This window comes from Thalassolituus oleivorans MIL-1 (assembly GCF_000355675.1).
Lineage (GTDB): Bacteria > Pseudomonadota > Gammaproteobacteria > Pseudomonadales > Oceanobacteraceae > Thalassolituus > Thalassolituus oleivorans.
The window spans coordinates 3,717,806-3,775,476 of record NC_020888.1 but is presented as its reverse complement, the minus strand read 5'-3'; the positions used below and the strand labels follow the sequence as shown (position 1 = coordinate 3,775,476).

At 46.6% G+C, this 57,671-nt stretch carries 52 protein-coding genes (2 of these 52 running past the window's edge); 30 read left to right on the top strand and 22 right to left on the bottom strand.

Translation table 11 applies throughout. From position 1 onward, the window contains the following. The 7 genes from thyA to TOL_RS17335 form a co-directional block, all read left to right on the top strand. A protein-coding gene (gene thyA / locus TOL_RS17365; RefSeq protein ID WP_015488681.1) for a thymidylate synthase crosses the window boundary here: on the top strand, window positions 1-611 show its 3' portion. It extends 184 nt beyond the left edge of the window; the window shows 611 of its 795 coding nt (coding positions 185-795); the start codon falls outside the window, past its left edge; it ends in the stop codon at window positions 609-611. Window positions 612-634: 23 nt separating this feature from the next. Beyond that, the gene (locus TOL_RS17360; RefSeq protein ID WP_197537900.1) at window positions 635-1,138 is read left to right on the top strand and encodes a dihydrofolate reductase; all 504 of its coding nucleotides are present in this window, start codon (window positions 635-637) and stop codon (window positions 1,136-1,138) included. A gap of 120 nt (window positions 1,139-1,258) precedes the next feature. Continuing rightward, window positions 1,259-2,332, top strand: a complete 1,074-nt coding sequence (locus TOL_RS17355) for a patatin-like phospholipase domain-containing protein (RefSeq protein ID WP_015488679.1) — start codon at window positions 1,259-1,261, stop codon at window positions 2,330-2,332. 67 nt (window positions 2,333-2,399) lie between these two features. After that, a complete protein-coding gene (locus TOL_RS17350) occupies window positions 2,400-3,236 on the top strand; it encodes a hypothetical protein (RefSeq protein WP_015488678.1) in 837 nt (278 codons plus the stop codon). A 3-nt stretch (window positions 3,237-3,239) separates the two neighbouring features. Further along, window positions 3,240-4,025 carry a hypothetical protein gene (locus TOL_RS17345; RefSeq protein ID WP_015488677.1) on the top strand — a complete coding sequence of 262 codons (786 nt, stop codon included), beginning with the start codon at window positions 3,240-3,242 and terminating at the stop codon, window positions 4,023-4,025. Then, a complete protein-coding gene (locus TOL_RS19555) occupies window positions 3,946-4,230 on the top strand; it encodes an RHS repeat-associated core domain-containing protein (RefSeq protein ID WP_081601169.1) in 285 nt (94 codons plus the stop codon). The genes TOL_RS17345 and TOL_RS19555 overlap by 80 nt, the downstream gene beginning before the upstream one ends. 94 nt (window positions 4,231-4,324) lie before the next feature. Beyond that, entirely contained in the window at window positions 4,325-4,591 is a 267-nt protein-coding gene (locus tag TOL_RS17335; RefSeq protein ID WP_015488675.1) for a hypothetical protein, read from the top strand. A 117-nt stretch (window positions 4,592-4,708) separates the two neighbouring features. On the opposite strand, the gene TOL_RS17330 is transcribed toward TOL_RS17335, so the two are convergent. From TOL_RS17330 to argE, 7 genes are all read right to left on the bottom strand, one after another. Beyond that, window positions 4,709-5,998, bottom strand: coding sequence for a hypothetical protein (locus TOL_RS17330; protein WP_015488674.1), 1,290 nt, complete (start codon window positions 5,996-5,998; stop codon window positions 4,709-4,711). Further along, the gene (locus TOL_RS17325) at window positions 5,973-7,031 is read right to left on the bottom strand and encodes an MBOAT family O-acyltransferase (protein ID WP_197537899.1); all 1,059 of its coding nucleotides are present in this window, start codon (window positions 7,029-7,031) and stop codon (window positions 5,973-5,975) included. Before TOL_RS17325 ends, TOL_RS17330 begins: the two co-directional genes overlap by 26 nt. A 117-nt stretch (window positions 7,032-7,148) precedes the next feature. Further along, entirely contained in the window at window positions 7,149-7,385 is a 237-nt protein-coding gene (locus tag TOL_RS19195; RefSeq protein ID WP_015488672.1) for a hypothetical protein, read from the bottom strand. Window positions 7,386-7,934: 549 nt separating this feature from the next. After that, window positions 7,935-8,819: a bile acid:sodium symporter family protein gene (locus TOL_RS17320; protein WP_015488671.1), complete on the bottom strand. Its 885-nt coding sequence runs from the start codon at window positions 8,817-8,819 to the stop codon at window positions 7,935-7,937. 73 nt (window positions 8,820-8,892) lie between these two features. Next, on the bottom strand, window positions 8,893-9,669 hold the full coding sequence (locus TOL_RS17315; RefSeq protein ID WP_015488670.1) for a spermidine synthase: 777 nt from the start codon (window positions 9,667-9,669) through the stop codon (window positions 8,893-8,895). 18 nt (window positions 9,670-9,687) lie between these two features. Continuing rightward, window positions 9,688-10,989, bottom strand: coding sequence for an amino-acid N-acetyltransferase (gene argA / locus TOL_RS17310; protein WP_015488669.1), 1,302 nt, complete (start codon window positions 10,987-10,989; stop codon window positions 9,688-9,690). Between the two features lie 87 nt (window positions 10,990-11,076). After that, on the bottom strand, window positions 11,077-12,243 hold the full coding sequence (gene argE / locus TOL_RS17305) for an acetylornithine deacetylase (RefSeq protein WP_015488668.1): 1,167 nt from the start codon (window positions 12,241-12,243) through the stop codon (window positions 11,077-11,079). Between the two features lie 48 nt (window positions 12,244-12,291). Here argE and TOL_RS17300 point away from each other — a divergent pair, with 48 nt between their 5' ends. The 3 genes from TOL_RS17300 to TOL_RS17290 all read left to right on the top strand — a co-directional run bounded on the left by TOL_RS17300 (window position 12,292) and on the right by TOL_RS17290 (window position 16,062). Beyond that, a complete protein-coding gene (locus TOL_RS17300) occupies window positions 12,292-13,605 on the top strand; it encodes a CYTH domain-containing protein (protein WP_015488667.1) in 1,314 nt (437 codons plus the stop codon). Window positions 13,606-13,617: 12 nt separating this feature from the next. Further along, the gene (tfpB, locus tag TOL_RS17295; protein ID WP_015488666.1) at window positions 13,618-15,408 is read left to right on the top strand and encodes a type IV pilus assembly ATPase TfpB; all 1,791 of its coding nucleotides are present in this window, start codon (window positions 13,618-13,620) and stop codon (window positions 15,406-15,408) included. Between the two features lie 162 nt (window positions 15,409-15,570). Next, a complete protein-coding gene (locus TOL_RS17290) occupies window positions 15,571-16,062 on the top strand; it encodes a 3'-5' exonuclease (RefSeq protein ID WP_015488665.1) in 492 nt (163 codons plus the stop codon). A 75-nt stretch (window positions 16,063-16,137) separates the two neighbouring features. On the opposite strand, the gene TOL_RS19070 is transcribed toward TOL_RS17290, so the two are convergent. Then, the gene (locus TOL_RS19070; RefSeq protein WP_158505931.1) at window positions 16,138-16,281 is read right to left on the bottom strand and encodes a hypothetical protein; all 144 of its coding nucleotides are present in this window, start codon (window positions 16,279-16,281) and stop codon (window positions 16,138-16,140) included. A gap of 170 nt (window positions 16,282-16,451) precedes the next feature. On the opposite strand from TOL_RS19070, the gene TOL_RS17285 reads away from it, so the two are divergent. From TOL_RS17285 to urtE, 8 genes are all read left to right on the top strand, one after another. After that, a complete protein-coding gene (locus TOL_RS17285) occupies window positions 16,452-19,211 on the top strand; it encodes a peroxidase family protein (RefSeq protein WP_015488664.1) in 2,760 nt (919 codons plus the stop codon). Window positions 19,212-19,513: 302 nt separating this feature from the next. Beyond that, the gene (atzF, locus tag TOL_RS17280) at window positions 19,514-21,346 is read left to right on the top strand and encodes an allophanate hydrolase (RefSeq protein WP_015488663.1); all 1,833 of its coding nucleotides are present in this window, start codon (window positions 19,514-19,516) and stop codon (window positions 21,344-21,346) included. Window positions 21,347-21,404: 58 nt separating this feature from the next. Next, window positions 21,405-22,097, top strand: coding sequence for a GntR family transcriptional regulator (locus TOL_RS17275; RefSeq protein ID WP_015488662.1), 693 nt, complete (start codon window positions 21,405-21,407; stop codon window positions 22,095-22,097). A gap of 226 nt (window positions 22,098-22,323) precedes the next feature. Further along, entirely contained in the window at window positions 22,324-23,634 is a 1,311-nt protein-coding gene (urtA, locus tag TOL_RS17270; protein WP_015488661.1) for an urea ABC transporter substrate-binding protein, read from the top strand. A 93-nt stretch (window positions 23,635-23,727) separates the two neighbouring features. Then, window positions 23,728-25,365, top strand: coding sequence for an urea ABC transporter permease subunit UrtB (gene urtB / locus TOL_RS17265; RefSeq protein ID WP_015488660.1), 1,638 nt, complete (start codon window positions 23,728-23,730; stop codon window positions 25,363-25,365). Between the two features lie 18 nt (window positions 25,366-25,383). After that, window positions 25,384-26,547: an urea ABC transporter permease subunit UrtC gene (gene urtC / locus TOL_RS17260; protein ID WP_015488659.1), complete on the top strand. Its 1,164-nt coding sequence runs from the start codon at window positions 25,384-25,386 to the stop codon at window positions 26,545-26,547. Beyond that, window positions 26,544-27,311, top strand: coding sequence for an urea ABC transporter ATP-binding protein UrtD (urtD, locus tag TOL_RS17255; protein ID WP_015488658.1), 768 nt, complete (start codon window positions 26,544-26,546; stop codon window positions 27,309-27,311). The genes urtC and urtD overlap by 4 nt, the downstream gene beginning before the upstream one ends. A 27-nt stretch (window positions 27,312-27,338) precedes the next feature. Then, window positions 27,339-28,037: an urea ABC transporter ATP-binding subunit UrtE gene (urtE, locus tag TOL_RS17250; RefSeq protein WP_015488657.1), complete on the top strand. Its 699-nt coding sequence runs from the start codon at window positions 27,339-27,341 to the stop codon at window positions 28,035-28,037. Here the strand turns inward: urtE and TOL_RS17245 are convergent. After that, entirely contained in the window at window positions 28,034-28,279 is a 246-nt protein-coding gene (locus TOL_RS17245; RefSeq protein ID WP_015488656.1) for an accessory factor UbiK family protein, read from the bottom strand. The genes urtE and TOL_RS17245 overlap by 4 nt on opposite strands. Window positions 28,280-28,587: 308 nt before the next feature. Here TOL_RS17245 and TOL_RS17240 point away from each other — a divergent pair, with 308 nt between their 5' ends. The 3 genes from TOL_RS17240 (at window position 28,588) to TOL_RS17230 (ending at window position 31,045) form a co-directional block, all read left to right on the top strand. Then, a complete protein-coding gene (locus TOL_RS17240) occupies window positions 28,588-29,316 on the top strand; it encodes a TorF family putative porin (protein WP_015488655.1) in 729 nt (242 codons plus the stop codon). A gap of 74 nt (window positions 29,317-29,390) precedes the next feature. Further along, on the top strand, window positions 29,391-29,729 hold the full coding sequence (gene glnK / locus TOL_RS17235) for a P-II family nitrogen regulator (protein ID WP_015488654.1): 339 nt from the start codon (window positions 29,391-29,393) through the stop codon (window positions 29,727-29,729). Between the two features lie 47 nt (window positions 29,730-29,776). Further along, entirely contained in the window at window positions 29,777-31,045 is a 1,269-nt protein-coding gene (locus TOL_RS17230) for an ammonium transporter (RefSeq protein WP_015488653.1), read from the top strand. A gap of 130 nt (window positions 31,046-31,175) precedes the next feature. On the opposite strand, the gene TOL_RS19065 is transcribed toward TOL_RS17230, so the two are convergent. Beyond that, the gene (locus tag TOL_RS19065) at window positions 31,176-31,352 is read right to left on the bottom strand and encodes a PA3496 family putative envelope integrity protein (RefSeq protein ID WP_015488652.1); all 177 of its coding nucleotides are present in this window, start codon (window positions 31,350-31,352) and stop codon (window positions 31,176-31,178) included. A 230-nt stretch (window positions 31,353-31,582) separates the two neighbouring features. Then, window positions 31,583-32,434 (bottom strand): SIS domain-containing protein, encoded by an 852-nt coding sequence (locus TOL_RS17225; RefSeq protein ID WP_015488651.1) that lies wholly within the window; start codon window positions 32,432-32,434, stop codon window positions 31,583-31,585. A 219-nt stretch (window positions 32,435-32,653) separates the two neighbouring features. On the opposite strand from TOL_RS17225, the gene uvrD reads away from it, so the two are divergent. Both uvrD and TOL_RS17215 read left to right on the top strand, forming a co-directional pair. Continuing rightward, window positions 32,654-34,864 carry a DNA helicase II gene (uvrD, locus tag TOL_RS17220; RefSeq protein WP_015488650.1) on the top strand — a complete coding sequence of 737 codons (2,211 nt, stop codon included), beginning with the start codon at window positions 32,654-32,656 and terminating at the stop codon, window positions 34,862-34,864. A 53-nt stretch (window positions 34,865-34,917) separates the two neighbouring features. Further along, window positions 34,918-36,006, top strand: a complete 1,089-nt coding sequence (locus tag TOL_RS17215; RefSeq protein ID WP_015488649.1) for a TRAP transporter substrate-binding protein — start codon at window positions 34,918-34,920, stop codon at window positions 36,004-36,006. Window positions 36,007-36,060: 54 nt separating this feature from the next. Here TOL_RS17215 and rho read toward each other — a convergent pair whose 3' ends face one another. Both rho and trxA read right to left on the bottom strand, forming a co-directional pair. Beyond that, window positions 36,061-37,323 carry a transcription termination factor Rho gene (gene rho, locus TOL_RS17210; protein WP_015488648.1) on the bottom strand — a complete coding sequence of 421 codons (1,263 nt, stop codon included), beginning with the start codon at window positions 37,321-37,323 and terminating at the stop codon, window positions 36,061-36,063. Window positions 37,324-37,536: 213 nt separating this feature from the next. Next, window positions 37,537-37,863, bottom strand: coding sequence for a thioredoxin TrxA (gene trxA, locus TOL_RS17205; RefSeq protein ID WP_015488647.1), 327 nt, complete (start codon window positions 37,861-37,863; stop codon window positions 37,537-37,539). Between the two features lie 159 nt (window positions 37,864-38,022). Between trxA and ppx the strand changes: the two genes are divergently transcribed. Continuing rightward, window positions 38,023-39,525, top strand: coding sequence for an exopolyphosphatase (ppx, locus tag TOL_RS17200; RefSeq protein ID WP_041588550.1), 1,503 nt, complete (start codon window positions 38,023-38,025; stop codon window positions 39,523-39,525). A 64-nt stretch (window positions 39,526-39,589) separates the two neighbouring features. Here the strand turns inward: ppx and ppk1 are convergent, their stop codons facing one another. The 4 genes from ppk1 to rpiA all read right to left on the bottom strand — a co-directional run bounded on the left by ppk1 (window position 39,590) and on the right by rpiA (window position 46,435). Continuing rightward, window positions 39,590-41,689: a polyphosphate kinase 1 gene (ppk1, locus tag TOL_RS17195; protein WP_015488645.1), complete on the bottom strand. Its 2,100-nt coding sequence runs from the start codon at window positions 41,687-41,689 to the stop codon at window positions 39,590-39,592. A 9-nt stretch (window positions 41,690-41,698) separates the two neighbouring features. Next, on the bottom strand, window positions 41,699-42,709 hold the full coding sequence (gene hemB, locus TOL_RS17190) for a porphobilinogen synthase (RefSeq protein ID WP_015488644.1): 1,011 nt from the start codon (window positions 42,707-42,709) through the stop codon (window positions 41,699-41,701). 330 nt (window positions 42,710-43,039) lie between these two features. Continuing rightward, complete coding sequence (locus TOL_RS17185; RefSeq protein ID WP_041588549.1) at window positions 43,040-45,751, bottom strand: intermembrane phospholipid transport YdbH family protein; 2,712 nt, start codon at window positions 45,749-45,751, stop codon at window positions 43,040-43,042. A 9-nt stretch (window positions 45,752-45,760) separates the two neighbouring features. After that, a complete protein-coding gene (gene rpiA, locus TOL_RS17180; protein WP_015488642.1) occupies window positions 45,761-46,435 on the bottom strand; it encodes a ribose-5-phosphate isomerase RpiA in 675 nt (224 codons plus the stop codon). A gap of 56 nt (window positions 46,436-46,491) precedes the next feature. On the opposite strand from rpiA, the gene ilvA reads away from it, so the two are divergent. Together ilvA and TOL_RS17170 are read left to right on the top strand one after the other, a co-directional pair. Continuing rightward, complete coding sequence (ilvA, locus tag TOL_RS17175) at window positions 46,492-48,060, top strand: threonine ammonia-lyase, biosynthetic (RefSeq protein ID WP_262982166.1); 1,569 nt, start codon at window positions 46,492-46,494, stop codon at window positions 48,058-48,060. A 59-nt stretch (window positions 48,061-48,119) separates the two neighbouring features. After that, window positions 48,120-48,923, top strand: a complete 804-nt coding sequence (locus TOL_RS17170; protein ID WP_015488640.1) for a 1-acylglycerol-3-phosphate O-acyltransferase — start codon at window positions 48,120-48,122, stop codon at window positions 48,921-48,923. 17 nt (window positions 48,924-48,940) lie between these two features. On the opposite strand, the gene smrA is transcribed toward TOL_RS17170, so the two are convergent. Then, on the bottom strand, window positions 48,941-49,528 hold the full coding sequence (smrA, locus tag TOL_RS17165) for a DNA endonuclease SmrA (RefSeq protein ID WP_015488639.1): 588 nt from the start codon (window positions 49,526-49,528) through the stop codon (window positions 48,941-48,943). Window positions 49,529-49,662: 134 nt separating this feature from the next. Here smrA and TOL_RS17160 point away from each other — a divergent pair, with 134 nt between their 5' ends. Beyond that, window positions 49,663-50,295, top strand: a complete 633-nt coding sequence (locus tag TOL_RS17160; RefSeq protein WP_015488638.1) for a Spy/CpxP family protein refolding chaperone — start codon at window positions 49,663-49,665, stop codon at window positions 50,293-50,295. An 85-nt stretch (window positions 50,296-50,380) separates the two neighbouring features. On the opposite strand, the gene TOL_RS17155 is transcribed toward TOL_RS17160, so the two are convergent. After that, window positions 50,381-51,094 carry a DUF481 domain-containing protein gene (locus tag TOL_RS17155; RefSeq protein WP_015488637.1) on the bottom strand — a complete coding sequence of 238 codons (714 nt, stop codon included), beginning with the start codon at window positions 51,092-51,094 and terminating at the stop codon, window positions 50,381-50,383. A 152-nt stretch (window positions 51,095-51,246) separates the two neighbouring features. After that, entirely contained in the window at window positions 51,247-52,032 is a 786-nt protein-coding gene (locus tag TOL_RS17150; RefSeq protein ID WP_015488635.1) for a substrate-binding periplasmic protein, read from the bottom strand. A 202-nt stretch (window positions 52,033-52,234) separates the two neighbouring features. On the opposite strand from TOL_RS17150, the gene TOL_RS17145 reads away from it, so the two are divergent. Further along, on the top strand, window positions 52,235-53,611 hold the full coding sequence (locus TOL_RS17145; RefSeq protein ID WP_015488634.1) for an MATE family efflux transporter: 1,377 nt from the start codon (window positions 52,235-52,237) through the stop codon (window positions 53,609-53,611). A 67-nt stretch (window positions 53,612-53,678) separates the two neighbouring features. On the opposite strand, the gene TOL_RS17140 is transcribed toward TOL_RS17145, so the two are convergent. Further along, window positions 53,679-54,038, bottom strand: a complete 360-nt coding sequence (locus TOL_RS17140) for an Mpo1-like protein (protein ID WP_015488633.1) — start codon at window positions 54,036-54,038, stop codon at window positions 53,679-53,681. A 280-nt stretch (window positions 54,039-54,318) separates the two neighbouring features. Between TOL_RS17140 and TOL_RS17135 the strand changes: the two genes are divergently transcribed. Continuing rightward, the gene (locus TOL_RS17135; RefSeq protein ID WP_015488632.1) at window positions 54,319-55,539 is read left to right on the top strand and encodes a polyhydroxyalkanoate depolymerase; all 1,221 of its coding nucleotides are present in this window, start codon (window positions 54,319-54,321) and stop codon (window positions 55,537-55,539) included. Window positions 55,540-55,647: 108 nt separating this feature from the next. Continuing rightward, a complete protein-coding gene (locus TOL_RS17130; RefSeq protein ID WP_015488631.1) occupies window positions 55,648-56,958 on the top strand; it encodes an MFS transporter in 1,311 nt (436 codons plus the stop codon). A 31-nt stretch (window positions 56,959-56,989) separates the two neighbouring features. On the opposite strand, the gene TOL_RS17125 is transcribed toward TOL_RS17130, so the two are convergent. After that, on the bottom strand, window positions 56,990-57,671 hold the final stretch of the coding sequence (locus tag TOL_RS17125; RefSeq protein WP_015488630.1) for a long-chain-fatty-acid--CoA ligase. Its footprint extends 974 nt past the window's final position; 682 of the gene's 1,656 nt are visible here — the last part of the coding sequence; the start codon falls outside the window, past its right edge; it ends in the stop codon at window positions 56,990-56,992.

Sequence of the window (57,671 nt, the reverse complement as noted above, 5' to 3'; positions counted from 1 at the left end):
TTTTGAGTGGCGATACCAACATCTCCTATTTAAAAGAGAATGGCGTCAAAATTTGGGATGAGTGGGCTGATGAAGACGGTAACCTCGGCCCTGTTTATGGCTCGCAGTGGCGCAGCTGGCCTGCGGCGGGTGGTCGTCATATTGACCAAATCACCCAAATCGTTGAGCAGATTAAAAGTAACCCAGACTCGCGCCGTTTAATTGTTAGTGCGTGGAACGTGGGCGAAATCGAAAACATGGCGTTACCACCGTGCCATGCTTTTTTTCAGTTTTACGTTGCCGATGGCAAATTGTCTTGCCAGTTATATCAGCGCAGTGCGGATATATTTTTAGGTGTGCCGTTTAACATCGCTAGTTATGCATTGCTGGTGCATATGATGGCGCAACAATGCGACTTAGAGGTCGGTGATTTTGTTTGGACTGGCGGCGATGTGCATTTGTACTCGAACCATTTAGAGCAAACCGATTTACAACTAAGCCGTGAGCCACTACCGTTGGCTAAACTCGTAATTGCACGTAAACCTGACAGTATATTCGACTATAAATTCGAAGACTTTGTAATCGAAGGTTACGAATCCCATGCGCATATTAAAGCGCCGGTTGCGATTTAAACGGGTAGCGTAAGGAATTATTTGTGAAATTATCGTTAATGGTCGCTGTTGCCCAAAACCGTGTGATCGGCCGCAATAATGCATTGCCTTGGTACTTACCAGAAGACCTAAAGTATTTTAAAAAAACGACCTTAGGTAAACCCATTATTATGGGTCGTAAAACCTTCGAGAGTATTGGTAAGCCATTACCGGGACGTACCAATATCATTATTACTCGCCAGCCTGATTTCACCGCTGATGGCATTAAAGTTGTACATACGGTTGAAGCGGCACGTGAACTCGCCGAAAGTATTTGCTTAGTTAATGGTCAAGACGAAGCTATGATTATTGGTGGTGCAGAAATTTATGGATTAACCTTGCCGCATTGTGATCGTTTGTATTTGACCGAAGTACATGCTGATGTGGAAGGGGATGCTTTTTTCCCAGAGTACGACAAAGCCGCATGGCAAGAAGTAGCACGTGAAGACTTTGCCGCCGACGGCCCTAACCCATATGACTACAGCTTTGTTGTGTACGAACCGGCATAACATTCATTCCGATAAATGACCAAAATACTCTGAGTATTGCGTCTTTAACTCTTTTAGCGGCAGGATGCTCACGGTACAACTAAGCCTCAATATAAAGCTTGAACGTTTAGGAGTTAAACCGTGACCCCGCCCGCCTTAAAAATTTTTGCCGGTAGTGAAGCCCTCGCCCATATTCGTGCGAATGGATTACAGCCAAGTGATATCGAAATGCTGCTGGCAGCGTCTGGTGGGCCTAAATGGCTAGCCCTAGCCTCAATGGATCGCTACCTCCTGACTCATTGGTTTAACGAGCGTACCGAGCCTTTGCATGTACTGGGCACATCCGCTGGTGCTTGGCGCATGGCCTGCTTTGCTCAACAAAACCCCCTTGAGGCTCATGCACGCTTTCAAGAAGCCTATTTAAGCCAACAATATTCAGCAAAGCCTACCGCGCAAGAAGTGGCAACAGAATGTCGCCATGTATTAGATGTGATTCTAGGCGATAACGGCATTGCCGAAATTATTAATAATCCTAATGTGCGTTATCACACCCTTGTGGCGCGCTTTAAAGGACTCGCCGGTATTGATCAAAAATACGTGCAAATGCTCGGTATTGCTGGAGCCATGACGGCTAATTTGGTTTCTCCTGCAGCCATGCGCCCGTGGATCGAACGGGTTATGTTTCATCATCCAGAAAAACCGCCCATTGATCACTTTCCGCATTTACCTGCGCGCCATGTCGCACTTACCGCCGAGAATTTAAAACCGGCTATTTTAGCCAGCGGTGCAATTCCATTAGTGATTGCCGGTGTGCGTAATATTCCCGGAGCGCCGAAAGGCACCTACCGTGATGGCGGCGTAACCGACTACCAATTTGATTTACCTGTTATGCCCGAAAAAGGCTTTGTGCTGTATCCGCATTATTTTGCCCAAGCCCCCAAAGGCGGCTGGTTTGATAAAAAATTACGTTGGCGCGTCGCGTCGCGCGAATATTACAAACGCACCATTATTATCGCGCCGTCATGGGAGTTTGCTGCTACCTTGCCCGGTGGGCGTATTCCGGATTTAGATGATTTTTATGAATATCCTGATTACAGCATCCGCAGAAAACGTTGGGATGAGGCAATGGAAAAGTGTGAGCGACTGGGTGAAGAATTAGCCGAGGTGCATGATGGCCAAAAATGGGCGGAAGTAGCAGAGCCGTTGCCGTGGTGATGTGATTATTACTCAGCGTGATTGTTGAGTATTTTAATCTGGAATAATTATAAACAAGGACAGTAAGGTGTTAGTTAAAATATCGTTTTTTTTATTATTGCTTCTCCGCAGTACTATCTCTAGTGCTGATACTATTGATTCAGATTTTTTGGATAATGAATTACCGCCGCCGCACACGGGCACGTCGATGGAATATCGCACGGGTGTATGGTTGTTAAAGATAGAAGATGTAGCGAATTACGAAACGGTAAGTGGCTCAGATTATACGGTTTCTAAATTAGAGGTAAAAACCACTGCGTGGGTTTATGCGTTGCTTGAAGGGGCGTTGATAGGTTTTGAAGATAATACATTCATCTATGACTTTATTAATCATCGGCCTTTCTCGTTCTACTTTGACGAAGATTTAAAAGATGGCGATGCTGCAGATATCGAAATTACAGATTCTGGTTATCGCCTGAAAAATTATTACAAAGAATCGAGTACCGATAAGCAGATTGTAACTGGAGAGTTGGTTGTCTCATTTTCAGATGATGGACGATTGCTCGGTTATGGCGAGTATGGTTTTCATCCTAAAGGTCTTGTTAAACGCTTCGATGGTGAAAATTTGCTTGGTCATAAAAGGAAAATAACGGGAGTTAAGCTAAGTGATACAGCTTCGTTTGATGACAATTTAGATATTACCTTGAATGGTAGTCAGTACCTTTTGAGCCCTGTAGGTATTAAACGAGTAGAGCGACTACTAGATGGCAGAACCTCTACTACCGCCGTCGAATTAATCTGGAATCAAAGTGGTCTTGATTCGTTTGTTCAACTTCCGAGATTTGATGGCTATGATTTTAGTTTTTCTATTTTGACGTCTGATGATGAAGTCGTTGATTATTCTTTAACTTTTAATGAAAACTAGATCATGAAATATATCCTATTAATTACTACCATCTTGATGATCTCAGCTTGCTCTGAAAAAAGAAATGAACCTGACAGCCTATTAAGTCATGAAGTTGAATTCAGCGATTACGGTACGTATGGTCGCACCTTATACTTTGAAGATGATTCAGGCGATCAATGGTGTTTCTATAATGTTCTTAAAGTTGAAAATCCTAACTATGTTGACGTCGTATATTCATATCCTATAAAAGGTTCATGTAATCTCGATACTACCTTGTTAAGTGCGAGCTTTAGATCCCTAATTGTTAATGAAAAAGTGGATGGTGATAGTGCTTATACCTTGCTTGTGTCAGGCACCAATGTGAATGAGTATTTATACGCCAGCAATGGGGATTTCTCAGAAGGTAATGAAGAGTATCAGCAATATTTTACAGCACCAATAAATCCTCTTGCTATAAAGTACATTCTTCCTCGTAATGGCGAAGAGCCTACAACTGACAATTCAGTGTATGAGTTGAAACTATCGTTTCGAGATGGTTTTTTGATGTCGAATGTTTTACCACTCGTGCCGTATTTCGAAGGAAATGCATACTTGTCTATTATTGTTACCTCCTATTTAGACTTACTCGATATGCTTGATCCTTTTTACGAGTATGGAAGAAGCCTCCCTGACACATCACTGCCTTTTCCTGAAATGGCGAGCGGTGGTAATGATCTTAAACTGATTGATGATCAGCCTTATACTCGCTTGTATCCGACGGACAATGATCCGTTTGTATTTAATCAGATTCCGGTTGTTAACGAGTGAGCGTGTTCGTTTCCTGCAAAAGCTTGCTTCAGGCGGGCTTTATGATACCGACACCGGCTTGATTCGATTCAGGTATCGTGACTACGATCCAGAAACCGGACGCTGGACAGCGCGAGACCCAATAGGCTTTGATGGCGGTGATAATAATATGCTGGCATCGTATTTACTTAAAGTTTGTTTTATTGGCAAGTACTTATCATGCTAAGAAGCATTATCAACTAAATGGTTATGTTCATGATCGTCCTTATTAGTTACTATCAGTTCATTCGGACGTAACTAACACTTTAAAAGGACTTTATATGAATATCACTGCTCTTATTATCTCTCTCTTCGGTTTTTCTATCATATACGGCGGCATTCTGATGGCACGTCGAGTTGAAGGTAAGCTTGCTGCAGCCGCCTTACGTTTAGGCGCAATGCTCGTTGGTTTTTTGTCTATTCCTATCATACATATGCTGCTAAATTCGCCTGTGCAAAGTACGTCGGAATCTGGGAAGTATTTTCTATTTATCGCGATTTTAGGGTTTGTTGCCGATCGAGTTTTCGTGAAGAAAGCATCGGCTTAAATGCTGTGAAGGTGTTGCGAATTAAGTGATGTGATCATGCCCATGTGTTGGGCACGATCAATCGAGATAGCGTTTGTTTCAAATCAGTAGCATTGCACTGTTAAAAAGAAACTCATGTTAATGAGTTTCTTTTTCTTCTTGCGGTAAATAGTGATCAGCCATCATCTGAGTGACCTTGCTACGGCCTTTAAAGAAGGTGTAGTGATCGGCGTCGAAGAAGTATTCAATACCTAGGTATGGTTCTTTGTAGATATCGACCACATCCACACCGGTGGCGGCAACGACTTCAGCCAACGCCTTCTTGAAGTTCTCTTCCCCTTGCGGCGATACGTGCACGATATCTTGGTTTTGCGGCATAACAACGATGTCGACGTCTTTAGCGATAGACTGCGCATAACGAATCGTTTCAATGACATGCGCGATCATTTCTGGACTCATTTCTAGCCCAAGTATATCGCAGCATGAAATACGCTGTTGTAGTGCAGATTCCATGCGCACAGGATCTTGCATGCGCTGCATAACTTGATCCGAAAGTTCGAGTGCTCTAGGGCTTGCCGTGGGTGGAAAGCCACCACGGTATTGAGCTGACCAACCGCCAAATGGAATACTTTCTGGCCAGTCTTCTCGTAGCTGATTGAATAGATCCCAGCCGAGGTTATCCATAGGCACTGGCTTTGGTCGATCTTTAACCGTGTCGTTGATTTTTGCCATGGTAATCGGTGTTGCTAGCATATGGGTGATGGCTTCAGCCGGCACGCCACTGCGGAATAGTCGGGTATTGGCTAAGGCAAATGCCTCTTCTGGGTCGTCTAATAAGGTCTGACCTATGTCGCCCCAACTGCTAAGAATCGCCGTGGTTGCATGATTTAGCTGGCCACTGGTGTCGGCACGACGCTGGGTTGCACCATGGGGCGCAAACTCGTAAATCACGCGGTCAATTCGACCGGGGTGATCAGCAAAGGTACGCGCTAATTTGCGGGCAAATTTCGCGTGGATTGACGGATCAGCGTTACCGAAGCCAAAGTTATACGATACGGTCGGTACACCCGCAGCATTCAATTCTTCATCGAATAGATCGGGTGAAAACCCAAAGTGAATGAGCGAAGAGCCGAGTACGTATACCACTTCTCTTGGATCATCTTCTGGTAGTTCGAGGGCTGCACCTAAGTTGTCGCCGGTCGCTTGAATCCGTTCAATACTAAAAGGATTCAACGAAGAATAACGCAACGATGCGATACCAATGTTAACTAATCCCATTGAGACGAGAATCATTAGGCCGCCGCAAATTACGGTATATAAACCGATTTTTCGTCTTCCTTGGGCGTTGCGGATATCCTCTTCTCGTTCGATAGACGCTTCGCTCTGCGCAGAGTTATTTGGCTTAGAATTGGAAGTAGATGAAGTCATGACCAAAATCTCCTACGGTAAAGAACAAAGTAAAACCAATCACAAGTAGCGGCCAGAAGAACCATTGGCGATTGGCCAGCGCGTCACCGTATCGAATACGTAAAGCATCAACGAAATGCATTAAAAATAACCCTGCTACTACCAGCGCCATCACGATACCGGCACCGGCTGTGACCGCTGTTTCTTGAGGGATGTGCATGTCAACGATCATTGTCCACGCGGCTTCTAAGCTAGAGCCGCGGAATAAAGGCCAGCTCAATACAAATAGGTAATGAGTAACGACAATTTTAATGATCAGGGATATCCAGTTTTTACTATTGACCCATTTGGCTAATGCCGGTCTTTCGTTCAGCCACTGAGTAACAACAACGATGACACCCATGTACGCGCCCCAGACAACGAACGTCCACGACGCGCCGTGCCACAAACCGGCGAGCAACATGGTAATAAATTGGTTACGTGCACGTTTGCCGTTGCGACTGCCGCCCAGCGAAATGTACAAGTAGTCTCGTAACCATGACGATAATGAAATATGCCAGCGTCGCCAGAAATCGACTGGGGACGTGGAGAAATACGGCAAGTTAAAGTTCATCGGGATGTAGACGCCGAGCATTAATGCAATACCGATAGCAATGTCAGAATAGCCACTGAAATCGCCATATAGCTGAGCAGAAAACGCGAGCAAACCAATCCATGTTTCAAAGGTACTGACATCGGCTTGGCCATTAAAGGCGACACCAACTGGGCCAGCCATCAGGTCGGCGGTTGTCTTTTTAAGTAACCCGAGGAGAACCAAAAGCAAACCTATACGAATATTGAGCGCCGTTGGTACTCGCATATTGACTAGCTGGGGTAGGATTTCTTTGGCACGCAGAATCGGGCCAGCAACAAGCTGAGGGAAGAACGAAAGTGTGGCGAGAAATACTAAAAAGCCACGATGCGCTTTCATGTCTCCACGGTACACGTCAATGGTGTAGCTCATGCTCTGGAAGGTATAAAAGGAAATACCAACCGGCAATATAATGCTTAGCATAGGGACGCTAATATCCCCACCGAACAGGCTTACGAATTCCTGTACGCTCTGCAAAATAAAATTATTGTATTTAAAGATGGCCAGAATGGATAAGTTGAGGGTGATGCTCGCGATAAGTCATCGTTTTTTCATCACTGGATCGTGATTGTTGGCCTCTACTTTCTGCGCTATTAGGTAGTCGGCGAGCGCACTAAAGACCAGCAAGGCAATAAAGTTGTAGTTCCAAGTGCCATAAAAGATAAGGCTGCTGATAACTAACAACCAAATAATTTTTCTGCGATCAACAAATACAAAATTGAAGAGCACAAAGAAGCAGGCAAAAAACCAGAAGAAAATCGCAGAGTTAAAAATCATATGCGATCCCTCGGTACGGGTGTTTTATACAGGCACGAAGCGCCTTAGATTGTAAGGGATCCATAAAGCTTTTCTTCCTATTGGTTTTTTTCTTAGAAGAAATGAATTGGCTTGTTAGTACCTGATGAGATAACTAACGAATTATTTTTATTCTTATAATTTAACAATCGTTCTTTTTAGATCGTATCACTTCGCAGTGAAAACTAAAAGTAGCGAGAATCGTATCGGGCGGATTAGAGCAAAAACTACCTAAAACTTCAAATGCTAGAATATTTTGAACTACTTATAAGATTGATCGTGTTTACAACCGTAGAATAATATACCGGTAAACTCGCGTATTTAGTCCATTTTTTATATAGGTTGTTCTTTTAGGCCATCATTTTTTCGGCAAAGTGTACGATACAATTAACTTAGGTTCTTAACCATGCCTAAACTACGCCAAATTTATTGCTTTTAGCGTTGAAATTTAAGTGTGGTCATATGCTGCGGTATTTATGGCGTCAAAAAAAGCGCCATTGGCGGCGCTTTCGTCTATTCAGTTTGCTGCTATTACCGCGACTGCGGCGTTGCTTGGGCATGACGATCTTTGCGTAATACCAGCATAGTAAACACACTTGCCGTCACAAACATCAGTAGGCTGTATATGCTAGGTGCGATCGACATTTCAGGGCTGTTCAAAATCCCTGTAGTCACTAACAGAGCCAGAGTTCCATTTTGTAAGCCAACTTCGAGGCTAATGGTGCGAGCTTGGGCTTCAATGTGTAGAAATGCACGTCCCGCGAAATAGCCAAGTGCCATGGTACTAATGTTAAGTAGCAATGCTGCAGGCCCAGCTTGAACAGCAAAGCTGATTAACTTCTCGCCTAGGTTTACGCAAATAGAGGCGATTACTAGTGCCAATACGATAATAGAGAAGCGCGATACATAAGGCTCGGCAGCGATGGCAAAGGCTTTCCATTTGGCGCGGATGCCCATACCGATAAGGACTGGAATAACGGTAATGACGATCAGCTTAATCCATGTGGACAATATCGGTAGTTCAAAGGCTGTGCCTGCATCGCTGTAATAGCCAATGGCCCAAGCACCTAACAACGGAATGGTGAAGGGGGTAATGAAACCAATTACGGCGGTGAGTGATACCGAGAGTCCAACATCGGCTTTGGAAATTAAGCTAAATAGATTTGAAGTTGTTCCGCCTGGGCAGAGAGCGAGTATAAACAAGCCAATTGCAATCTCACCATGTAAACCGGTTGCGGCAATAATCCCAACGGCGATTAAAGGTAGCAACAGCATTTGGCAAACAGCACCAATCAAAAAAGCACGAGGCTTTACGAATACGCGTGTGAAGTCTCTAGGGGTTAATCCAAGGCCTACACCGGTCATAATTAATATCAGGGCAAGTGGCAGGCCAACTTGGGTAAGTGTATGAAACATGAAGTGCTCTTATTATTGTCGTCAAAAAGTAGAATAGACAGGACGTTACTGTAAGGCGGTATTTGATACAAGGCTAAAAAAATCGATAAAAGCCTTTTGTCACTTGCCAGAGATTAAACCCCATTTGCTCGGATAAACGCTTACATATGAGCTGCGCACCGCGTTTGTCGGGGGCGGCATTAGCGTTCGGACAGGCCCAAATAATCCAGTTACCGTCGCTGGTGGTGCTGTGTAAAACGGTTTGAAATTGAGCTTTTAGCTGGGGTAAAAATAGGCCATCTTCACGGTGTTCTTTCCATAAATTCAATACTAGCCAACCATCATTTTGTACGACGCGGCGGCATTCGCTAACAAACTCAGGTTTTAGTTGGCGTGTATCCAGTCCGTTGGCTAAATACAAATCACTGAGCAATAGACCTTGGCTGTTAGTTGGGCACGCATTGAGGTAATCCATGGCACTTTTGGCGTGTGTGGTTAAGCGCTTATCGCGTGGTAAACCAAAATATTGATGAGCGATTTGAATAACGGCGGGGCGTAAATCAACAGTATGAACCTGAGTGGTTGGCAGCTGTTCAAATAAACAACGTGCCATGAGTCCGCCGCCGGTGCCGAGTACACTGGCCTGTTGCACCGCTTGGTCGGGTTTTAATAGGCAGAGTGAGGCCATCATTGCACGGGCATAACCGTGTTGCGGCTGGCCTGGTTTAGCTTTGAGCTGGCAGCTTTGTTCATCGGCGGTACCGAAGCTTAGGTAGCGTTTATTGCCGTCTTCATAGACTTGAATAATGCCTAAGTCATCGTAACGCCGATGTACTTCTTTGCCTAAATGCGGCAGTGCCAGAATATCCAATGATGAGCTTCCTGTGTTTTACAGGGTTTTGAAAAACACTTTGGAATTACGTTGGAAATTGTACAAGCGTTGGCGTTCTTGCGGTAATTCGCTTACTGCCCCAGCAACAAAGCCATTTTCAATAAACCAATGCGCAGTGCGCGTTGTTAATACAAATAGTTGTTTGTATTGACGACGCCGTGCTTCTTGCTCAATTTGCTCCAGCAAACGATTGCCACGATTGCTACCACGATAATCGCTATGCACCGCCACGCAAGCCAGTTCGGCTTGATCATCGGAATAAGGATAGAGCGCTGCGCAGGCCGTGATTAATCCGTCGCGTTCGATGACATTAAAACGATGAATTTCTGTTTCTAATAATTCACGCGAACGCCGCACTAAGATGCCTTGTTCTTCTAGCGGCTGTAACAGCTGCAAAATACCCGCTACGTCATCAATATTGGCAGGCCGTAATTGATCGTAGGCTTCTTGGGTAATCAGCGTGCCGCTACCTTCGCGGGTAAATAGCTCTTGTAGCAAGGCGCCATCAACTTGATAACTTAAAATATGTACGCGAGGCACACCTTGGCGTACGCATTTAAGTGCGGCGTCGGCATGGCAACGTTCACTGCCGGTTAATTCGTGCAAAATTTGCTCTAATTGGCGACAGGTGATTTCGGTGTGGGTATCGCCATCATCTGGCAGACCGTCACTTTCGCCCAGAATAATCAGTTTGTCGGCACGTAAACTAATGGCGGCTTGTTGGGCAACGTCTTCAACACTGAGGTTAAACATTTCACCCGATGGCGAATAGCCCGCGCACGACAGCAGCACAATATTATGCTGATCTAATAAATTGCTAATCGCTTGGTGCTCAATACGCCGTACTTCGCCGGTATGTTGAAAGTCGACACCGCCGATCACACCGAGTGGCTTTGCTGTGACGAAATTACCACTCACGACGCGAATGCGTGCGCCGTGCATGGGGGAGCCGGGTATACCAACAGAAAGACGCGATTCGATATCCGCTTTAACCATGCCAATAGCCGCTTTTACGGCGTTAAGTGCATTGGCATCAGTAACGCGTAAGTCATTGTGAAATTGACTTTCGATGTCTAAACGCTGCAGCACCGTATCGATTTGCATACGCGCACCGTGGACTAATACTAAACGCACACCCAAGCTAGTAAGTAGGGCGATATCTTGCACTATGCTGTTGAAATTTGGGTGCAGGATGGCATCGCCATCAAACATGATGACGAAGGTTTTTCTCCGATGCGCATTAATATACGGGGAGGAATTACGAAACCATTGCACGTATTCGGTGCTGTCTGCTGTCACTGTCGGGCTCTCTTCTCGGCGTTCTATCTGGATTTAATCACGACAGGCGCGCTAAACCAATGTATTGGGCTTGTTTGCTCGCTTTTGTTATCCGCGAGGCGTTAAACAAAAGTGTTCGATCAATTGGCTGAGTAAGTTTACACAAGGGTCGATTTGATCCTGTGCGATAAATTCATCCACTTGGTGCGCCTGATCAATACTGCCTGGGCCAAGAATAATGGTTTCCATTCCTAGGTTTTGCAGGAAAGGCGCTTCCGTTGCGTAGTTCACAGCATTGCTGGTACTGGCCGTTAGACGCTCGGCAATTTGCACGAGTTCGCTATTTTCACTTTCGGCAAACGGATTAATGCCCGGGAATAACGACTCTAGTGTTAACTCAACGCGATTTTCAGCGGCAATGGGGTTAAGTCGTTGCAGAATTTCAGTGCGTAAATCGTCGTTACTCATTCCCGGTAAGGCGCGTAAATCGAACGCCAGTTCGCAGCTGCCACAAATACGGTTGGGGTTATCGCCACCGTGCAGGCAACCCAAATTGAGTGTTGGCGTATTAACGGCGAAATGCGCGTTTTGATAGCGACTGGCGAGGTCAATGCGTAGCTGTTTCAATTCGCCCATGACGTTATGCATCGCATCCATTGCACTAACACCGAGGCTTGGATCGGACGAATGCCCAGCTTTACCGACTAGGCGAATCGTTTCCATGATGATGCCTTTGTGCATTCGAATCGGCTTCAGGCTAGTGGGTTCACCCACAACAGCGTACCGCCCTTGGGAGAACTGGCTGCTACTTAGCGAACGCGCACCGCTCATCGAACTTTCTTCATCAGCGGTTGCGAGTACGATTAAAGGCTGATGAAAACTCTGGGTGTGGTATTTCTCTACCGCGGCTAATACCAAGGCGAAAAACCCCTTCATATCGCAAGTCCCCAATCCATAAAAGCGATTGTTGCGCTCGGTAAGAGTGAATGGGTCAGAGGCCCAGCGCTCAGGGTTACATGGCACTGTGTCGGTGTGGCCGCTCAATACGAGACCGCCAGTACCTGTGCCTAAGGTGGCGATTAAATTGTATTTTCCTGGGTTGTCGGCGATGGCGATCACTTCGCATTTAAAACCGAGATCGCCAAACCAGCTGGCCAGTAATTCAATAACGCCGAGGTTGCTGTTGTCGTAGTCGGGCAGTACCGAACTCATGCTATTTGCAGCAATAAGCGCCCGCAGTTTTTCAACCGTATTAGGCATTTGAATACCAGACATCACACACCTCTACTTGCGTTATAAGGACCGGCTCACGACAATAGCGCCATGACTAAAGAAATCGAACTCAAAGTACGCCTCAGTGAGGCAAACCTTCCGGCATTAACCGACTTTTTGAACCAAGTTGCGATGCCGGCCGATCATTCTACGCTGAAAAATGACTATTACGATACGCCTGCCTGCGCGCTTTCTAAGGCGAAAGCCGCGTTGCGTATTCGTCATACCGAAGGCGGAGCTGAGCAGACGTTAAAGACTCGTGGGCAACCACAGGCCGGACTGCAAATTCGTGGTGAATGGAACTGGCCGTTAAGTTCACCGGCGCTGGATGTAAGCTTATTTGAGCAAGCGGAAGTTCAGGATGCGTGGCCAGCAGGGGTTGATGCTAAGACGTTAGCCGTCGTTTTCGGTACGCACTTCGAACGCCAAGCTTGGCTTTGGACGGATGCGAGTAGCGATACGACTATCGAAGTGGTGATTGATCAAGGCCTTATTGTGGCGGGCGAATTAGAGCAGTCATTATTAGAAGTTGAGTTGGAATTAAAGCAAGGTAATGCCAATTTACTCTGGACCCTTGTGGCACAGATGCAAAGCGTCGCGCCCTTATGGATCAGCGATATTAGTAAAGCTGAACGTGGCTATCGCTTGGCCGACTTAGCGCCGCAGTGGCAGGCCAAATTGCCAGTGTATTGTGATCAACGCATGGCCGAGGCTTTACCGCAGTGGTTAAACGCTGAGATGAATGCGTTGCAACGCACGTTAGAGCAGGCGATTTGGGCAGAAGAACGAGAAGCTGCGGTTGCCGCGATTCAGCATGTCCAAGGTTTACGCCAAGTATTGTCTTGGAGCGGTCGTACACTGAAACGCAGTGCTACGAAAGAATTGCGCACAGCACTCGAAACCCTGCGACTCGCTATTTGGGAATTGGCCAAAAACGCAGCTCAACTCGAAGACTCTAGCTGGTCGGCGGAATGCGCAAAGTGGCAGCAAAACTCAACACTGGCGAGCGCTTTATTAAATGCTTCGCGTGCCTTGTATGAGTTACCTTGGCCAGAAGTTGAAGAAGCTTCCAGTCATGTCGGCCGTGCTCTGTTGCGCCATTGGCTACCTGACGATTTAGCGCGCCGCTTTGAACAAGCCAGCGCCATTAATAACTGGCCCGATCTGCATGAGGCCATTGTGCAAATGTTGGTCATAACCCGCTATGCCCAAGCGGCGGATCGGAAAAGTGGTTGGATAAAGACCGCGGTTGCCACTCGCTTGGTATTAACAGGTATGCTTGAATGCTATTTGTTCGATGAAGAGCCGAATGCTGACGACCTAAATTTAATGGCCAGCGAATTCCGTCATTTGATAACCGCGTAGAGAACCAAACTTATGCAAGCCAAGGCAGATCACCCCATCGCATTGCTCACCCTGTTGGAAGACATGCGTCGAGATGGTCTGCTGAATGATGAGGATCATCAGATGTCGTTGTCGATTCGTCGCCAGCACGATGAAACTCACCTGCATCCTATTACCTTAGTGGCGCGCCAGGGCTATGCCGATGCGCGCGTACAAGGATCGAGTAAAGCACGCGTCCTTAACGAATATGCCATCGTCGAGTGGCTGGCTGAACGCTTTAATATGGAGTCGTATCAAATTGATCCGCTCGAAATTAATGTCAGCTCCGTGACCGACGTTATGTCTTATGCTTTTTCTGATCGCCATCAAATTTTGGCGATTAAGGTCAGTACCGATGAAGTTGTCGTCGCTACTGCAGAGCCGCAAGTTCGTAGCTGGGTTGTCGATTTAGAACATGTCACCCGTCGTCAGGTGAAATGCGTGCTGACATCGCCTGCGGATATTCGCCGTTATCGTGTTGAATTTTATCAATTGTCGAATTCCGTGACGCGAGCACGTAAGCACCACGCTGGCATGAGCGCAGTGCAGAATCTCGAATCTATGTTGGAGCTCGGCCAAGCTAAAGCGCCGGATGCTAACGACGAGCACATCGTTAATATTGTGGATTGGCTGCTGCAATACGCGTTTGATCAGCGTGCCAGCGATATTCATTTAGAGCCACGGCGCGAAGTCGGTCATGTGCGTTTCCGCATTGATGGTGTGCTGCATAATGTTTATGAATTACCGGCAGAAGTGGCTTTGGCTGTGGTGGCGCGGATTAAATCCTTAGGGCGCATGAACATTGCCGAAAAACGTAAACCCCAAGACAGCCGTCTGAAAACCAAAACCCCAGACGGCCAGGAAGTTGAATTACGCTTATCCACATTGCCGACTGCGTTTGGCGAAAAGTTGGTGATGCGTGTGTTCGACCCGCAAGTGCTCATGCGCAGCTTCTCGGAAATGGGCTTTGGCAAAGAAGATCGTCGTCGCTGGAATCAGATGACCACCAACAATCACGGTATTGTGTTTGTGACTGGGCCAACCGGCTCGGGTAAAACCACGACGCTATACTCGACCCTACGTCAGTTGGCGACGCCAGAAGTAAACGTTTCGACCATTGAAGATCCGATTGAAATGGTGGAGCCGCTGTTCAACCAGATGCAGGTGCATCCGGGTATTGATCTCACGTTTGCCAGCGGTGTACGTGCGTTATTACGCCAAGACCCTGACATTATCATGGTCGGTGAGGTACGAGACTTAGAGACCGCCGAGATAGCGGTGCAGGCGGCATTAACCGGGCACTTAGTGCTTTCTACTTTGCACACCAACGATGCGCCTTCGGCGTTTACTCGACTACAAGAATTGGGATTACCCGCCTATTTGATTCGCACCAGTGTGCTGGGTGTGATGGCGCAGCGACTGGTACGTACTTTGTGTCCGCACTGCAAAGTAAAAGAACCGGTCGATGAGAAAATTTGGAAGCAACTTACTGCCCCTTGGTTGGTCAAAACCCCGCCTCATGTTTATGGTGCTAAAGGCTGTTTAGAATGTCGCGGTACTGGCTACTTAGGGCGTATGGGGATCTATGAAGTCATGCCGATGACTGAGTCGTTAGAGCCTCTCATTCATGAGCAAACGGATCACCAAAAGTTACGCCAAGCGGCAATGAAAGAGGGTATGCATAGTTTGCGTTTAAGTGGTGCGCATAAAGTAGCCGCCGGTTTAACGACAATGGCCGAAGTTATGCGTGTTGCCCCCGCAGCAAAATTAACGAGTCATAATTGAATCATAAAATTGCAGCGTAAAATTGAACATTACCCCTTAACCGTTCAGAATGCGTCCCAATTGAATTACTGATGCGGATTTAAAGAGTGTGCGCTGATTCATAGAGCCCCACGCAAACTCTGTCTACACTGTACAAAATGTCCAAACATAAGTAGGAATCGAGTGACCATCCAAATACCACCTATCATTGATGTCGAAGCATCAGGCTTTGGCCGCGGCAGTTACCCGATTGAGGTGGGATTCGCGCTGGAAGATCGTGAGGTGCAGAGCTATCTGATTAAACCTGCGCTTGGTTGGGATCACTGGGATCCAAAAGCTGAACTCATCCACGGTATTTCCCGTGAGCATCTGCAGGAAGAAGGCAGTACTCCTAGGGAAGTCGCCCTTCTTCTTAATGAAAAGTTACGCGGCCAAACGCTGTATTCCGATGCTTGGAGCTTTGATAGCTCTTGGATAGGTCGCTTGTTTGACGAAGCGGAGTTGGTCCAGCGCTTCCGTATCGAGACGATCAACAAGCTGCTGGAGCCTGCCGAAATGGAACGCTGGCACGATACCAAAAAATCTCTCTGGAGCGACTTTGGGCTTGAGCGCCATCGCGCTGCGAACGATGTTCGCGTGTTACAAGAAACTTTTCAACGCGTCACAAAAGCGTAAATTTCCAGCCATAGTTTCTACATCTAAAGTACTACTTTGTCTGTTTTATGACCATTTCGAACGTGTGTGCCGTCCTTAGCTTTGGCGCAATAAGTTCAGTTTCTCTAACAATTGTTCCTTACTGTTTGATTTATAAGCATTTTTCATGGCCTGTTTTGCGTTAGGTAAAATGCGCCCATGAAAAAGTACTGTCCTCCGTTTTTTGTAAATATCTGTCATTTTTGCATCTCTTTATAACCTGAGACTCATTTGGCCACACGTTCGATCTTGTATCGATGATTCACTTTACTTCACTTCGTATGCCTGAACTTTCGACTTTAGTCGGACATGCGACGCGTGAAGCAAAACAAGATGGCTTGTCATCTATAACAATAAAATAGGACTTAAATATGAGTAGTATCTGGGTAACCTGGCCAGCATTGGTGAAATACGGGACGCTCGGTATCACCGCGGGGTTGTTAACCTTAGCTGCGGAACGCCAAGAGCTTTTTGAGAATAATCTATTCGATTTTGAAAAATGGGAGCAGTACAACGCCGAAGTGAGCTGTGATGAACGCAGCATGGGCGCTCGTACTGAAGATGGTACTTGTAACAATCTTGAAAATCCTTCTGAAGGTTCTGTGCATCGCCGCTTTGGTCGTAACGTAGAGCTTGAAGCGGTATACGCCGAACAAGAATCTGGTATGTTGCTAACGCCAAACCCGCGTGAAGTTAGTAACACTTTAATGGCGCGTGGCGATGACTTTAAGCCCGCTACATCCGTTAACTTTATTGCTGGTGCATGGATTCAATTCATGACCCACGACTGGTTCAGCCACGGTGAAAATACTGCGGATGATCCAATCTTGGTAGAGCTACCAGAAAACGATGCGATGGGGCCTGGCGTAATGTCAGTACGTCGTACTCAAGCCGATACTTCTCGCACAGCCGACGAAGAAGGCCTACCGTTAGCTTATCGTAACGTGAATACCCACTGGTGGGATGGTTCGCAAATTTACGGTAGCGATTTGGCAACATCGAATAGCATTCGTGAATTCGAAGGCGGTCGTTTAACGGTTAACTCCGATGGTTCTTTACCAACAGAATTCTTCTCTGGCATCCCGGTCACTGGTTTCAATGACAACTGGTGGGTTGGCCTAAGCATGTTGCACCAGTTGTTTGTGCAAGAGCATAACTCTATTGCGCAAATGCTAGCGTCTAACAATCCTGATAAAGATGATCAGTGGTTGTACGATAAAGCACGTTTAGTTAACTCGGCATTGATGGCTAAAATACATACTGTTGAATGGACTCCAGCAATCATCGCCAACCCAGTAACTGAACGCGCTATGTACGCTAACTGGTGGGGCCTTGTGGGCAACACGGCTGAGCGTGATAAGTATGCTGGCGAGTTTGAGAAACTAGCAGAAGACTTGGCGAAAACGGATTCTTGGGTTCGTACTATTTTAGGTGTTGATTCAAATCTAGAACAATCACTTAATGATGGTACCGCTTTGGAGTGGGCTGTTACTGGTTTGGCCGGTGCTCGTAATTCGGATAATGCTGGTGTGCCGTTCACTCTGACCGAAGAGTTTGTGGCGGTTTACCGTATGCACCCTCTAATGCGCGACAATATCGATGTGTATGACATTGGCTCAAACATTGTTCGTGAGTCGATTCCTGTCGTAGACACGCGTGATGGCGATGCGGAAACAATTCTTGATGAGCAAGGTATCGATCGTCTTTGGTACTCGTTCGGTATTACAAACCCAGGTTCACTAACACTGAATAACTTCCCTGAATTCCTGCGTAATTTGGATTTGCCGGTTGTTGGTAAAATGGACATTGCGACCATTGATATTCTGCGTGACCGTGAGCGTGGTGTGCCGCGTTATAACGAGTTCCGTCGTCAAATTAATTTGAAGCCAATCACTAAGTTTGAAGACTTAACTGATGATGCAGAAACGGTTGCGAACCTCCGTCGCGTATATAACGATGATGTTGAACAGATTGATGTGTTAGTGGGGATGTTAGGTGAGACTGTTCGTCCTGAAGGCTTTGCTTTCGGTGAGACAGCATTTCAAATCTTCATCATGAATGCGTCACGTCGCATCATTACTGACCGTTTCCTAACGTCGGATTACACTCCAGAAATGTATACCCAAGAAGGTTACGATTGGGTTGAAAACACGACTATGGTTGACGTATTGAATCGTCATAACCCAGAGTTGGCTGTGTCTTTGACGGGTGTTGAAAACGCGTTCAAACCTTGGGGCCTAAATCTTCCTGAGAACTATGAATCGTGGGATGCATGTACTAAGCAAGATCTTCTTTGGACTAACGGTGCCGTGCGCACTCAATACGATGAAGGCGAACTGCCAGCGATTCCACCAATCGATATTGGCGGCTTAATCGATGGCGTGCTTTGGGACAAAGTAAACTATGTTGGTGACGTAGCGCCTGTTGGTCATACCAAGCCAATTCACCCACACGGTGTTATGGCTAAGGTCGCGTTCAATGCAACGTCTAACCACCCTTATACCGGTGTGTTTAAAGGTAACGAATGTGGACTGTTACGTTTATCTGTAACCGGTGATCCAGCGGATCGTGGTTTTGCTCCAGGATTTGCGTGGAAGACGTTTATCGATGGTAAGCCATCAGAAAACGTATCTGCGTTGTATACCTTGTCTGGTCAAGAAGATAACTACAACTTCTTCGCTAATGAGCTATCTCAGTATGTACGTGTTGAGTCGAACATTACTCTAGCCACAACCACCTTGTTCTCATTAGTATCGTCTAAGCCTACGTTAGTAATGGTTGATGCAATGGCCGGCGTTAACTCTGACGGTTCTGCGGTTGCAGCACCTAAGTCTCCAACTCAAGTGTACTTCGTACCAAGTGCCGAAGTGGCTGGCTTATTCTCTAGCGATGAGCATGATTTCCGTGCTGATCTTATGAGCTTGCCAGAAGGTACTAAGTTGTATGATGTCTATGCTACTGATAAAGAGATTAAAACGTCTATTTGGAGCAGAACATCACAACGTTATGCTGACGAACGTCGCGCCAGTGCTGTGAAAGTAGGTGAGTTAGTAATGGATTCTAACTTTACTGCTTCTCAGTTTGGTGACTCTGGAGTGTTCTTCAAGCACCAGCGTTACGAAGATAAGTAAGAAGTACGTCGATAGCAGTTTGCTATTGACGTGAAGGAAGCCGGGACTTGTTCCCGGCTTTTTTTTGTCTGAAAACTGATCGAGGTTATCTAGATGTGGATGTCCTGTCTATTTCAGTGCAATGCTTTGCTTTAAGCATCATAACGGGGCGCTAGCACGAACTCAGCGGCTGTAATGCCCGAATATTTCATATAAAAAATCATATAAATCAATAAGTTGTCCGTCTTTTCTGTGTTTTCGCTAAGTTGGCACAAGTGTCGCTTACGCCTTGTATACAAGATTGAATTCAGGCGGAATGTGGGATGTCAGCAACAAAGAGTGTCGAGCAAAAAACAGCAGGATTAGGTTGGAATATCAAGCAGTGGGCCGCGGCCTACCGACAAGGATCTGAGCCTGTCGAGCTATTGCCTCTTTTACGAGAACAGATTGCCGCATTGGAAGCCGATGCCGGTAGTTCTGTATGGATCCAGCTCGGTACTGAACAACAACTGCTAGCGCAAATTGAGAACCTGCAAGCGAAACGAGCAAATGGTGACTCGTTACCCCTGTACGGCGTCCCGTTTGCTGTTAAAGATAATATTGATGTTGCTGGATTTTCAACCACTGCAGCCTGTCCTGAATTTGCGTATCAACCAACCGAAGATGCAACCGCCGTTCATTTGTTGAAACAAGCGGGTGCGATTGTGATCGGTAAAACTAATCTCGATCAATTCGCGACGGGTTTGGTTGGCACTCGTTCACCGTATGGTGCAGTTAAAAACAGTTTTAATTCAGATTACATCAGTGGTGGTTCCAGCTCTGGGTCTGCTGTTGCTGTGGCCAAGGGTTATGTTGCTTTTGCGTTAGGCACTGATACGGCAGGGTCCGGTCGTGTCCCTGCTGGCTTTAATCATATTGTTGGTTTAAAGGCGAGCGTCGGTGCTATTAGTACCACTGGCGTTGTACCTGCGTGTCGCAGTTTGGATTGCGTTTCTATTTTTGCGCTCAATAGCTTAGATGCTGAGCGCGTGTTTGAAGTAGCAGGACGCTTTGATCGTACCGATGCCTATTCTCGCTCGCGCACTATGATTCGCAATACTCGCATTCAGCGTTTGGCTATTCCTACTGAGGCACCTTGGTTTGGTGATGACACACAAGCCGCTGCCTATGAGCAGGCATGTGAACATGCCGAGGCGTTGGGCTACGAATTAGTAAAAACAGATTTTTCGCCGTTATTTGAGTTAGCTAATTTACTTTATCAGGGGCCTTGGGTTGCTGAGCGTTACGCTGCGGTCGGCGAATTTCTAGCGCAAGACTTACCGGGCATTAACCCTGTGGTCAAAAGTATTGTTGCAGGCGGTATTAACGGCACAGCGGTCGATGCTTTTAAAGCTGAATATCGTCGTAAAGATCTAGTACGAAAAATAGATGCATTATTTACCGATATTGATGCCTTGTTTGTACCTACGACTCCCCGCTTTCCGACGATGACGGAGGTTAATGCTGAGCCAGTTTTGGTGAATAGCCAACTCGGCACTTACACGAATTTTGTTAATTTAGCTGATCTTTGTGCCATTGCCTTACCCGCGAAATTACGCAGCGATGGTTTGCCATTTGGTATTACCTTAATTGCACCTGCGTGGCATGAAATAGCATTAGGACAATTTGCTGCGCATTGGCAGGCGTTTATGACATTACCAGAAGCTCCCGTTTTGCTTGGTAATAAATCTGACGAATCGATTGTTGTCGCGGTTGTTGGGGCGCATTTAACTGGGATGCCATTAAATCATCAATTAACCAGCCGCTATGCAACCTTGTTAGAGCAAACACTCACAGCCAATAAATACCAGTTATATGCTTTGGCCAATACCGTTCCGCCTAAACCTGGTTTAGTTCGGGTGAGTGATAGCGCCTTGGCGCAAGATTCAACGCTTGGAAATCAATTAATTGTTGAATTATGGCGTATCGACTTGGCTGGGTTCGGTAGTTTTGTAGCAGAAATTCCTCAGCCTCTAGGAATAGGTACTTTGGAGTTGGCTGATGGTCGTTTAGTAAAAGGCTTTATCTGTGAACCGGAGGCGGTCGCAAGTGCCACCCATATCAGTGAGTTTGGCGGCTGGCGTGCTTATATAAAGCACCTTAATTCAACCAAATAATATTTTAGAATTGTTTTAACACTGGATTTTTTATACCTACTGCCAGCGTGGATGAGCAATGAACGTAGCCGAAAAGATATATCAACAGCTTCGCCAAGAGTTATTTGATTTTCAGCTACTGCCAGGAGATCGGTTTAGCGAAACCGAGGTGGCTAAACGCATGAATGCAAGCCGTACTCCGGTACGAGAAGCTCTGTATCGGTTGGAGCGAGACGGTTATGTGCAAGTTCAGTTTCGTAATGGCTGGCAGGTTAGACCATTTGATTTTCAGTATTTTGAAGAGTTGTACGATGTCCGAATTTTGCTCGAAGTTGAGTCAATACGGCGATTAATTGCTAGCACGGATGTTGAGGAAAAGTTAGCACCACTATTGTACCTCTGGTGTTGCGATGAAGGTGACAGAGTCAGGGACAGTGCGCAGGTTGCAGAAATGGATGAAAACTTTCATTTCTCACTAGTTGATCTGAATGGCAATCAGCAAATGAGTGCTATTCATCGCCAAATTTGTGAGCGCTTACGTATTATTCGTCGTTTAGATTTTACTCGTGTAAGCCGTATTGATGTGACGTATGAAGAGCACGGAAATATTTTAGGTTTAATACTTTTAGGAAATGAAGAGCGAGCGGTCGCCGCCCTGAAAGAGCACATTGAAATCAGTAAAAATACGGTCAGGGAGATCACGTTGCACAGAATTCAAACAGCAAAAAGCGAGTACAGCATAAATATAAAAATGAATCACTCTGGTGCGTAGTGCTCCAAATAAGAACACGTAGGATTTTGCTCGGTCTATATTGGTGCAGGTATATTTTAATCGTTCTTTTTATTAAGGATAAGGGCCTTCTATTGCTGTAATTCAGGGATATTTATCTATTTTAAAGTTGGTATGAGGTTTGCTGTAGTGAATGCGGAATTTAAATATAAAGCGCCAATGATGGTGCGAATAAATAAAGTTTAATCACTGTTGAAGGAAAGAAACGATGACAAAACTGGGCATGAAATATCTAGCAAAAACCACGGCCGCTTTTGGTATCGCTGCACTTGCGGCGGGCGTTAACTTAGCCAATGCTGGTGACACAATTAAAGTTGGCGTATTGCACTCACTGTCAGGCACGATGGCTATTTCAGAAACAACGCTGAAAGACACTGTGTTAATGATGATTGACGAGCAAAATAAGAAAGGCGGTTTGCTTGGCAAGAAACTAGAAGCCGTTGTGGTTGACCCTGCTTCTAACTGGCCATTATTCGCAGAAAAAACGCGCGAATTGATTTCTAAAGACGACGTTGATGTTATTTTCGGCTGCTGGACATCGGTATCTCGTAAATCCGTACTGCCGGTTATTGAAGAGTTGAACGGTTTATTGTTCTACCCTGTGCAGTACGAAGGTGAAGAGTCTTCTTACAACGTGTTTTATACCGGTGCAGCGCCAAACCAACAGGCAATTCCTGCGGTCGATTACTTGATGAATGATGTTGGTGTTAAGCGTTGGGTTCTGGCGGGTACAGATTACGTATATCCACGCACTACCAACAAAATTCTTGAAAGCTACCTGAAGTCAAAAGGCGTAGCTGAAGCCGATATCATGGTGAATTACACACCATTCGGTCATAGCGATTGGCAGACCATCGTTTCTGACATTAAGAAATTCGGTAGTGCCGGTAAGAAGACTGCAGTTGTATCGACTGTAAACGGCGATGCTAACGTACCTTTCTACAAAGAGTTAGCAAACCAAGGCGTTAGCGCAGAAGACATCCCAGTAGTTGCATTCTCTGTTGGTGAAGAAGAGCTTTCTGGTTTTGACACTAAGCCATTGGTTGGCCACTTGGCGGCATGGAACTACTTCATGAGCGCTGACAGTAAAGAAAATGATGCCTTTATTAAGCAATGGCACACCTTTACTAAAGACGATAAGCGCGTGACTAACGATCCAATGGAAGCGACTTACATTGGTTTCAATATGTGGACTAAAGCAGTTGAAAAAGCGGGTACCACCGATGTCTCTAAAGTAGAAGCTGCCATGATAGGTATCGAAGTACCGAACCTAACTGGCGGTACTGCGGTTATGAATAAAAACCATCACTTGTCGAAGCCGGTATTAATCGGTGAAATTCAAGAAGATGGTCAGTTTGAAATCGTATGGGCAACGGATGCTGAAGTAAAAGGTGATGCATGGACGGACTTCCTACCTGAAAGCAAAAACCTGATCTCAGATTGGACTGCTCCAATCAATTGCGGCAACTACAACACAGTGACTAAGACGTGTGGTGGTTCGTCGGTAGCGGGTGAGTAATTACTCGCTATTTATTCGTCGTTAATTCTAGCGGCGGATGGAAGTAGGGCCTAGCGATAGGCCCTACTCGATTTCAGATACAGGAAAAATATCATGCGCAATTTCATCGGGCAGGCCATGTTGCTACTGTCTTTGATGTGCTGTGGCTCTTTGGCAATGGCTGAAGATTCAGGTGCATCTTCACCTATTGTTACGGTGGCCTCTTTAGAATCTTTAGGCCAACAATTAATTACTGCAAATTATTCAGAAAAAAAGGCGTTGGCTAGCACGATTGCTGCAGTTGATGACCCAAAAACTTTACCCCTATTACAAACCTTGTTAGATGGTCAGTTGTACTATCTTAAAGAAACCAATGAATTGTTAATCTCTCATGATGACGATTCGTTTGAAGACTTATTTACTAGCAGTTTGGTGGTGCTCGATAGCCCACGCGATGCTAAAAAAATCGGCGTCAATAATAGTTTGCGCGGCGTATTACGCACTGAAATTTCACGTTTACAAATATCCGCGCGCGACCCTCAATTACGCATGGCTGCTGCACGAAACTTATTAAAATCGGCTAGCGATCTAGATAGCACACTACTAAAAGAGGCTATTAAAAAGGAAGAAAAACGCGATATTGCTGAAGTTCTAGCGATAGTCTTAGGTATGCAACAGTTGGATAGCTCTGACGCTGATATACGTATGCAAGGCCTAGAGGCTCTGGATAAGGCCCTTTACCCTGAAGTTCGTGCTGCGCTGACACAGTTTATTGTTCGCTCTGAATCCGCAGGCCACGCTAATGAAGTAGCCAAAGCAAATGCCGTTGTTACGGATATCGAAAAGTTAGTCACAATTAATGGCTATATCGAAAACCTCTATTTTGGTTTAGCGCTTGGCGCGGTATTGCTACTCGCTGCGATTGGCCTTGCCATTACCTTTGGTGTAATGGGCGTGATTAATATGGCGCATGGCGAAATGATTATGCTGGGTGCTTATACTACCTACGTGGTGCAGCTATTAATGCCGGATCATATTGGCTTATCGCTTGTTGTTGCTATCCCAGCGGCTTTTTTGGTGAGTGGTGCTGTTGGTGTTGCAATTGAACGTGGTGTTATTCGTCATCTATATGGTCGTCCATTGGAAACCTTGTTGGCGACATTTGGTTTGAGCTTAGTACTACAACAAGCCGTCCGCTCAATATTTAGTCCGCTCAATCGTGAAGTAGCTACCCCCGATTGGATGGCGGGCACCTTTATGATTAACCCTGCATTAGAGCTTACCTTTAATCGCCTCTACATCATTATTTTCAGCTTATTGGTGCTGGGTTTATTGGCCTTGGTACTAAAGCGCACTTTATTTGGTTTACAAATGCGTGCCGTGACGATGAATCGTCCTATGGCGAGTTCCATGGGTATTCGTACCGGTTGGGTCGATGCACTGACCTTTGGTTTAGGCTCCGGTATTGCAGGCATCGCCGGTGTGGCATTGAGTCAGCTAACTAACGTCGGGCCAAATCTCGGTCAAGCCTACATTATTGATTCGTTCATGGTGGTGGTATTTGGTGGCGTCGGTAATTTGTGGGGCACGCTTGTTGGCGCCATGTCGTTAGGTATTGCTAATAAATTAGTAGAACCTTTTGCCGGTGCAGTATTAGCTAAGATATTTATTCTTATTTTCATCATTTTGTTTATCCAAAAACGTCCGCGTGGACTGTTTGCTCTCAAAGGACGTGCAGCCGATAACGGCTGACGGATAAGGTAACGAATTATGACGAATCAAACCGTAAAATTGGGTCCGCTGGCGACCCTATTGATGAATGATAAAGCTGGGCGCTATTTATTAAGCGTATTGCTGGCAATGTCGATAGTGATTCCTTTGAGTAATTTACTTCTACCTGAAGGCTCTTTCTTTCATGTGTCGACTTATGCGATGACACTTCTCGGTAAGTATCTTTGCTATGCCTTATTGGCGGTAGCAGTCGATCTTATCTGGGGCTATTGCGGAATACTAAGCCTAGGACATGGCGCCTTTTTCGCACTGGGCGGTTATGCCATGGGCATGTATTTAATGCGTCAGATCGGTGATCGTGGTGTGTATTCAAATCCTGAATTACCAGATTTTATGGTGTTCTTAAACTGGACTGAATTGCCGTGGTATTGGCAGGGTTTTGACCAGTTTTGGTTTGCCATGTTAATGGTGCTGGTTGTACCAGGTGTGTTGGCGTTTGTATTCGGTGCGCTGGCGTTCCGTTCACGGGTGACCGGCGTATATCTTTCAATTATCACTCAGGCATTAACCTACGCGTTATTGCTCGCCTTTTTCCGCAACGACATGGGCTTTGGCGGTAATAACGGTCTTACCGATTTTAAAGACATTCTCGGTTATGACCTGCAACAAGATACAACTCGAGCTGCGCTATTTTTTGCCTCTGGCATAGCCTTGATTCTTGGCTATTTAATTAGCCGCTTTATCGTTACTTCTAAGCTGGGACGCGTGTTGGTGGCTATTCGCGACAGTGAATCGCGAGCGCGTTTTTTAGGGTATCGCGTTGAGCACTATAAGTTATTTGTATTTGTCGTGTCTGCCATGTTGGCGGGTATCGCAGGTGCTTTATATGTTCCGCAAGTCGGCATTATTAACCCAGGTGAATTTGCTCCAATTAACTCGATTGAGATGATTATTTGGGTTGCGGTCGGCGGACGGGGTACGCTTTTTGGTGCCGTTATTGGCGCCATTTTAGTTAACTATGCAAAAACCTATTTCACTGGTGCTTTTGCTGAACTTTGGTTGTTCCTGCTGGGTGGTCTGTTTGTATTGACAACCCTCTATCTGCCAAAAGGCGTAGTCGGCTTATGGGCCCAATTAAAAGATAAGCATGCGCAGAACAAGCAACAAGCCGCGATGAAAGAAGCCGAAGGAGATCAGGCATGAGTATTAGCAAGCAACACCATATCGATACCCCTAGCGTTCTCTATATGGACGGTGTAAGCGTAAGCTTCGATGGATTCAAAGCGCTGAATTCTCTTTCTATGTTTATTGCGCCGGGAGAAATGCGAGCCATTATTGGCCCTAATGGTGCTGGTAAAACTACCATGATGGACGTCATCACGGGTAAGACTCGTCCCGATAGCGGCACAATTGTTTTTAACAACCAGCATGATCTTACCCGCTATGACGAAGCCGATGTCGCCAATCTTGGAGTGGGACGAAAATTTCAAAAACCGAGCGTTATTGAAAGTTTAACGGTATTTGAAAACTTAGAAATGTCGTTAAAAGGTGGGCGCTCTATTTGGCAGGCATTGATGCATCGTTTGAGTGGTGCGCAAAAAGAAAAGCTAGATGAAATTCTCGAACTGGTGAATTTATCCGATCGCACTCATCATTTGGCGGGTGATTTATCTCATGGTCAAAAGCAATGGCTGGAAATTGGCATGCTATTGGGTCAAGAGCCGCAGTTGCTTTTAATTGATGAACCCGCTGCCGGGATGACCGATGAAGAAACCATGAAAACAGCGGAATTGTTTAAAACATTAGCGAAAAAGCATTCGCTCATGGTAGTAGAACACGACATGGATTTTATCGAAGCGCTGGATTGCAAAGTCACTGTGCTACACGAAGGGCACGTCCTCGCGGAAGGCAGTTTGGCCACGGTAAAAGCAAATCCACAAGTTATTGAGGTGTACTTAGGCCGTTAAGGCCTCAGGCACTCTAGCGAGGATATTATGTTAGAAGTATCAAACGTAAATGTGTCATATGGTGCTAGCCAAGCACTTTATGATGTCTCGATGAGCGCAGAAGTTGGTAAAGTGACCTGCGTTCTAGGACGAAATGGTGTTGGTAAAACAACGTTAATGAAGGCTCTTTCCGGGCACTTGACGCCATTTTCTGGGGATATTACTTGGCTGCAATCGTCGATAAAAAACATGGCACCTTATGATCGTGCTCGTCATGGGATTGCTTATGTTCCACAAGGACGCGATATTTTCCCGCAGCTAACGGTAGAAGAGAATCTCTATACGGCATTCTCGGCGTTACCTAAATCTCTGCGTTCTATAGATCCAGAAATCTATTCGCTATTTCCAGTTTTGCAGCAAATGCTGCATCGCCGTGGTGGTGATTTATCCGGCGGGCAGCAACAGCAGCTTGCGATTGCAAGAGCACTGTTACTTAGACCTAAATTATTGATTCTTGATGAGCCAACAGAGGGGATCCAGCCTTCGATTATTAAGGATATTCAGCGCGTGATTGAATTGTTACGAGATCGCGGTGAAATGGCGATTGTCTTGGTCGAGCAATATTTAGATTTTGCTACGGAATTGGCCGATGAATTTATTATTCTTGAGCGCGGTAGAGTCGTGGCTTCAGGCACGGGAGAGGAGCTCGCGCACTCAAAAGAAGCACGCGAGTTACTCGCAATTTAATCGCCGTTATTTCTTTCGGCTTCTAATGCGGTTACCCGAGTTTCCAGTTCTGTGAGCTGGACTTGGGTACGACGTAGCACATCTGTTTGGATATCAAACTCTTCACGGCTTACCAAATTTGCACTGGTTAGTAGGCTTTGCAACTGTGCTTGCAGGGCTAACTTAATATCGCCGGATAGGCCAGCCAGTGGCCCTTGTTGTAAGAGTTGTTCGATACGATTTTTGATGGATTCTGGGCTCATCCGTTCTTCCTATTTTTAATTCGCGTAAATGGTATCACGGCTACAATCTGCTAGCTTTCTTAGTTAATGCAATAAAGTGGTGCATGCTGGAGAGTGGTCGTGCTTTATCGTGGTGCCCTTCTATGAGGCTTGCGTCATTTTGGTGTCCTGAATCGTGACTAAATCCCGCGATTTTCTTTTAAGTTGCTGATTATAAAGGGATTTCTAAAGTTGGCACAGCGTCTGCTGTAGGACTATCACAGAAATAAAACAGTGCGCTAAGCACACACCATAAAATTGTTTGAACAACGAATGAAGGAAAAAGAACTATGAAAAAGTTAACTAAAGCTATCGCTCTTGCTGGTGTTATGACTGCTGGTATGACAGCTGCTACTTCTACCTTTGCTGAAGAAGTTGAAGTTTCAGCTTCTGCTACCGTTGCTAGCATGTACTTGTGGCGCGGCCAAAATCTAGGTAACGGCGCTGCAGCTGTTTCTGGTGATCTAACAGCTTCTATCGCTGGCGCATACGCTGGTGTTTGGACGTCAAGCGGTGATTCGGCTGCTGGAAACGAGTATGACTTGTACATCGGTTATGGCGGCGAAGTAGAAGATTTTTCTTATGACTTGTCTGTATGGACTTACTCTTACCCTGGCGACGACGCTGCTAATGGAAGGGGTAATACTTTTAACTTGACTGACGCGATCTTGTCTTTAGGTTACATGGGTGCGTCATTTTCCTACTACATGCCTTTAGCCGGTGATGAAGACTATAGCTACATTACTTTAGGGTACTCCGCTGGTGCTTTCGGCGCCACTTTAGGCATGGCTAGTGGAGTTGCTAACGTTGGCGAAACAACTGAGACGGTTTATAGCGACTCAGACTATATGCACTTAGATTTGTCTTATGCTTATAACGATAATTTGACGTTTACTGTGAGCAAAGTGATTTCTCAGAGCTTGAAAGCTGATGATGCAGCTACAAGTGAAGAAGACGAAAACTATGTTGATGAAGACGTGAAAGTTGTTGTGTCTTACAGCCTGCCTATCAGCATGTAAAAAGCATACAATGGTCCGTGCCCCCGCACGGGCCATTTCTGAAACTAGTAAGTGTTAATTAAAAGGGGTTTTCTATGAAACTCATTACTGCTGTGGTTAAACCGTTTAAGTTGGACGATGTGCGTGAAGCACTGTCTGAGATCGGTGTTCAAGGCATCACAGTGACTGAAGTGAAAGGCTTTGGCCGTCAAAAAGGTCACACTGAGCTTTATCGTGGTGCTGAATACGTGGTGGATTTTCTACCTAAAGTGAAAATTGATGTGGCGGTTGCTGAAGACTTAGTTGAAAAAGTCATTGAAGCAATCACCAAAGCAGCCAACACCGGCAAGATCGGCGACGGCAAAATTTTCGTTACATCCCTGGAACAAGTCATTCGTATCCGCACCGGTGAAACCGGCGCAGACGCTATCTGATTTAGTCCACTTCAAAAGAATTAGAGGCCTGATGCGGGGGGCTTATAATGGAAAATAACGTATACGAACTTCAATACGCCATGGACACCTTTTATTTTCTGGTGTGCGGTGCGTTAGTAATGTGGATGGCGGCTGGTTTCGCCATGCTCGAAGCGGGCCTAGTGCGCGCAAAAAACACGACTGAAATTCTTACCAAAAACGTCGCCTTGTATGCAATTTCTTGCACCATGTACATGGTGTGTGGTTATGCAATCATGTATGGCGGTGGTTACTTCTTAAGCGGTATCACTGAAGTTGATGCAGCATCTGTTCTGGCTGACTTTGCTGGACGTGAAGATGGTTTCCAAGGTGGATCTATCTACTCTGGTGCGTCTGACTTCTTCTTCCAAGTAGTATTCGTTGCAACTGCAATGTCTATTGTTTCTGGTGCCGTTGCTGAGCGCATGAAGTTGTGGGCTTTCTTGGCTTTCGCTGTAGTGATGACTGCATTTATCTACCCAATGGAAGGTAACTGGACTTGGGGCGGCGGTTCTGTCTTTGGTCTGTATTCTTTGGGTGATGACTTCGGTTTCTCTGACTTCGCAGGCTCTGGTATCGTTCACATGGCAGGTGCTGCTGCAGCATTGGCTGGTGTTCTGTTGCTAGGTGCTCGTAAAGGTAAATACGGTCCTAACGGTGAAGTTCGCGCTATCCCTGGTGCTAACCTTCCTCTAGCGACTCTAGGTACTTTCATCCTGTGGATGGGTTGGTTCGGTTTCAACGGTGGTTCTGTTCTAAAGCTTGGCGATATCGCTAACGCTAACGCAGTTGCTGTTGTATTCACTAACACTAACGCAGCGGCCGCTGGTGGTCTTATCGGTGCTCTACTTCTAGCTTACGTATTGTTCCGTAAAGCAGATCTAACCATGGCTCTTAACGGCGCATTGGCTGGTCTAGTAGCAATCACTGCAGAGCCTTCAACTCCAACTCCATTCGTAGCGACTTTGATCGGTATGGTGGGTGGCGTGATCGTAGTACTGTCTATCCTTACTTTGGATAAACTGAAAATCGACGATCCAGTAGGCGCTATCTCTGTACACGGTGTGGTTGGTTTGTTTGGTCTGATGGTTGTTCCAGTAACAAACGGTGATACAACGTTTGGTGGTCAGCTAGTTGGCGCAATCACTATCTTCGTATGGGTATTCGTAGCATCAGCAGTAGTATGGGGCTTGTTGAAAGTCATCATGGGTCTGCGTGTTACTGAAGAAGAAGAATACGAAGGCGTTGATTTGGCAGAGTGTGGTATGGAAGCATACCCAGAATTCACTAACAAATAAGTGAAGCCTCTGTAACAAAAAGCCGGTCAATATGACCGGCTTTTTTTATGTCTTGAATTTAAAAAAAGCATAATTTACAGACAATAAAAAACCGGCTCACTAGCCGGTTTTTTATTAAGTGAATTATTAATTATTCAAAAGAATACGCTTCTAAATCTTGCTCCAAACGCTTCTTCTCTAAGTGCGCTTCGATTGCACGCCGTGCAACCAGTTTTTTGGACATGGATGTCTCTTTATTAACAACAACATTACCATTTTGGTCGAATGATACAGCTTCTACTTGCTCTGATTTAGTCATCTGTTCCATATATCCGTCTCTGGTTGGGATCACATTTCCGGCTGTGATATTACTTGTTATTGTTTGCAATAAGATGACAGGAATGGAGTGGAAATCCAACCTTACGGGTTACTAGATGGGTGTTCGATTAGTCGAAAAGTCCCTATATTTATAGGGTTTAAAGGCAAGCTAATTAGAATTACTGAATTGTTTCAAAATGTATCTTAAGGCATATTTAAAATATGGCGTATTGCGTCTATTTAGTTATCAAGACGTAACGATTTGATGCTGCGTTTAATCGCATTGAGGTGGGCGGCGAATTCTGGGCCTCGTCGTTGGGTTACCGCAACAGCAAGCATATCGATCACCATCAGGTGAGCGATGCGCGAGGTCATTGGCGTAAATTGGTCGGTATCTTCTTCAATATTGATATGAATAGGGAGATCAGCAGCCAAACTTAGTGCGGTGTTGGCAGGTGCTAAGCTAACAACTTTAGCGCCTTGGTGTTGGGCTAATTGCACTGAATGCAGCAAGTCTCTCGTGCGTCCGCTTTGTGATATCGCAACCACCACGTCATTGACACCTAATGTCACTGCCGACATCGACTGCATATGCGGATCGCTATAGGCGGCAGTGGCAACTTGTAGACGAAAGAATTTGTGCTGAGCATCAATGGCAACAGCCCCTGATGCGCCAAAGCCATAAAACTCGACGCGTTGTGCTGTACTGATGGCATTTGCTGCTTTGCCGACTTGAATAGGGATCATCTGGGTTTTAATTTGTAGCAGCCGCTGAATAGTCGTGTCGGCAATCTTGCTGCAAATATCTTCGATGCTATCGTCTTCGACGATGGCAAATTGACCTATGTTGTTGGTGATGGCGATTTCTTGGGCGATACGCACCTTAAACTCTTGGAAGCCGTTGCAACCAATAGCGCGGCAGAAACGCACAATGGTGGGTTCACTCACTTGTGCTTCTTGAGCTAAATCGACAATGCGCATATGCATGACGTGCTGAGGAGCGGCCAATACGTATTCGGCGACTTTTACTTCAGACTTTCGTAACGTAGGCACGGCATTGGCGATTTCAGCCAATATAGGTTTGTTTTTCACGCAAATATCTCAGCCAATAGGCAATGATCTCGATTATACGCAGCCTTGCTTGCAGTCTTCTAGATAAAATCCAATCGCCACACAGTATGTAATGGCTTGCGTGAGTATTAAGCCAAGCTCGCCTCTGCATAAGTCGGTGCTGACAGTAGGCCGCTTCGTTATTCGGTTGCTCCTAAGGTAATGCGTTGGGTTTAATCGCCAATCTGATAAACTTCGCGCATGGATATTTCATTGCTTTTAGATTCTTTGAACGACGGCCAACGCAACGCTGTGGCTGCCAGTTCTCCGCACCAATTGGTGCTTGCTGGTGCCGGTTCGGGTAAAACTCGAGTACTGGTGCACCGTATTGCTTGGTTGTTACAGGTTGAGAACGTGTCACCGTTTGCCGTGATGGCGGTGACCTTTACCAATAAAGCCGCTAAAGAAATGCGTGGCCGGTTGGAGCACTTACTCAACATTCCTTCAAATGGATTGTGGGTGGGCACATTTCATGGCTTAGCGCACCGCTTGCTAAAACAGCATTGGCAAGAAGCCAAGCTGCCACAGCATTTTCAAATTTTGGATAGCGATGATCAGCTGCGTGTGATTAAGCGCTTGATGAAAGCACATAACATTGACGATACACGTTATCCGCCGAAACAAATTCAGTGGTATATCAACGGCCAAAAAGACGAAGGTCGACGCGCCGCACATGTTATGCCATCAGGTGATCCCTTCGGGCGACAGTTGCACGACTTTTATTATATTTACGAAGAAAATTGCCAACAAAATGGCTTGGTCGATTTCGGCGAAATATTATTGCGTGCGCACGAATTATGGCTGCATAACCCTGACCTATTAGCTCACTATCAACAGCGTTTCCGCTATATTTTGGTGGACGAGTTTCAAGATACCAACAATATCCAATACGCATGGATACGCTTATTAGCAGGTAATAAAGTCTCGGTGATGGCCGTTGGTGATGATGATCAATCTATCTACGGTTGGCGTGGTGCTAATGTCGGTAATATTCGTGATTTCCAAAAAGATTTTCCGGGTGCGGAATTAATTAAGCTTGAGCAAAATTATCGTTCTACCGCGAATATCTTAGCGGCCGCCAATGCGGTGATTGCGAATAACCAAGGTCGTCTTGGTAAAGAGTTGCGTACCGATGATGAAGATGGCGAAAAAATAGTTCTCTACAGCGCCTTCAATGAACAAGATGAAGCGCGTTATATCGCTGATTTAGTCGACGAATGGGCTAAAGCCGGTCGTGCGCGTACTGACATGGCGATTTTATATCGCTCTAATGCGCAGTCGCGGACACTCGAGGAAGCGCTATTGCGTGCGGGCATTCCTTACCGTATTTATGGTGGCCAGCGTTTCTATGAGCGCCTAGAAATTAAGAACGCGTTATCGTATTTGCGTTTAATGTTAACGCGCGATGATGATGCGGCAATGGAGCGTGTCATTAACGTACCTGCGCGTGCCATCGGCGAAAAGAGCGTTGATATTTTGCGCAGCTTTGCCCGCGATCATGGCTGCTCGTTATGGCAGGCTGCAGCCGGTGCGATTAAACATGGTTTATTGCCTAAGCGTGCGTCGGCAGCGGTGCAAAGTTTCCTCGATCTTATCGACGAACTCAGTGTCGGGATGAATGACTTGCCTCTGCATGAATTGATGGATCAAGTTATTACTAATAGCGGATTAATTGAGCATCATCGCAAAGAAAAAGGCGAAAAAGGCCAAGCGCGCATTGATAACCTTGAAGAGTTAATTAATGCGGCTAAACAATTTGAGCCATCCGCTGCTGAGGCTGAAGATCCGCAAGCCGATGATCTATCCCCTATTGCTGTGTTTCTTGATAGCGCGGCACTGGATGCCGGTGATGCACAAGCGGATGAGTACGATGATGCGGTGCAATTGATGACGCTGCACTCAGCCAAAGGCTTGGAATTTCCGCAGGTGGTATTAGCCGGTGTGGAAGAAGGTTTATTCCCGCATAAGATGTCGATGGATGAAGCCGATGGCCTTGAAGAAGAGCGCCGTCTTGCTTACGTCGGTATAACCCGCGCCATGGAAAAGCTGATTATTACTCATGCTGAAAGTCGTCGTTTATATGGCCAAGAGAACTTCAGCACGCCATCACGTTTTATTCGTGAAATACCTTCGGATTTGATTCAAGAAGTGCGCTTAAAAAATAGCGTAAGTCGTCCGTTAACGGCCCGAGACCGCAATAACTATGGTGGCTCAAGTTATCAGAGTGAGCCTGCGTTCGTGCAGACACAATATCCATTTAGTCTTGGTCAGCGCGTCTATCATGAGATGTTTGGTGAGGGCATGGTATTGCAGTTTGAAGGGCAGGGGCCGGGATTGCGTGTGCAAGTGAATTTTGACGACACCGGCAGTAAATGGCTGGTCGCGAGTTTTGCTAAACTGGAAGCTTTATAAATCGCACTCAGTGCGGGTAATGTAATAACCAACAATAACAACAGGAGAAGCACGTGAAACGTTTAATGACTGTTTTACTCGCTGCGGCAACGACATTGATGCTAGCAGGCTGTAACAAGGATTGTGAAACACCCGCCGGTGAAGCAGCACCACAACAAACGTATAAATGGAAGCTGGTAACGTCTTGGCCGAAAAACTTTCCAGGTTTAGGTACGGCTCCTGAGCGCTTTGCCAAAGAAGTCGAAGCGCTGTCTGGTGGCCGTTTAAAAATCCATGTATACGGTGCCGGTGAATTGGTGCCTGCTTTACAGGTATTTGATGCTGTATCGCAAGGCACGGCAGAGATGGGTCATAGCGGTGCTTACTACTGGAAAGGCAAAGCAGCAGCGGCGCAATTCTTCACCTCTGTTCCCTTTGGTTTAACCGCCCAAGAAATGAACGGTTGGATCCAATACGGTGGCGGTCAGCAATTGTGGGAAGAAGTTTACGCGCCTTTTAATATCCTGCCGATGTCGGGTGGTAATACCGGTGTACAAATGGGTGGGTGGTTTAATAAAGAAATTAACAGCGTTGACGATCTTAAAGGTTTGAAAATGCGCATTCCGGGTCTAGGTGGTGAAGTATTAGCGCGCGCAGGCGGTACGCCTGTGACATTGCCGGGCGGCGAAATCTTTACCTCATTGCAAACGGGTGCTATCGACGCGACGGAATGGGTTGGGCCTTATAACGACCTAGCCTTTGGCTTATATAAAGTAGCGAAATTCTATTATTATCCAGGCTGGCATGAGCCGGGCTCTATGATGGAGTTTTTAATCAATAAAGACGCCTACGCGACTTTACCAGCCGATCTGCAAGCCATTGTTCGTGTTGCCGCTAAAGCGGTAAATGATGACATGCTGGCTGAATACACCACCCGCAATCAAAGTGCTTTGGTTGAGTTAATAGAAAAACATCATGTCGATGTGCGCCCATTCCCTGCCGATGTATTGCAGACATTAAAAGCTCTATCTCATGAGGTTGTGGCGGAAGTCGCTGCTGGTGACCCTATGTCAGCTAAGGTGTATGAATCGTTCTCTAGCTATCGCGATAAAGTGAAGGCGTATCACGCCGTTAGCGAACAAGCTTATATCAACGCTCGCTAGATTTAAGTTATAAAAAAACCGCCTTTTGGCGGTTTTTTTATGTTCCAAAGATACTTACTTGCCACCACGCATGGAGTCGAAGAAGTCATCGTTGGTTTTGGTCTGACGCAGCTTATCAAGCAAAAACTCGATACCTTGGACATCTTCCATTTCTGAAAGCAGACGGCGCAGAATCCATAGGCGTTGCAATGCCGCTTCATCAAACAGCATGTCTTCGCGACGAGTACCAGAACGACGAATGTTGATCGCTGGGTAGATGCGCTTTTCAGCGATCTTACGATCAAGATGCAACTCTTGGTTACCAGTACCTTTAAATTCTTCGTAGATCACTTCATCCATCTTAGAGCCGGTATCCACCAATGCCGTAGCAATAATGGTTAATGAACCGCCTTCTTCGATATTACGAGCCGCACCAAAGAAACGTTTTGGTTTTTCTAGTGCGTTGGCATCAACACCACCAGTCAGTACTTTACCGGACGATGGGATCACTGTGTTGTAAGCACGTGCTAGACGCGTTACTGAATCGAGAAGAATCACGACGTCACGCTTATGTTCAACCAAACGTTTCGCTTTTTCGATAACCATTTCAGCCACTTGAACGTGACGTGCTGGTGGCTCATCGAACGTAGATGCAACCACTTCGCCACGTACAGAGCGTTTCATCTCGGTTACTTCTTCAGGACGTTCGTCGATTAGAAGTACGATCAATTCAACATCTGGAGAATTGCGAGTGATGGCTTGAGCGATAGTTTGCAGTAGCATGGTTTTACCGGCTTTCGGCGGTGCTACGATCAAACCACGTTGGCCTTTACCAATCGGCGCGACTAGATCCAATACACGCGAAGACAAATCTTCTGTGGAGCCGTTGCCGGTCTCTAGGATGAAGCGCTCGTTTGGAAACAACGGCGTTAAGTTCTCGAACAGAACTTTGTTTTTAGCATTTTCCGGCTTGTCGTCGTTGATTTCAGCGACTTTAAGCATGGCAAAATAACGTTCACCTTCTTTTGGCGGACGTATCTTACCGGCAATTTTGTCACCTTTACGCAAGTTAAAGCGACGAATCTGGCTCGGTGATACATAAATATCATCCGGCCCTGCTAAGTAAGAGCTGTTAGCACTACGTAGAAATCCGAAACCGTCTTGCAGGATTTCTAGAACGCCGTCGCCATAGATGTCTTCACCACTTTTAGCGTGATGTTTCAGTACGGCGAAAATGATGTCTTGTTTACGGGTACGGCTTACGTTCTCTAAATTCATTTCTCGCGCAATGTCGAGAAGTTCGGGAACGGATTTCAGTTTTAGATCAGAAAGATTCATAAGGGATTTTTATTGCAGTGTTATTGGAATTTGATAAGAAATCAAAAGAAGGAGGCACTGGCAGAACCGCCATGCAGACATCTTCGAACGAGATAATAAATGACGATGTCATTCGTAGATGCGTTAAGCAATATAGACATATTAAAATGGCATGTCCACACAAAAAGGCGAAGTATTTTGCCTTTTTGTGTGGTTAATCGACAATCGGCCTATTTAGATCGCTTGTTCGATGAAGGCAACTAGCTCAGATTTGCTCATTGCACCGATTTTAGTTGCTTCAGCAGCGCCGTTCTTAAATAGAATTAAGGTTGGAATGCTGCGAATACCAAACTTAGGCGCAGTCGCTTCGTTTTGATCGATGTTCAGCTTAGCAATCTTAAGTTTGCCAGCATATTCTTCAGCGATTTCTTCCAAAACAGGAGCAATCATTTTGCATGGGCCGCACCACTCTGCCCAGAAGTCCACCAGTACTGGCAAGTCAGAGCCTAGTACGTCGGCGTCAAAAGAATCGTCTGTTACGGTCAGAATGTTGTCGCTCATGAGTGTATTTCCCCTGTGGATATCAAAGATAGCAAACCCGCATTGTACGCCGCAGTGATATGGAATCAATTGGATTCTGTACTGGACGTAGCGCCGATTGGCCTGCATATTCTCCTATAGATATGGGTTATCACGAGAATTTCAAGTCAACGCATGAATATGACATCTTCACCCGATGCGCCACGGGAGTTAATGGCAGCAGTAGATCTCGGCTCTAATAGCTTTCATATGGTTGTTGCGGAGGAGTTTCAGGGTGAACTTCGCACGTTGGAAAAGCGCGGACAAAAAGTCCAATTAGCAGCCGGTTTGGACAATCAAAGCATTCTTTCGGATGAGGCCATGGAGCGCGGTCTTGTTTGTCTGCGTGAATTTGCCCAGCGTTTACAGGGCATGGACCCCGCGCGGGTCAGTGTATTAGCCACTAACGCCCTGCGCGCGGCTCGCAATCGCCAAGTGTTTATTGAGCAGGCGGAAGCGGTGCTGGGGTATCCGATTGAGGTGATTGCTGGGCGTGAAGAAGCCCGTCTCATCTATCTTGGTGTAGCGCACACTCTCGCCGATGATGGCGGCAAGCGCTTGGTGGTCGACATCGGTGGTGGCAGTACCGAGTTTATTATTGGCGAGCGTTTTGAGCCGCGTGCACTAGAAAGTTTGCACATGGGCTGTGTGTCGTTCACGCAGCGCTACTTTCCGGATGGCAAAATCACTAAAAAAGGTTTTAAAGAAGCTGTCGCAGGCGCACGCCGTGAGTTGCTGAATATTGAAGCCAACTATAAAACGATTGGCTGGGAAAGCGCCGTCGGTTCTTCGGGTACTATTCGCGCGGCTGAGCAAGCCATGATTGAGAATGGTTGGAGTGAAGAAGGGATGACGGCTGATGGATTGGCCAAGTTGGTGGAATTCACATTGCAGTTTGAGACTATAAATGACGTCAACATTAGTGGTGTTAAACCCGAGCGTCGCCAAGTGTTTGTTGGCGGATTGGCCATTTTAACCGCGGTATTTGAAACCTTCGATTTAAAGCGCATGGTCTATTCCGATGGTGCCTTACGTGAAGGTGCTCTATGGGATTTGGTTGGGCGCTCTAGTCATGAAAATGTACGTGAACGCACGATTGATTCGTTACAGGAACGCTTTTACGTCGATACCAATCAGGCGACACGCGTTAAGGTCATGGCAGCAGCGCTGTTTAGCCAAGTGAAAGCGGATTGGTCGTTGAATAAAGAGGCTTCTAATTCGTTGGCGTGGGCCGCAGAGTTGCACGAAGTTGGATTGAGCATTGCTCACAGCAGCTTCCATAAGCACGGAGCTTATTTACTGCAACATTCCGATTTATTAGGGTTTACCCGTCAAGGGCAAACTATGTTAGCGGTACTGGTGCGTAACCATCGTCGCAAAATTCAAAAAGATGAAGTGTCTGTTCTTTCCAAGCGGCAGCAAACTACTGCTTTGCAGTTAATTCGCTTACTTCGCATTGCCGTGGTGCTGAACCATAGCCGCGATGCGCATGAAGTGCCGACACCGGTATTAACGGTCAACGGTGATGATTTAATGTTAGCCATGCCTGAGGGGTGGCTGGAAGAGCATCCTCTAACGGCGACTGACCTAGCAGCCGAAGTTGATTATCAGAACGCGGCAGGAATGAAGCTTAGCGTTGCTTAAATCTGGTATAAAAAACGGGCTAACCATGAAAATGGTTAGCCCGTTTTGTTTCAAGCTTATGCTGTTAAGAAGCGCTAGCGGCGAGTTTTTCTAACAATACCGCCTGTGCTTTTATCATAGGTTCGTTAGCGCCCGGTTGCGCACGGACATAGGTGCCATCAGGTTGTAAATCCCAAGCTTGGCAGTTATCCAACATGTAGATTTCTAGTTCATCCTTCATGCGTTCTTTAAGTTTCGGAAACTCAATCGGGAAAGCGGTTTCTACGCGACGGAGTAAATTGCGCTCCATTAAGTCGGCGCTGGCCGCATATATTTCGTCATTACCGTCGTTAAGAAAATAGAAAACACGGGTATGTTCTAAGAAACGACCAATAATCGAGCGCACACGGATATTATCCGACACGCCCATAATTCCTGGGCGCAAGCAGCACTGGCCGCGAATGATAAGATCGACTTTTGCCCCTGCTTGAGAAGCGCGATATAGCGCACGAATAACTTTAGGTTCAGTTAATCCATTGGCTTTTAAACGAATAAGGGCAGGCTTACCTGCCTGAGCATGCGCGGCTTCGCGATCAATCATCTGAATAAGACGTTTATGCAAGGTAAACGGAGCGTGGAATAATTTTTTAATACGCAGCGCTTCGCCCATTCCCGTTAATTGCTGGAATACTTTGTGTACGTCTTCACCAATCGAATCGTCGCAGGTTAGAAAGCTATAGTCGGTATATGCGCGGGCGTTACCGGCATGGTAGTTGCCCGTACCTAAATGCACATAACGTTTATATTTAGTACCTTCTTTTCGCACGATCAGCATCATTTTAGCGTGGGTTTTATAACCGACTACGCCATATACGACGACGGCTCCTGCTTCCTGTAAGCGGTTAGCAAGGTAGAGGTTTTCTTCTTCGTCAAAGCGCGCACGCAGCTCAATAACAACGGTCACTTCTTTGCCGTTACGAGCCGCATCCACTAACGCGTTAACGATCTCGGATTTGGCTCCGGTGCGGTAAAGCGTTTGCTTGATGGCGCGCACGTTGGCGTCTTTTGCGGCTTCACGCAGCAAATCGACCACCGGTGTAAACGACTCAAAAGGATGCAGTAATAAGGTATCGCGGAAGCGAATGCTCTCGAAAATACTCTTCTTAAAGTTGATGTTCTTTGGCAAGCCCGGAGTGAATGGTGGATATTGCAAATCAGGGCGAGAAATTTGTCCGATCACTTCAATTAAGCGCCCCAAGTTAACTGGACCATTGACGCGGTATAAATCAGTCTGTTCTAGGTTGAACTGATTTAGTAAGAAGTCGGTGAGTTCTTCTGGGCAGTTATCCGCTACTTCTAAGCGCATTTCTTCGCCGAAATTACGCGAATGTAATTCGTCTTCCAGTGCAGTTGCTAAGTCGGCGGTGTCGTCGTGGTCGATATCCAAATCGGCATTACGCGTTACGCGGAACTGATAACAACCTTTAATGGTCATGCCGGGGAATAATTCATCAGCGTATTCGTGAATCATAGACGACAAGAAAATAAAGCAGTCGCCGCCACTGGTCAGCTCATCGGGTAAGCGTACTGTACGTGGGAGTGAGCGTGGTGCCGGAATAATCGCTAAGCCGGTTTCGCGGCCAAAGGCGTCTTTGCCTTCGAGGGCGACAATAAAGTTAAGGCTTTTATTCACTAAGCGCGGGAAGGGATGTGACGGATCTAATCCAATCGGGCTGATGAGCGGCTGGATATTGTCGTCGAAATACGAGCGTACCCAGATGCGTTGTTCATCGTTCCATTCCGCACGGCGTAAAAAGTGAATATCTTGTTCTTTTAAGGCCGGTAGTAGCGTGTTATTTAGAATTTCATACTGACGTTCAACCGTGACGCTACAAAGGTTATGCACTTCGCTTAATACTTGCTGCGGGTGCATACCATCGGCACCCGCCTGTTCGCGGGCAAAGGCTAATTGCTGAGTTAGGTTGGCGACCCGCACCTCATAAAATTCATCGAGGTTTTTGCTAAAAATACATAAAAAGAACAAGCGATCGAGAATCGGATGACTCTCATCGAGGGCTTGTTCTAATACCCGAATATTGAACTGTAAATGGCTCAATTCGCGGTTGATGTAATATTCGCTGCTCTGTAAATCGATAACAGGTAGGTTGTTATCTTGGTCGCTCATTGCCTTTCCTTAACGGTTAATCCACTCCGCATACTGTTTAGCGTAGTAGGTCAAAATGCCATCGGCACCGGCGCGTTTGATGCAAAGTAACGATTCTTGCATCACCGCATTGTCATCTAACCAACCATTCAAGGCCGCAGCCTTGTGCATGGCGTACTCGCCACTAACTTGATAAACAAAGGTAGGGGCCTGAAATTCATCCTTAACACGACGCACGATATCCAAATACGGCATGCCAGGTTTAATCATCACCATATCGGCGCCTTCGGCCAGATCTAGCCCCACTTCATGCAATGCTTCATTGCTGTTGGCTGGATCCATTTGGTAGGTTTTTTTATCCGCCTTGCCTAAGTTTGCCGCCGAGCCAACCGCATCGCGGAACGGGCCGTAATAGGCGGAAGCATACTTGGCGGAATACGCCATGATGCGCGTGTTCACAAAACTTTCTTCTTCTAACGCTTCGCGGATATCGCCAATGCGACCATCCATCATATCGGACGGCGCGACGATATCAGCACCGGCTTCGGCATGCGACAGCGCTTGTTGTACTAGTGCTTCTACAGTGCGGTCATTCAACACATAACCGTTTTCATCAATGATGCCGTCTTGACCATGAGTGGTGAACGGATCAAGCGCTACATCCGTAATCACGCCCATTTCTGGGACTGCATCTTTAATCGCACGCACAGCTCGTTGCGCTAAGCCGTTTGGATTAAAGGCTTCTTCCGCCAATAACGACTTGGCGCTGGCAGGTGTTACCGGAAATAGCGCGATCGCAGGCACACCAAGCTTGTATAAATGTTTAGCTTCTGCGACCAATAAATCAATCGACACTCGTTCAATACCCGGCATCGAAGGTATCGGCTCACGCTCTTGGTGCCCCTCAACCACAAACATCGGATAAATCAGGCTATCCACCGTCAGCTGAGTTTCGCGCATCAAACGACGTGAAAAATCATCGCGACGCATACGGCGCAAGCGCGTTTCTGGAAAGAAGCGTTGAGCATCGTTAAAAGCCATGGTGGATCTCCTAGCTGGGCGGGTCGAGTTAACATAAAAACCCGATTGTAGCCTGCTTTCGACTATAGATTCTGCATAGAAGTGTCGATGGGGGCAGTTTGAAGTTGGAATGTTACGGATTTATGACAAGGTGGCGGGTGTTGGCGAGGTTTTGCGGCTGACGCTGCGGTTCTTTTTGTTAATACGAAATGTATGTTTTCCGTAGGAGGTACTCAGGGAGCGCCAGCGAGCAGTGCCGAATACGGCGCAAAACAATAATCGGGAGTACGAACAAAAAACGTTCGTCGACTCCCTCCTACAACATCATTCGTATCCAGTGTTCTAAAACCCTTACCGATATTTCGCTTCGACCTTCTCCACCACTTCGTTGGTAATCCGCAAGCTCTCCAACAAATCCAGCAAGTTATAATCCAAATTAATGTTCAAATGCGTTGCTTGGCCGCCGAAGAAGTCAGGATTTTTGCCTTGAAACTGCAGAGCGATATTGAGGCTGCCATCAGGTTGATACTGAATGCCAGATTCGAGCTGATTGTAGAGGAAGTTGTCGAGTAAGTTCATGGCCATGCCGACGGTTTGGTCGCTGCTTTTTAGGGCTTCGCCAGCGCTGCTGCGGTATTGAATAATGCCACCGGGATCACGAGCGAATAAGTTGCCGCCCGGCACCATGGGACCTTCGGGGGTAAGTACGATTGGTAGCATGCCGTCTAAAACACCGGAGGCATTGATGCCAGAGTCTGCTTCGAGTTTGGCCAGTTCACTCAGTTGAATATGATCTAAGCGTATACCGAATGCGTTGATTTCTTTACGGCTGTCGTAGCGAATCAATGGGGTGTAAACGCGGCCACCGAGTATGTCGGTGTGCATTTCGTAGATGTCGACCAAGGCGTAGGAGAAGTCGGCAGGAATGCGAGTTTGGCTACGTGCGAGTATGTTTTTAAGGGCGATACCGTTATCCAGTTTGCCCCCAGATACTTGAGCGTCCAACAGGTAGTCGCCTCCCTGTGGTCTGCGTAGGGCGAGCATGGCATTCCATTCTTCCAGCGCCATGCTGTTGTCGTACAGGGCATTAAAGCCATCGGCTCGCAGCATGGTATCGGGGGTTATATTCCACTCGGCGTCTGGATTTTCGGCATTGGGCCCTTGCCAGTCGATCCAGCCCTGACCAGACAGTAAACCACCAAGCAGTTGTACTTTGGTTAGGTTGGCCATGTCATCTAAGCCGAGCTTGCCCCAATCAAGCGGCGCATCGTTCAGGTGCCATTGCATACTGCCAGTACCTTGCAGCAAGTCATGTTCTACGTGAGTGCGCAGGTTGAACTGCTTTTTCGCGGCGCTGAGTTTTAGGTCGGCCAGTATGCGTTGTCGAGTTGGGTTGTAGGTAATGGCAATCGGCCCATTAATTTGCATATCAGGAATTGGCCATAAATCCCACTTGGATTTGCCTAAACGGAGTTTCATTTCGCAATTACCTAACAGCTGATCGAGCAACATTAGGCTGCTCAGGCGATCAGGTTCACAGCTAATTTCATTGCGTTTAAAGTGTAGGACACGGTCTCCTTGGCTTACATCGAAGGCGGCAATTTCTACCGTGAGCGGTTCTGCGTCGATCACAGGTAGGCCACGTTCATCGGTGAAACCATGGACGTTTAAATTCGGCAGTAGAGTTAGGCTCAATGGCTGTGTCTGCCAGCCGAGATAAGGCCCTAGAATAAGATGTGGCTGAATGCCGTCGGTGCTGGTGACTTGCCAGTGTCCGTCGTTGCTCATGTTAAAATCGAGCCTGCCATCGGCTTGCAGCGCGGCACGTGGAATGGGCGGTTCGGCGTTTAAATTTTCGGGTTGAGTGCCTTTGATTGATAACGGCAGTGTGCCGCTGATGCCTTTGGCTTGCTGCCATTTCAACTCGGGCAACAAGGATATCTGCATGCTGGCAGGGCCTTTAACGGCAGTGTTGATTTTGCTGTTGAGTTGGCATTCGTTGAGTGCTGCATTGCAGCGTGAGCTGATGTCGAGTGGGCCTGCTGTGAGTGTCCAATCATCATCGGCTACTTTCATTAAAAGATTCAGTTGCGCGCTATTCGCATCAATCACCCAGTCGTCTGCAGCACTTGCTTTATCAATACTGACAGTGAGTTGGGTCGCGGCCATTTGAGTGTTTTCGTTCAGTGCCAAGGCATCGCTTTGAATATCCGCTTTCAATTGAACAATGAGATCATCGGGAATGCGTACGGTGTTCGGGCTGCGAATATCGGCACTTAGATGCAGATTGCTCAATGCCAAGGGTAAATCGGCGAGCGCGGGGAGACGCTTGCTTAGGGCGGAAGCATCGGTGCGCTGATCGAGTGTTAGATGACTTTCGCTGTCATTCTGGTCTAAGTGACCATAAAGCTGAGCTAGAAGAGTTTCGCTCTCGGACACCATTAGCAGTAAGTCGCCGGATTGTTGGAGCTGCAATTCGATTTGCCAAGGTAAAGGCAAGTTGTTTAGTTGAGCATCACCATTAACGCGCCACAGTTCAGGTGTCAGGGTGGCAGATAATGTAGCGCTGACCTGCGGGTGCTGAATAATGATATTCGGTGCGTCGATGCGTTTCAGTGGCAATGCCATTAGGTCGGCGAGAAGAGGCAGTTCAATCGTCTGTGCTGTCGCTAAGCCATCTGTGTTTACACTGGCTGCATCGGGTAGGTCTTTGCTGGTTTGATCCGATAAATTAACAAGGACGCGTTCGATGGTGAGGCTGTCTAGCTGCCCGAGTAACAGGTCTTTTGGATCATAATTTAGCTGAAGATTACTGATATCTATCTGGGTGTTGGCGTCTGGCATTAAGCGCAAATGATCAATATTGATATTGCGCCAGCCAACGTGGTCGACGTGCAACTCGCTATTCGGGCCCACACTGTCGCGCAACAACAGCGGCAGTATTTGGTTGAGCATGGGCTGTAATAGCGAGGGTAAAAAAAACAGCCCTGCGCCTGCGAGTGCTGCAAGTACCAGCAGGGCAAGAAGAAAACGCCAAAGCCATCCGTAGCATGTTTTCAACATAGGGTCGGGTTATGCGCCACGAATGGTTTTAACGCCATCTTGAGTTCCTAGGAGCAATACATCCGCTGGACGCAGAGCAAACAAACCATTGGTGACAACACCGGTAATTTGGTTGATGCGGGTTTCCAAGTCAGCGGGTGAACTGATCTGCATGTTGTACACATCTAAAATGACATTGCCGTTGTCGGTAATTACGCCTTCACGCCAAGTTGGGTCACCGCCCAGTTTGACCAATTCGCGCGCCACATATGAACGCGCCATTGGAATAACTTCGACCGGTAGTGGAAAAGTGCCCATCAAACCCACCAGTTTTGTTTCATCGGCGACGCAGATAAATTGTTTTGCCACCGCGGCAACGATCTTTTCACGCGTCAGTGCCGCACCACCACCTTTGATCATTTCAAGACGATCATTGATCTCATCAGCGCCATCAATGTAAACATCAAGGCTGTCTACGGCATTTAGATCGTACACGTGAATACCATGATCACGCAGACGCTGTGCTGACGCTTCGGAGCTAGCAACCGCGCCATCAAACAAGTGTTTGATGCTGGCCAGAGCATCGATGAAACAGTTGGCGGTAGAGCCAGTACCAACACCGACAATGCTGTTGTCGTCGAGTTGGGGTTTGATGAGATCGACCGCGGCTTGGCCAACGGCGCGTTTCAGTTCGTCTTGGGTCATGGTGGGTCACTGAGTTAAGTAAGGATACGGCGAATTATATGCATTGATGCGTTACAATGCGCGCCTTGCGTATTACATTTTTGGCACTCTCCGCATTGGATACCCGTATGTTGAACGATTACCTCAAAAAAATACTCGCAGCGCGCGTCTATGATGTCGCCATAGAGTCCCCCTTGCATGTCGCTAACTTCTTAAGTGAGCGATTGGGTAATCAAATTTGGGTCAAGCGTGAAGATAAGCAGCCAGTGTACTCGTTTAAGTTGCGCGGTGCTTACAACAAGGTGGTGCAATTAACCGATGCGGAAAAAGCCGCCGGTGTGATCGCTGCCAGCGCGGGCAACCATGCGCAAGGCTTAGCATTAGCAGCGAAAGAGCTTGGCATTAAGGCCATTATTGTTATGCCGCGTACGACACCCGAAATCAAAGTGATGTCGGTAAAAGCCCGTGGCGCTAAGGTTGTTCTTTTTGGCGATTCGTTTGATGAAGCGTTAGCGCACTCGCAAAAGCTGGTGGAGGAGAAAGGCTACACCTACATCCACCCGTATGATGATCCCGATATCATTGCTGGCCAAGGTACCGTAGGAATGGAGATTCTGCGTCAGCTAAGTACAGCCCCTGATGCCATTTTTATTCCGGTAGGTGGTGGTGGCCTGTGTGCGGGCATCGCCGCTTTTGTAAAAGCACTAGCACCGCAAGTTCGTATCGTTGCTGTCGAAAGCACCGAATCGGCATGCTTAGCGGCAGCCCTTGCGGCGAAAGATCGAGTGGTCTTGCCACAGGTTGGTATTTTTGCTGATGGCGTCGCTGTCGCTCAAATCGGTAAGCACACATGGGAAGTTTGCAAAGATCATGTTGATGAAGTCATCACCTGTACGCCGGATGAGATCTGTGCGGCGATTAAAGATATTTTCGATGATACCCGCGCCATCTGTGAGCCTGCCGGCGCTTTAGCCTTAGCTGGACTGAAGAAGTACGTTGAGCGCGAACAGTGTCGTGATCAAAATCTAGTCACCATCATGAGTGGTGCCAATATGAACTTTGATCGCCTGCGTTACATTTCTGAAGTGGCTGAAATCGGTGAAGGTCGCGAAGTCATTTTGGCGGTTACGATTCCGGAAGAGCCGGGTAGCTTTCAGCGTTTTTGCAGCTTGCTTGGTAAGCGCCCGATCACAGAATTTAATTATCGCTTCGCTGATGAAGGCAAAGCGCAGATCTATGTGGGTGTAAAAGTTGGTGCAGAAGTCGGTGCTCGTGATGCTCTGCTGGCTGAGCTGCATGGCGACGACTACCCAGTGCTTGATATTACCGATAACGAAATTGCTAAATATCATATTCGCCATATGGTCGGCGGTCATGCGCCAGCGGCAGTCACTGATGAGCGTGTCTATCGCTTTGAGTTTCCTGAGCGTCCGGGGGCTTTGCTGAATTTTTTACGCAAGTTAGGTAAGAAATTTAATATTTCGTTGTTTCATTATCGCAATCACGGGGCCGCGTTTGGTCGTGTGCTGGTGGGCTTGCAAGTTACTGACGACAAGCGCGATCAATTGCATGGCTATCTGGAAGAGCTAGGCTACGGTTATTGGGATGAAACCGAGAATACGGCGTATCAGCTATTCTTAAGGTAATTAAGTTTTAATAAACGTACTTGAGTGCATTAGGGTATTTGCATTTAAGGCACTGAGTAATGACGGATCAGCACCTTGCTGATCCGGTCTATTGTCCCAACAATGCAAATCCTATTGTTCTAGGTATAGAGAGTCCTATGTTACCTGCGCTGCGTGCCGCTTTATTAATTCCGTATTTTATTTTGGGTTGTACTGCGGGTTTGTTGCTATGCATCGTTCGACCTTTTCATCCCAACAATACCCGCGATTGCGCTAAGTTATTTTCGTGGGGCCGCTATATTCTGGGCGTGCGAATGACAGGCTTGAATGAGTCTCCTGTGGGGAATGGTCAAGCTGTGTATTTGGCAAATCATCAAGATAGTTTGGATGTATTTATCTACCCAGGTTTATTACCCGGCAATATCGCTATTTTGGGTAAGAAGGATTTGATGTACATCCCAGTGTTTGGGCTGCTGTTTTGGTTGGCGCGGAATATATTTATCGACCGTGGCAACAAAAGCAAAGCATGGGAAACCATGGCTACCGTCGCCAACCTAGTAAATAAACGTGCTTGCGCACTGTATATTTTCCCGGAAGGAACTCGCAGTCGAGGCAAAGGTTTATTGCCATTTAAAAGTGGTGCTTTTGTTCTAGCGATTGAAGCGGGTATCCCTGTGGTGCCTATTTGTTACAGCAGCACCCATAAGAATATAGATCTTGGTCGTTGGAAATCTGGACGTGCGTTAGCTAAGTACTTAGAGCCAATCAGTACTGAAGGCATGACCAAAGACGATGTGAAAGCTTTGGCAGAGCGTTGCCATGCCCTAATGGCGGAAGGTATTGCTGAACTGGATGCCCAAATAGCACGCGAGAATGGTAACTGAGACTATTAAGCAAAGGGCTAGATTCGCCCTTTGCTAAATTGCTCCCGAGCTAACTGCTTCTTACGATCACTTTTGCGTAGCAGTACATAAAAAGCGCCGCTACCGCCATGATGAGGTTGAGCTGTGTGATACCCTTGGACGTCGTCTAAGTCTTCCAGCCAATGCGCTAAATAGCTCTTCAGTACCGCTGGATCGCCAATACTGCGGTCGCCTTTGCCCGGTAATATGAGCACGCTACGAATATCGGCAGCCAAACAGTCGCGCACAAATCGAAACACCTCTTGGCGTGCTTGCTCTATGGTTCGGCGATGTAAATCCAAGCGTGCCTCAATATCGTACTTACCCAGACGCAGCTTACGAAAAACGCCGTCCTGTATACCAGGGCGTTTGAAGCCGACCACATCATGTGGGCCAATACGAACCACGTCTGTTGTACTCAGATGATTTGGGTCGCGTTTCAGCGCATGAGTTTCGTCGAGGGCTGCTTGGCGGCGCGCCTCTGCATCGCCGACTAATGGTGTTTTGCGTAGAGTCACTTTCTCTCGAATTTGAATGCGCTCTACGCCCTGCATCTCTTGTAAAAATAACTCGTCGTCTTGATCCATAACCCTTTCCGCCGCTAGTGAGTCTTCGAGCGCAGGCACGAGTGACAATTCTTTTCAAAGCCGGACACAACTTTGGCTCAATATCAGTAGTATAACCTCAGACAACACGAACTGGCTTGCCAGAGGAATGACCCATGAAAAATATGATGACACGTACAACACGTACCTTGAGTTTGTTTGCTTGTAGCGTATTGCTAACGACAACTCAAGCTTGGGGTTTTGAGGGTAAACATCGCGAAATGGATTGGCAAGAGTCACTCAATCTAACCGATGAGCAAGAAGAGCGTATTGATGACATCGAAGACCGTTATCGCAATAAATTCAGCGAGTTGCGTACTTCGGAAGAAAAGCGCAGCGAAACACGCGACGAGCGTCGCCAGTTACAGCAAGCCATGCATGACGAAATGAACGCGGTACTAACGCCGGAGCAAAAAGAACAAGCTCAGGCGCAGATCAAAGAGCGACATGCGCGTATGCAGGCAAGTCTGTTGGATCGCCTGAGCCGTGATTTAAATCTTAGCGATACACAACGTCAGCAGTTAGCGGCGAAAATGGCCAGCAATCCTGCGCCAGAATGGCCAGGCGACAAAGCGCAGCATGATGCCCAACGGGCCCTATTTAATGAGCAAATAACCGCTGTGCTAACGGATGAACAGAAAGTTCAATGGCAAGTGCAAAAGGAAAAACAAGAGAAAAAATGGCGACATCACGATGAAGAGCGCTTCATGAATGAAGAGGATTGTGATGAGGACGAGAAAGCGGATTAATCGAACAGCAACAAAAAAAGGCCGACATTGATGTCGGCCTTTTTTGTGTTCAGTTTCGGTGAAAACCCAACAACTGGGATTTTGCTTAGAAGCTGTAAACCAGTGTCACACCAAATTCGCTGTCGGTGTTTTCTTTGTCGGCTGGTACTTCTTCAACGTACTTCACTTTGTAGGTCAGCTTAGTGGCAAGACTGCCATTGATTTGGCTTTGTAAACCGGTTTCTGACTTGTAGATGGTGTTGCTGTCGCCAGATTCTACTGAAAATAACTCAACGAATTTAACGCCTTCACGAATGGTCCAATTGTAGCTCAGTGCGAAACGACCAATAGCTTCTTCTTGGATTTCATCCGTTGCTTCGAGCTTGTCACGACGGTAACCAGGACCGATTTCAGCATCCAGCTCCATATTATCTTCATTGATAATACGATAACCGTAACCAGCTGATATGGTCGACTGATAAGTATAACCACTAAAGCGCGCGCGTTCTTGCTGAGCGACAATAGCCAAGTAAGAGTGCTCAGTGTAGTTGCGATCGAACTGCACTAGGCCGCTGTACTTTTCTTTCGATGTTGTACCGTCTTCCTTACTGGTTAAAGCTTGTAGCTTAAGTTCCGAATCCCATACTTCACCGTCGTGTTTTACGCCGAAGTTACCATTGATACTTTGGGTTTCGGTGTTGCCTGAGGTGAAAATAGTTCCAAGTTCTGCGGCACCAGTCCAAGGTCCTTGTTCTTCAGCAGCCATGACGGCGAACGGAGTTGCCAATAGGGCAGCCAGTAGGGTTGTTTGCTTCAGCATAGCTTCCTCTCTGCGCGTAAAAATATGTGGGCGCAGAATAACCATCCACTGTTACAAGTGCAACCATGGGCCTTGGGGAGGGTTTGATGGCGTCTGCGGTCAAAATTGCGACCGCAGTTGGAATGCTATGCACAGAAAAAGTTCATGCAGATCTATTTGTTGTTACTAACAATAGATACTTCCCAATCGTCGATATCGTAGTGGCTGAGGATCTTGTGCAGTTCGCCATTTATTCTCAGCTCGTCTATGCCTGCTGATAATTGCTCAACGTACTCTTTCGAATTTGGATTTTGCGGCGAGCAGGCTATGTACATTGGGGTTGGATCGCCAATGGTTCCTACGTCTTGAATGTCTAGATGAAGACCCATTTTCTTGAGTTTGGCTTTCATTACCATGGGTGATTCAACAATCGAATCTATACGCCCAGATATCAGTTTTTTGATGTTTTGCTCTAGGGCGTTATTGCCCTTCATTATTTGTACGCGACTGCTGTTTTCATATTTTTCTATGTAGGCATCAAGCGGGCCTTCATCGTAGGCATAGCCGCCGACAACGCCTAGGCGCACTTGCTTCAAGGAGTTGATGCCGTGGAACTTCCAATTGTTTTTACTAAGGCTAAAGAAATGGCTTTCGTCCATCCCCAATGCCGATGTTGGGAAGACGAAATCGGGCGCATCTTCGACATAAGCACCGACAATACAGTCGACTTGCCCAGAACGTGTTTCTTCGATTGCACGCTCCCATGGCATGATCTGGTAATCGACGCTATGTCCGTGAGATTCCCAGATTTTTGTAGCTATATCAATCATATAGCCGCGATGTTCGGCTTGCGGATCGCCATTTACTGGGAACCATTCATCGGCCCTGAGGGTGATCGTGTCGGCTTGACAGGTGCTATTGATACTGAGCATGCACAGCATGGGGGTGAACCACTTCATGAGTGTCTCCGGACGAGCTGATAAGAATAATAGTTAAAAGATAGATCACATCTGATGGCTTGGGAGGAGGGGTTACATAAAAGGGACAAAGAATTACCTGTGGTGATCTAATTGCGTCACTCGATCAGTCGCAAGATCGTATAAAGTAGGGTCATCCAGCCGGTTGTGTAAACGCTTTTAAAATAACAAGGTAAGCCAAACTTTGAGAAACGCTATTCTAGGTGGGCCAATTGCGGCTACGTTGCATCAACTCACACGCCCAATGATTATTGGTATTTTGGCGATGATGTTCTTCAGTCTCGTCGATGCGTGGTTTGTTAGCTTGCTCGGTACGACAAGTCTGGCAGCCGTCAGTTTTGCTCAGCCAGTGACTATGGTGATCAGCAATATGGCGATTGGCTTAGGCATAGCGTTGTCGGCATTGATCGCTAGAGCAGTGGGTGTTGACGACACACTGAGCCTGCGACGGGCGCTAACCTCCGGCCTAATGTTGAGTTTTGTTTTGGGTACAGTGCTTTGGCTTATTGGAGTACTCAATCATGATGCTTTGTTTAGGGCGATGGGTGCCGATGCCGAGTTGTTGCCAGAAATCTGGGCATACATGGTGTATTGGTGGCCGGGATCGATTCTTCTGCTGGCGCTCATGATGCAAAATGCCTCGTTGCGAGCAATGGGCAACACTAAGTTACCGTCATTGATGATGTTGGCCGCCGCTATGCTCAATGCCATGCTTGATCCATTGCTTATTTTTGGTTTGGGGCCAATTCCTGCAATGGGCATTGGCGGTGCATCTTTGGCAAGCGGGATTTGCTGGGCCATTGTTTTAGGTGTCATTATGCAGCAACAAATTCGCCAGGGTTATGTGTCATTTGTGGAGTTAACACTGAAACAAATGCTGGCCTTGTGGCGACGGCTGCTTGAGCTGGGAATTCCAGCAATGATCACCAATCTACTAGTGCCTGTGGCTGGTGCCATCTTGCTTTCTATGATTGCTAATTCGGGCGAGGCAGCTGTTGCCGGTTTTGGCGTTGGTATGCGCTTTGACTCTTTCCTCTTGTCGTTAGTTTTAGCCCTGACGGCGACGCTTCCGGCCTTTATCGCTCAGAATCATGCGGCTGGTAATGATGATCGTATTTGGTTGGTTATGAATTACAGCCTGCGATTAGTTGTTATCGCGCAACTCAGTATTTGCGCTGTGTTATGGCTAGTAGCAGAACCGCTAGCGCAGCTCTTTTCGGAGGATGCTGAGGTGGTGAAAGTTACCGTTATGTACCTACACTGGTTGCCTTTGGGTTACATAGGTATGGGGATAGTGTTATGTGTAAACGCGGCCTTGAACTCATTGCAAAGAACCGTGATTTCGATGGTGTTAAACACGGTAAGGCTATTTGTGTTTTATGTGTTGGGCGCTGTCATTGGTTTACAACTGGATGGTGTACGCGGTTTGCTAATTGGTGCTGCTTTGGGAAATTTATTGGCCGGTGGCATCGTCTGGTGGTTGATGCTCCGTATGCAATCTCGTGGAGAGTTAAGCTTTGGTTCCTTTCAGCTATCGCTTGATAGGATTTCTCGCCACTAAATTTTTAGATTCGCGCCAACTCCCTAAATATTGCGGACATGCGTTAGCAATTAAATGCCCCGCCCGCTTAATCGCGTGGCGGTGCTTTAAAGGCTGCTAATTTTTGTGGTAATTGGCCTGTCAAAAAGTCTTTTAACATTACCCAATCCCCAATAAAGCTCCAGCGTGGATAAATGAACGTCGCAGGACGATTGTGTTCAAAGAAAAAGTGGCCAATCCAAGCAAAGCCATAGCCTGCTAGTAATGTTAATGGCAGCATTATGTAATTACCGCTTACAAGGCAGTACAGCAGCACTCCCAAGGCAATTGCTGAACCGACATAATGCAGTCCGCGGCAGATTGGATTGCCATGTTCGGCTAAGTAGTAGGGGTAGAATTCTGCAAATGTACTAAAGCGCTGGTCGCTTTGCTTATCTGGGTGAGTCATAGTGGTTTCTTAATTATTGTTTAAATAACAGGATAGAAGAAATACTCATTGAATGCGTGGCTAATAGTGCCATTCGGTTGGCAATACAGGCCATGATGAGATTGGCTGTGACCACTTTTGTCTCAGTGTTACAACGGTGTGAAACAAATCGTCAAGAACGTCGAACAGGATTTGGCGTCGAAGCAGAGATTCGAGCGCAAAGTGCCGTGAATGCGCTAAGCTCAGAATCATTACAGGAATATCAGAGGCCTTAGGTCTTTTCAGCAACAGGTGGTGCCCCATGCTTTATAAAATTAACGCACAGATAATGAATGTCATGCGTCCTATGCATGTAATGGCACGACAATCGCGGCAGATGTTTTACTTTCCTTTAAGCCCGTTAAATTCATCTTGGTTTCTCCGTACATTCAGAGCATCAATGGAACTCGTTGAGCGTTTAACTGATTACTACGAAAAGCCAGAATGGTTTTTAGACACCACTGAAATCGATGGGCGAGAGGTCGGCATAGAATATGTCAATGCGGTTGAGAAACCGTATTGCAATTTAGTGCATTTCCGCCGCCGAGCGCGTGGTTTGAAACATCCTAAAGTATTGATCATGGCGCCTCTATCTGGGCACTTCGCAACCTTGTTGCGTGGTACTGTTAGAGAGTTTTTGCCGGATCATGAGGTGTACATTACCGATTGGAAAAATGCTCGCGATGTTCCGCGGATTGAGGGTGAATTTAGCTTTGATGATTATGTTCAGTATCTGATGGAGTTTATGGCTCATTTAGGTCCAGATACCCACGTATTGGCCGTTTGTCAGCCATGCGTTCCGGCTTTGGTTGCCGCCAGTGTGATGTCTAAGCGCGGAGACGAAAATTTACCTAAAACTATGACCCTAATGGGCGGCCCAATTGACGTCCGCATCAGTCCTACGGAAGTAAACGATTATGCTGGTGGTAAAGATTTAGAGTGGTTTGAAGACAATGTAATTTGCCGCGTTCCTCAGGAATTTGTTGGTAAAGGGCAGATGGTTTATCCGGGTTTTATTCAACTGTCGGGCTTTATGTCGATGAATATGGATAACCATGTCAATAAGCACTTTAAATTTTATAACGACTTAATTAAAGGTGATGGCGAGAGTGCTGAAGCGCATCGCGAATTTTATAACGAGTACTTAGCGGTGATGGATATGCCGGCTAAATATTATCTGGATACGATTCGTAAAGTGTTTATTGATCAGAAATTAGCAAAAGGCACGATGGAATATCGTGGCGAGCCGATTGACCTGAAAGATATTAAAAACATGGCGTTAATGACAATTGAAGGCGAGTTGGACGATATCACCGGCAGAGGTCAAACGTCTTGTGCCCTTGAACTTTGCAGTTCAATTCCAAAGACTAAAAAAGTGCATCTGGAAGAGCCGGGCGTCGGTCACTATGGTATTTTCAATGGTCGAAAGTACCGTGAAAGCATTGCTCCGCAAGTGAAAGCCTTCATGCAAAAGCATTCATAAAACCGCATGCACCATAAAGCAACCACCTTCGGGTGGTTTTTTTATGGGCGCAAAATCTAGTCGAAAACAGGTAAACTCTGATCTAAATTAACAACGAGTAGGTAAAACATGGCGAATAAATCATTGTCGTCGCAGCTATATGAAAAGCTCGTTAATGAAGAGGACGCACGCGCTTGCGAAACAATTGGAACCGAAGCGTGCAAAGAAGCGCCGGGTAACTTTATTAAAATGTTACTCAGTTTATTCCTATCGAAACTGGGCGATGCGCTCATTAATCCAAAAATCACGTTACCTTGGGTGATGCAAACCATTGGTGCACCGGCTTATTTGTTGGGGTGGTTAGTGCCTATTCGCGAATCGGGATCTTTACTGCCGCAATTAGCAATTGCTAGCGTTATAAGAAGAATGCCGGTGAGAAAGTGGGTTTGGGTGGTCGGTAGTATATTGCAAGCGATGGCCGTCCTCGGTATTGCTTTGGTCGCTTGGCGACTGGAAGGCAGCTTGGCCGGTTGGTTGGTGATTGGCTTATTGGTGATCTTTAGTTTGGCTCGTGGATTAAATTCTGTTGCATCGAAAGATGTGCTGGGTAAAACCATTCCTAAGTCGCAGCGTGGCAGTTTGAATGGCTGGTCGGCAAGTGGTGCGGGCTTAATTACGCTGGCGATGGGCGCGGCCTTGGCATTAGGCCTTAGTGATAACTCTGACGTCGGTATGTATGTCTTAGGTTTTGTTGGTGCTGCAATTTTGTGGGGGCTAGCAGCCATAGTTTATGCGGGTGTGGAGGAGCAGGCAGGTGAAGTTGATGGCGGACGCAATGGTCTTTTGCAAGCGTTTAAGCGCTTATCGCTTATGCAAACAGATGTACGCTTCCGCCACTTTGTATTAACCCGCTCATTATTATTGTGCTCTGCATTAAGCGCACCTTTTATCGTTGTAATGGCGCAACAAAATATCGGCGCAAGTATCGGTATTATGGCGTTGTTTTTGATGGCAAGTGGTGCAGCGAGTTTATTTTCTGGGCCGTTTTGGGGGCGTTTCGCCGATACTTCTAGTCGTCGTGTGATGATTTCATCAGGTTTGATGGCGGCACTTGTTGGCTTGCTCGTCGTAGCATGCGAGTCGTTAGCACAACCTTGGCTAGCAAGTTTGTGGTTATTGCCGGGCTTGTATTTTGTCTTAAGCGTTGCCCATCAAGGTGTGCGGTTGGGACGTAAAACCTATGTCGTGAATATGGCTGAGGGTAATCAACGGACCGATTATGTGTCCATCAGTAATACCATTATTGGCGTGGTTTTATTACTTGTTGGGGGTGTTGGTAGCTTGACTCCCATTATCGGTTTAAGCGGCGTTATTTTGATTTTGTCGGTGATGGGCGTCGCAGGAAGCTGGATGGCAGTGCGGCTACCAGAGGTCGAATGATCTCTAGTAGCTTTTACTAAAACGACGGATGTTAATCTTTAATTAAATAGTCGATGTATTCATCTCGCAGGGTTCGTTTTTGCAGCTTGCCTGTTGCGGTATGCGGTAGTTCATCGACAAATAAAATATCATCCGGTAACCACCATTTCGCCACGTGCTGTTCTAAGAAAGTATAAATTTCTTCTTTGCTGACATCGCCATCGTCGGTTTTGATTAAAAATAGTAGTGGTCGTTCGTCCCATTTTTTATGCCGTACGCCAATGACGCAAGCTTCCTTCACGCATGGATGACCAACGGCGGCATTTTCTAGATCAATACTAGAAATCCATTCTCCGCCAGATTTCACCACGTCTTTGGCGCGGTCCACAATTTGCAAATAACTATTGGCATCAATCACGGCAATATCGCCAGTATCGAACCAAGACTTTCCATTTGCATCAATGAAAAAAGAGTCGGCTTTATCTACTTTGTAGTAGCTGCTCAATACCCAAGGGCCGCGTACGCGTAAATAGCCGCGACTTTTACCATCGTGTGGTTGCGGTTCATCGTCGTCGTTAAATATTTCCATTTCAAAACCAAACATCGGCTTACCGGCGGTGGTTTGCAAGCGATAGCGTTCATCATCGGTCATCGACTGCATGGCTTTTGTCGGTGCACCTAGTGTTGCCAATGGTGAGGTTTCTGTCATGCCCCAAATCGGCAATAAATAAATG

What these genes read in the sequence shown, in the direction of transcription:
- TOL_RS17345 (WP_015488677.1), top strand. Translation starts at nt 3,240, where the DNA reads ATGAAATATATCCTATTAATTACTACCATCTTGATGATCTCAGCTTGC.
- TOL_RS19555 (WP_081601169.1), top strand. Translation starts at nt 3,946, where the DNA reads ATGATCAGCCTTATACTCGCTTGTATCCGACGGACAATGATCCGTTTG.
- TOL_RS17335 (WP_015488675.1), top strand. Translation starts at nt 4,325, where the DNA reads ATGAATATCACTGCTCTTATTATCTCTCTCTTCGGTTTTTCTATCATA.
- TOL_RS17330 (WP_015488674.1), bottom strand. Translation starts at nt 5,998, where the DNA reads ATGACTTCATCTACTTCCAATTCTAAGCCAAATAACTCTGCGCAGAGC.
- TOL_RS17325 (WP_197537899.1), bottom strand. Translation starts at nt 7,031, where the DNA reads ATGCTAAGCATTATATTGCCGGTTGGTATTTCCTTTTATACCTTCCAG.
- TOL_RS19195 (WP_015488672.1), bottom strand. Translation starts at nt 7,385, where the DNA reads ATGATTTTTAACTCTGCGATTTTCTTCTGGTTTTTTGCCTGCTTCTTT.
- TOL_RS17320 (WP_015488671.1), bottom strand. Translation starts at nt 8,819, where the DNA reads ATGTTTCATACACTTACCCAAGTTGGCCTGCCACTTGCCCTGATATTA.
- argE (WP_015488668.1), bottom strand. Translation starts at nt 12,243, where the DNA reads ATGTCTGGTATTCAAATGCCTAATACGGTTGAAAAACTGCGGGCGCTT.
- TOL_RS17300 (WP_015488667.1), top strand. Translation starts at nt 12,292, where the DNA reads ATGACTAAAGAAATCGAACTCAAAGTACGCCTCAGTGAGGCAAACCTT.
- tfpB (WP_015488666.1), top strand. Translation starts at nt 13,618, where the DNA reads ATGCAAGCCAAGGCAGATCACCCCATCGCATTGCTCACCCTGTTGGAA.
- TOL_RS19070 (WP_158505931.1), bottom strand. Translation starts at nt 16,281, where the DNA reads ATGACAGATATTTACAAAAAACGGAGGACAGTACTTTTTCATGGGCGC.
- TOL_RS17285 (WP_015488664.1), top strand. Translation starts at nt 16,452, where the DNA reads ATGAGTAGTATCTGGGTAACCTGGCCAGCATTGGTGAAATACGGGACG.
- atzF (WP_015488663.1), top strand. Translation starts at nt 19,514, where the DNA reads ATGTCAGCAACAAAGAGTGTCGAGCAAAAAACAGCAGGATTAGGTTGG.
- TOL_RS17275 (WP_015488662.1), top strand. Translation starts at nt 21,405, where the DNA reads ATGAACGTAGCCGAAAAGATATATCAACAGCTTCGCCAAGAGTTATTT.
- urtA (WP_015488661.1), top strand. Translation starts at nt 22,324, where the DNA reads ATGACAAAACTGGGCATGAAATATCTAGCAAAAACCACGGCCGCTTTT.
- urtB (WP_015488660.1), top strand. Translation starts at nt 23,728, where the DNA reads ATGCGCAATTTCATCGGGCAGGCCATGTTGCTACTGTCTTTGATGTGC.
- urtC (WP_015488659.1), top strand. Translation starts at nt 25,384, where the DNA reads ATGACGAATCAAACCGTAAAATTGGGTCCGCTGGCGACCCTATTGATG.
- urtD (WP_015488658.1), top strand. Translation starts at nt 26,544, where the DNA reads ATGAGTATTAGCAAGCAACACCATATCGATACCCCTAGCGTTCTCTAT.
- urtE (WP_015488657.1), top strand. Translation starts at nt 27,339, where the DNA reads ATGTTAGAAGTATCAAACGTAAATGTGTCATATGGTGCTAGCCAAGCA.
- TOL_RS17245 (WP_015488656.1), bottom strand. Translation starts at nt 28,279, where the DNA reads ATGAGCCCAGAATCCATCAAAAATCGTATCGAACAACTCTTACAACAA.
- TOL_RS17240 (WP_015488655.1), top strand. Translation starts at nt 28,588, where the DNA reads ATGAAAAAGTTAACTAAAGCTATCGCTCTTGCTGGTGTTATGACTGCT.
- glnK (WP_015488654.1), top strand. Translation starts at nt 29,391, where the DNA reads ATGAAACTCATTACTGCTGTGGTTAAACCGTTTAAGTTGGACGATGTG.
- TOL_RS17230 (WP_015488653.1), top strand. Translation starts at nt 29,777, where the DNA reads ATGGAAAATAACGTATACGAACTTCAATACGCCATGGACACCTTTTAT.
- TOL_RS19065 (WP_015488652.1), bottom strand. Translation starts at nt 31,352, where the DNA reads ATGGAACAGATGACTAAATCAGAGCAAGTAGAAGCTGTATCATTCGAC.
- uvrD (WP_015488650.1), top strand. Translation starts at nt 32,654, where the DNA reads ATGGATATTTCATTGCTTTTAGATTCTTTGAACGACGGCCAACGCAAC.
- rho (WP_015488648.1), bottom strand. Translation starts at nt 37,323, where the DNA reads ATGAATCTTTCTGATCTAAAACTGAAATCCGTTCCCGAACTTCTCGAC.
- trxA (WP_015488647.1), bottom strand. Translation starts at nt 37,863, where the DNA reads ATGAGCGACAACATTCTGACCGTAACAGACGATTCTTTTGACGCCGAC.
- ppx (WP_041588550.1), top strand. Translation starts at nt 38,023, where the DNA reads ATGACATCTTCACCCGATGCGCCACGGGAGTTAATGGCAGCAGTAGAT.
- ppk1 (WP_015488645.1), bottom strand. Translation starts at nt 41,689, where the DNA reads ATGAGCGACCAAGATAACAACCTACCTGTTATCGATTTACAGAGCAGC.
- hemB (WP_015488644.1), bottom strand. Translation starts at nt 42,709, where the DNA reads ATGGCTTTTAACGATGCTCAACGCTTCTTTCCAGAAACGCGCTTGCGC.
- TOL_RS17185 (WP_041588549.1), bottom strand. Translation starts at nt 45,751, where the DNA reads ATGTTGAAAACATGCTACGGATGGCTTTGGCGTTTTCTTCTTGCCCTG.
- rpiA (WP_015488642.1), bottom strand. Translation starts at nt 46,435, where the DNA reads ATGACCCAAGACGAACTGAAACGCGCCGTTGGCCAAGCCGCGGTCGAT.
- ilvA (WP_262982166.1), top strand. Translation starts at nt 46,492, where the DNA reads ATGCGCGCCTTGCGTATTACATTTTTGGCACTCTCCGCATTGGATACC.
- TOL_RS17170 (WP_015488640.1), top strand. Translation starts at nt 48,120, where the DNA reads ATGACGGATCAGCACCTTGCTGATCCGGTCTATTGTCCCAACAATGCA.
- smrA (WP_015488639.1), bottom strand. Translation starts at nt 49,528, where the DNA reads ATGGATCAAGACGACGAGTTATTTTTACAAGAGATGCAGGGCGTAGAG.
- TOL_RS17160 (WP_015488638.1), top strand. Translation starts at nt 49,663, where the DNA reads ATGAAAAATATGATGACACGTACAACACGTACCTTGAGTTTGTTTGCT.
- TOL_RS17155 (WP_015488637.1), bottom strand. Translation starts at nt 51,094, where the DNA reads ATGCTGAAGCAAACAACCCTACTGGCTGCCCTATTGGCAACTCCGTTC.
- TOL_RS17150 (WP_015488635.1), bottom strand. Translation starts at nt 52,032, where the DNA reads ATGAAGTGGTTCACCCCCATGCTGTGCATGCTCAGTATCAATAGCACC.
- TOL_RS17140 (WP_015488633.1), bottom strand. Translation starts at nt 54,038, where the DNA reads ATGACTCACCCAGATAAGCAAAGCGACCAGCGCTTTAGTACATTTGCA.
- TOL_RS17135 (WP_015488632.1), top strand. Translation starts at nt 54,319, where the DNA reads ATGCTTTATAAAATTAACGCACAGATAATGAATGTCATGCGTCCTATG.
- TOL_RS17130 (WP_015488631.1), top strand. Translation starts at nt 55,648, where the DNA reads ATGGCGAATAAATCATTGTCGTCGCAGCTATATGAAAAGCTCGTTAAT.